The following is a 54169-nucleotide window of genomic DNA, read 5'->3' on the forward strand; positions in this document are numbered from 1 at the left end:
CCGCCTTGGCGCCGAAGCCGAACAGCGCCAGCAGGAAGCCCGCCGACGCCCAGAACGGCGACAGCGACTGCGCACGCATGTTGTCGAAGGTGTAGTCGCCGGTGTTCGCCTGCAGCACGCCGAAGCACAGCAGGATCGCGATGGCTCCGACGCGCGCCATCGTGATGTAGAGGTAGCCCGCGCCGCGCACTTCGGGGATGCGGTGGTTGGCGGTGACGAGGAAGTACGACGACAGCGCCATCGTCTCCCACATCACCATGAAGGCATAGGCATCGTCGGCGAGGACAACGCCCACCATGCTGGCCAGGAACACGTGGTACTCCAGGCACAGCAGCCCGGGTGGCGTGCCCTCGCCCTTGCGGAAGTATCCGGCGGCAAAGACCGAGATGCCGGCCGATGCCGCGCCGATCACCATCAGGAAGTAGGCCGACAGGCTGTCCAGCCGCAGGTGGAACGGCAGGCTCGGCAGGCCGACCGGCAGCACCGCCACCTCGGGCGCGCTGTGCAGCGCATCCAGCGACAGGCCGAACAGCGCCAGTCCGGCCAGCCCGCCCAGCGGGAACAGCAGATGCGCCACCAGGGCGAGTCGATGCAGCATCAGCACGCCGGCCGCGCCGATCGCCAGCCACGCCAGAGCGACCCCCAGCATCCAGTCGATGTGCAGCCACTGGCTGATCGGCGACAGGCCGGTCATGGTCAAGCCTTGCGCCGCGACCCGGACGCCTTGGTGGATGCCTTCGCCATGCCGCCGCGCTGCCGGGCGGAGGCTGCCTTCGGCGCCTTCGCCGGTGCGGCCGCGGCGGGCGCCGGCGTCTCGCTCCCGCTCGGCTCGTAGCTGACGCCATGCTGCGCGAGGTAGTCGCGGATCATCTGCCGCACCACCTGCGAGGCGGTCAGGTCCTGCTGCGCGCACAGGTGCTCGAAAGCGGCCTTCTTGTTCGGGTCGATGAGCAGCGTGAGTCGCGCGGTCTTGATCTCCATAGATCCTCGCTATGCACACGGGATGTTTAAGCCATGCACATGATATCCCAACACCGCCCGCGATCGGATCGACGCGATCAGGCGCCGCCGCGGCGCTGCCGCTCGGTTCACTGTCGGCGTCCACCGGGCTTGGGTACGAAGGACGGCTCTGCCGCGCGGCGCCGAGGCAACGTTCGTGGCGCGCCCACGTAGTGGGTCTTGAGGATGGGGCTGCGACGCGACGCCGGTCCAGCTTGCCCAGTTCAGGCAACTCGGCCAGCAGCACCGCCATGCTGGCTGCGCCGATGCCCGGCCCACTGGCCAGGGCCGCGGCGAGTTCGGCGTGGGGGCGCTGCACGTGCGCCGCCACGTTGGCATCGCAGTCACCGAGTTCTGTCTTGAGGAACTCGATGACGCGCTCGATGCTGGGCCCGGCGACGACGTGCGAGATGCGCATGCGCTGGCGCTCGGACGTGACCATCTGCACGAACTGGCGGCGCCGCAGCCCCAGGGCCTGCAGCCGCTGCAACACGGCGTCGGCCAGCGGCTTGGCGAAACGCTCGCGCTCGGGGTGCTGATGCAGCACTCGGACGAACGCCGCCAGCATCTTCGCGTCCAGCGCGTCGGTCTTGGCCAGCGCGCCCATGGCGCGGCCGAAGTCACGCGCGGTGCGCGGGTTGACCACCGCCACCGCCAGGCCGGCTGCCTGCAACGCGCACGCTGCCTCGAACTCGTAGCCGCCGGTGGCCTCCAGAACGGTCAGCGTCGGCTTGAGCGTCGACAACTGGCCGACCAAGGCCGCGCCTCCTCGGATCGCGTGGGAAGACCAGCCCGATGGTCGGGCCGGTACGGCACGGTGAGCGCGCCAGATTCAAGGCTGAATTTGGCGCGCTCGGGCGGCCAGGTCAGCCCTTCAGCTTGCGCATCTCCTCGGCCAGCATCCACAGCGCGCGGTTGAGGCTCACGCCGCGGTCGATGCTGCCCACGGGCCGGGTCTGCGGCCGGCGCCCCTGGGCGCTGCGGCCAGGCTGGCCACTGCGGATCACGTTCTCCTGCACGCGCTGCAAGGTCGTCCACAGACTGTGGCCGATGTCCCCGGGCCGCCGCGCCTCGATCAGCTGCTCGGCCGTGACGGGCGCGGGCCGGTGCCCTCCGGTTTCTCCCACGCCGCGCTCGCCGAAGCGCAGCGCCAGGGCGGCCGTCGCGAAGGCGATCTCCTCAGGCGGCTGGAGCTGCAGCGCCTTCATCGCCTCGGTGTGCTCGGGCACCCAGCGCCGCAGAGACGGACGAGCCCTGGCCTTGATGGCAGAACGTTGCTCCCTTACCGTGCGTTACCGCATAGACGGCGAACTTTCTTCCGCGTGAGCTAGTCTTCAGTGGGCCAGCGCACAGACAGTCGCTGAGCCCAAGCCTGGCGCCCCACTCGCAGCCGCCTACCACTGCGTGAGAGCGAGCGAAGGGGCCGCCCCCGAAACGATTCCGCCACCCCTGTGGGAGGGACAGCCATGTCCGCCAATTTCCTCGCCCGAGCGTCTCGCGCGCTCGGCGCCATCGTCTTCATGCTGGCCAGCGCCAGCGTGCTGGCCGCGGGCTACTCCGCGCAAGCCGGCCGGATCCTCGATCCGTCGGGCAAGGAACTGCAGATCCGCGGGGTGAGCCACTACGGCTTCAACGCCCTGATCCTGCAACCGCAGTACCTCTGGGCGATGGGCTGGAAAGAGCAGATCGCGCAGATGAAGAGCCTGGGCTTCAACGCGATCCGCCTGCCCTTCGTGCCGGACACGCTCTACAACGCCACGCCGGTCGACCAGCTCAGCTACATCGATGCGGGCAAAAACCCCGAGCTGATCGGCAAGACGCCGCTGCAGGCGCTCGACCTTTGGATGGCCGAGGCCGACCGCCAGGGCATGTACGTGATGCTCGACTTCCACAGCGTGTCGATGCAGCGCCAGTATCCGCACTGGTTCGTTTCCAACCCGGCCGACTTCGGCCTGGTCTACAACCGGCAGGCGTACACGAAGGAACACTGGCTGCGCGACCTCGTCTTCGTCGCCAAACGTTACGCCGGGCTGCCGCATTTCTTCGCCATCGATGTCTACAACGAGCCCAACGGCATCGTGCGCTGGAGCAGCGGCGACGCGAACGTGACCGACCCGGTCTACTACTGGAAGCCGGCCGCCGAGGCGGCCGCCTCGGCAGTGCTCGCGGCCAACCCGAACCTGCTGATTTTCGTGCAGGGCATCAACGGCAACTTCGACAGCCGCGAGATCTCGAACATCGCGATGAACTGGGGCGAGGACTTCCAGCCCCAGGCCTACCAGCCGCTGGACATCCCGGCCGACAAGCTGGTGCTGTCGCCGCACACCTACGGGCCCGACGTCTACGTCAAGTCATCGTTCGGCGCGGCCAGCTTCCCCGCCAACCTGGCGGCCGACTGGGAGACACTGTTCGGCCAGTTTGCCGGCAAGCACCCGGTGGTGCCCGGCGAGTGGGGCGGCAAGTACGGCAATGGCACCGGCGGCCAAGCCGACGTGGTGTGGCAGAACGCCTTCGTCGACTATCTCATCGCCAAGGGCATGCGCAGCAGCTTCTACTGGTGCTACACGCCCAACAGCGGCGACACGGGCGGCATCCTCGACGACCAGCTCCAGGTGCGGGCCGACAAGATGGCGCTGCTGAACAGGCTGTGGGGCGGCAGCCCGTCGTCGACGGCCGAACCGCCGCCCGCAGCAGCCGCGCCCTCGCCGGCTCCGCCTTCCGCGCCCGCACCGGTTGGCGGCGCGCCGGCGATCTCGAACTTCCTGCCCGCGTCGGGCCCGGCGGGAACGGTCGTCACGGTCAACGGCAGCGGCCTGGGCGGCGTGAGCCAGGTCTGGGTGGGCGAGGCGAAGAATGCGAACTTCACCGTGCTCAGCGACACGCAGGTGTCGGTGACCATCCCGGCCGGCGCCACCAGCGGCGCGATCGGCCTGCTGACGCCGACCCAGGCGGCGTTCACCGCCACGGCGTTCAGCGTCACCGGCGCGGCCACGGCTGCCGAATCGCCCAGCGGCGTGCCGACTGCAGCGGCACCCGAGGCCGCCGGCGCGGGCGCCGTCGATCCGGCCTACGGCATCGGGCTGCTGGCGGCGCTGCTGGCGCTCGGCCGTGGGCGCCGCGCGAGCGCCGCGACGTGCCGGCCCAGTGCGATGCCGGGCCGCTCGACGCCGGCATAACCCGCCGCCGACGCCAGCACCAGCAGCACCGCGCCGACGATGCCGACCGCGCCATGTGCGGCCGGCGACGACTGCGCGAACGCCGCCACCGGCGCGATCGCCCACAGCGCGGTCAGCAACAGCCCCTGCATCAGGTAGAGGCTGTAGCTGACCGTGCCCAGGCGCTGCGCCCCGCGGCCGCCGAGCAGGCCGAACAGGGTGGCGCCCGCGCACACGGCGTGGAAGAACACGCCGAGCAGCAAGGCCGTGCCGGTACCGTAGCCGCCCCCGGGCGCAGCGAACGCGCCGGCGAGGCACAGCGCGGCAACGCTCGATCCCAGCGCACGGGGCCATGCCCAGGCCGGCTGCGCGTGGCGCAGCGAAGCGACCACCATGCCGATCGCGAACAGCGCCGCGAGGCCCAGCGCATCCACCTGCCACAGCCGCTTGGCGGCCAGGCAGGCGAACAGCAGCACGAGCACCGCGCCGAGATGCCGGCGCCAGCGGGCCGCCGCCGCCCACACGGGCAGCAGCGCATAGAAGACCCACTCGTACCAGAGCGTCCAGGTCACGCCGGCGAGCACGTGCCGCGCCGCCTCGCCGTTGACGTCGGGCTGGGTGTCGATCAGGCCCAGCGCCAGCCACTGCAGCACCGCACCCAGCACCTGCGCCGGCGGCTCGCGCAGCGCGAAGCCGCTGCGCGCGAACACCACCCCGAGCATCGCGATCACGACCACCAGGTACATCGGCGCGATGCGGAACAGGCGGCCGAGGTAGAGCCGGCGCCAGCCCGGCCGACCCTGCGTGCGCAGCAGGCGGCCCCAGAAGAGGAAGCCGGTGACCATGAAGAACAGCGACACGCCCACCGGCCCGAGCGCGCCGACGAAGCGCGCGTCCGGCACGCGCCACTCACCGGTGGCGTGAAAGCCCGGCAGGATCGCCAGGTGAAAGGCGAACACGGCCAGCGCGAGGAAGCCGCGCAGGCCGTCGAGGGTCGAGACACGTTCGCCGCCGCCCGGCGGCTCGTCGAGGAAGCTGAAGAACGGCAGCGACACCAGCGCCATCGCCGCGGCCATCAGCGCGGGCACGACCCAGGGTGACAGGGCACTCATCGGGCCGGTCCTGGGTTCGACAGCGCACAGACCCGCCCTGCGGCCGTGGCTAGCGTGCCGCCATGACACCGAGCATCCGGCCTCGCCTGCGCACCGCCCACCGTCGAACCCCGTGGCTGATCGCCTGGGCCCTGTATGGCCTGTGCACGCAGGCGCAGGCCGCCTCCGACTGGCCGGCCTGGGACGGTTTCGCCGGCCGCTTCCTGCAGGCCGACGGCCGCATCATCGATCTGACCTTCGAGCGCAAGAGCACCTCCGAAGGCCAGTCCTACGGGCTGTTCTTCGCGCTCGTCGCCAACGACCGTGCCCGCTTCGACACGATGCTGAAGTGGACCTCCGACAACCTCGCCGAGGGCCAGCTCGGGCAGCGCCTGCCGGCCTGGCTGTGGGGGTTGCGCGAGGACGGCCGCTGGGGCGTGAAGGACCCGAATGCCGCCAGCGACGGCGACCTGTGGATCGCCTACAGCCTGCTCGAGGCGGCCCGCCTGTGGAACGCGCCGCACTATGCGGACACCGGCCGCCGCCTGCTGGCGCAAGTTCAGGCCAAGGAGGTGGCGCAGGCCGGCGCCAGCGGTCCGGTGCTGCTGTCGGGCCCGGTCGGCTTCGTGCTCGACAAGGGCCGCTTCCGCATCAACCCGAGCTACCTGCCGGGCTTCATGTTCCGCTATCTCGCGGTGGTCGATCCGCAGGGGCCGTGGCAGCCGATCTGGGACGGCTACCTGCGCCTGGCGCCGCAGATCTTCAGCGCCGGCGTGGCGCCGGACAACCTGGTGGTCGACTCGGCCGGCCGCGCCTGGCCCGACAGCGAGGCCGCGCCCTCGGGCAGCTACGACGGCATCCGCGTCTACCTGTGGGCGGGCATGTCCGGGCCGGGCAGCGCAGCGCTGGTCAAGCGTCTGGCACCCTTCGCCGCGCTGACGCGACAGCTCGGCGCGCCTCCCGAGAAAGTGAATCCGCTGACCGGCGCGGCGCTGCGCGCCGACTACTCGCCGATCGGCTACTCCGGTGCCCTGCTGCCCTTCCTCAGTGCGCTGGGCGACACGGCCGGGCTCGCACGGGAGCGCGAGCGCGTGCGCAACGCGCCGCAGAACGCCTCGAGCAACTACTACGACCGGGTGCTCGTGCTGTTCGGCACGGGATGGATCGAGGGCCACTACCGATTCGACGAGAAGGGCCGGCTGCTACCGCGCTGGTCGACGCGCTGAGCCGGCATCCGGCCAGGCGGCCGCAGCACCACTTCGCTGCCGCGCAGCACCCCGAACACGCGCGGCCCGCGCACCAGATAGCGGTGCGCCATCCGGACCGGGTCCTGCACCAGCCGGTACAGCCACTCGATGCCGAGTTGCTGCATCCAGCCGGGTGCGCGGCGTTCTTCGCCGGTGATGAAGTTGATCGATGCGCCGATGCACAGCGCGAGCCCGCGGGCGCGGCCGCGCTCGCGCAGCGCCTGGGCCAGCACCTCTTGCTGCGGCGAACCCACGGCCAGCAGGCAGAAGCGGAACGGGCTGTGCGCCTCGACGAAGCGCAGGCAGACCTGCACGGCCGCCGGATCGTGGATGAAGCCCATCCGCGGCACGAACTGCACCAGCTGGCGCAGGCCGTGGCGCTGCCTCAACTGCTGCGCCTGCGCCTCGGTGCCGCCGACCAGCACGATTCGGTCGTCCGGCGTGATCACCTCGCGCAGCAGGGCGGCCGTGAGGTCGCTGCCCGGGCACACCGGCAGCACCAGGCCGCGCGTGACGCGCAGCAGCCTGGCGACGAAGCGGCTGTCCAGCAGCACGAAGGCCGCGGCGGCGTATGACGCGCGGAACGCCGCGTCGTCATGCAGGCGGATCAGGTGGTCGGCATTCGGCGTGACGACATAGCCGAAGTCATGCCGGCCGAAGCACGCCGCGCGCTCGGTGAAGCTGGCCAGGTCGTAGCCATCGAGGCTGATGCATCGCGCCGACTTCGGCTGCGGCGTGGCCACGCGGAAGAATGCCGCGGCGCGCCGCAGCGACGCGCCGACCACCGCCAGCGCCAGCAGCACCAGGGTGACGATCCAGCGCGGCGCCATCGACTCGCCGGCCTGCACCATCCCGTCCAGCCCGCCTGCCGCCGGCTGCGCCAGCAGCCCGACCGGCACATGGTCGCCGACATAGGCCACGCCGGGCCGCACCAGGTCGGCGGCGAGACGGCGCGGGCACAACCCGATCGGCACCGACAAAGCCTTCAGCTGCTTGAGCACCTGCGGCAGGCGGTACTCGGCCTGAGCGGGCAGCGCCAGCACGATCCAGTCGATCTTGCGTGACTGGCCCAGCGCGACCAGGTCGGGCACTGTGCCGCGCGCACGCGCCTCGGACGGCAGCGCGCCCTCGAAGCCGTCGTCGAAGACGCCGAGCAGCTCGATGCTGTGGGCACTGTCGCGGCGCAGCGCGTGCACGAGCCGCTGCGCCGCCTGGCCGGCCCCCACCACCGCGATGACCTCGGTGAGCCGGCCGGCACGCTGCAGGCGCTGCAGCCCGCGCGCGACCAGCACGCGAGACAGGCTGGTCAGCAGCAGGCTGCCGGCCAGCCAGGACAGCAGCCAGGCCCACGGCAGCGTCTCCAGCACCCCGCTGGCCGCGACGAGTCCGAGCAGCAGCAGCACGAAGAGCGCGAAGCGCAGCGCATGCGCGCCCAGCACGGGCGCGCTGCGGCCGCTGCTGGCCCCGCCGTCGAAGCGCGGGTCGTCGAGGATGAACAGGGCCAGCACGGCCGCCACCAGCGCGGCAGTCAGGGCAGCGGCGCCGAGGTCGGCGCGCAGTCCTGCGCTGCCGGCCTGCATCGGCAAGGCCAGCCAGGCAGCGGCCAGCAGGCTCAGCGGATCGAGCAGCAGGAACAGCGCCGCGCTCATCGCCACGAGGTGGTAGCTCAGTCGCACCGGCGGCGCCGACGCAGGGCGCAGGAACCCGTCGCGGGACGCTGCCGTGCCGAACAGATGCTGGTTCATCCTGCCCTGCCCGGCTCAGAAGGCATTGGTGCGCTGGATCACGGCGCGCCAGGTCAGCGCGAGGATCTTCAGGTCCAGCCTGAGCGACCAGTGGTTGATGTAGTGCAGGTCGAGCTCGACGCGCCGGGCGAGCTGTGCGGTGGTCTGGGTCGCACCCCGCGCACCGTGAACCTGCGCCCAGCCGGTGATGCCGGGCTTGACGCGGTGGCGGTGCGCATACAGGTCGGTGATGTCGGCGCCGAGCCGTTGCTCGGTGCGCATGTCGATCGCATGCGGGCGCGGACCGACCAGCGACATCGTGCCCTGCAGCACGTTGAAGAGCTGCGGCAACTCGTCCAGGCTGCTGGCGCGCAGGAGGCGGCCGAGGCGTGTGATGCGGCGGTCGCCGCGCACCGTCTGCGTCAATCCGCCGGCTGCACCTTCCGGGTTCCAGGCCATGGTGCGGAACTTGAATATGTCGAACTCGCGGTTGTCCAGCGCGTGGCGGCGCTGGCGGAAGATCACCGGCCCGGGGCTGTCGAGCCGGATCGCCAGCGCGATGGCGGCGAGCAGAGGCAGCAGCAGCAGCGTCAGCAGACCGCCGAGCAGCAGGTCCTCCGCGGCCTTGGCCACGGCATCCCAGCGCGCGATCGGCCGTGCGACCAGGCGCTGCACCGGCACGCTGCCGGCCACCGCGTCGACGACGAACGGCGGGCCGGCCGGGCCGACGTGTTGCGGGCACAGGCCGATCGGCACCGCCAGGACCCGCAGTTGCCGCACGATCGCGCGAAGCCTGTGCGGCCGCGACGGCGGCAGGGCCAGCACGATCCAGTCGATGCGGCGGGTGGCCGCCAGTTCGATCAGGCGATCGAGCGAATCCGTCGCAACCACGCCGCTCGGCGACGCGCCTCTCGGCGCATCGTCGAACAGGCCGAGCAGTTCGACACGTCGCGGCCCGGCCTGGCCGAGCGAGTGCACGAACTGCCGCGCCAGCGAGCCGGAACCGACCACGGCGACCACCTGCGCCAGACGTCCGAGCCGCTGCAGGCGATCGAGCTGCCAGGCCACCAGCACGCGCGTCAGCGAGGTCAGCAGCAGCGCGGCGGTCAACCAGGCCGCGACGTGCAGCGAGGCGATCCGGGCCGCGTCGCCGTTGGCCGACAGCAGCGCGATCAGCGCCATCAGCCCGGCCGCGACGAGCAGGAAGCGCCACAGGTGCGTGCGCAGCAGCGCCGCCAGCCGGCCGCGCTGCACGCCGGCACCGAAGCCCTGGTCGTAGAGCATGAACGGCGCGAGCATCGCCACCGCCAGGGTGGCACGCGCCGTGCCCTCGCTGGCTTCGGCCGGCAGGTTCAGCCATCCGGCCAGCCAGCCGGTCAAGGTGCTGAGCAGCAACAGCGAGGCGAGGTCGAAAAGCGGCAGCAGGTCGCTGGCCAAGGACACCGGGCTGCGGCGGGCGAGACAGGCCGGCGCATTCAGTCGCAGCAGCTGAAGGGCGGTCGAGGCAATGTGCATGGAGCCCAGACTAGGCAGGTCCGCCGACAGCGTCTGTTCGTGAGCGAACTGTGTGCGCCAGCGCACTGGGTCCGCTAGCGCACAGACCGGATCGAGCGCTCACCTCAGGCTGCGCGGGTCCGCATCGGACTCACGTGCCGACCGCCGCCCTGCCCATGCCCACCGCCTCCACCCGGCACGCCCCCCAGCCGTCCGCAGCGCCGCGCATCCTGCTTTGCGCCACCTTGCGCTGGCCGATCGCAGCCCGCCTGGCGATGGCATTCGCGGAGCTGGGAGGGCGGGTCGAGGTGCTCTGTCCGCGCGGCCACCCGGTCACGCGCACACGAGCGGCCACGCGCATCCATCGCCACAGCGCCTCGCGGCCGCTGCGCTCGCTCGAGGAGGCGCTGCAATCCGCCGAGCCCGACCTGATCATCCCGTGCGACGACGATGCCGCGCTGCAGCTGCAGCGGCTGCATGCACAGGTCGACGCGGCGGATCGGCCATCGCCGGCCCTGCGCGAACTGATCGCACGATCGCTCGGCGCGCCCGAGGCGTGCCTGCTCGCGACGACGCGTGGCCGCTTGATGGCGCTCGCCGCGTCGTTGGGCATCCGCGTGCCGAACACCCGGACGGTGCTCACGCCGCAGGAGCTCGTCGCCTGGCTCGACGGCCATGCACTGCCTGCGGTGATCAAGATCGACGGCAGCTGGGGCGGCCAGGGTGTGGCGATCGTGCGCAGCCGCGAGGAAGCCAGACGCGCCTTCGAGCGTCTGGCCGCTCCGCCCTCGCCCGCTCAGGCGCTGGCGCGGACCCTGCTGGACCGCGACAGCCTGCCGCTGCGCCGGCGGCTGGCAGCGTCGCGCTCCGTCCTGACCGTGCAGGACTTCATCGCCGGCGAGCCGGCCAACCGGGCCGTGGCCTGCTGGCGCGGCGAGGTGCTTGCCGGCACGAGTGTGCAGGCATTGCGCACGCAGCAATCGACCGGGCCGGCCACGGTGGTGCGCGTGATCGACAACGCCGAGATGGACGAGGCGGTGCGGCGACTGGTGCAAGGGCTCGGCCTGTCGGGGCTGTGGGGTGTCGACTTCATGCTCGAGGCTTCGACCGGCGCGGCCCACCTGATCGAGATGAACCCGCGTGCCACGCCGATCAGCCACCTCGTGCCGCAGCCCGGCCACGACCTGCCGGCGGCGCTGCTGTCGGCGCTCGGTGCATGGCCCGCGGCGGCAGGGCGTGCAGCGATCGGCCACGAGGTGATCGCGCTGTTCCCGGGCGAGTGTCGGCGCGACCCGGCCAGCCTGCACCTGCGGATGGACCACCACGACGTTCCCTGGAACGAACCGGACTTGGTGCGCGACGGCCTGGAAGCACCCTGGGCCGAGCGCGGCTGGATCGCCCGAGCCTGGGCGCGCTGGCGCGAGCCGGCGCGGAACACCCCGCCGCGCCGCGACACCGCGCCGGATGCGTACGGCAGCGAACAGACGCTGCCAGCCTGTGCCGACTACAACCCTTTGTCGCGGCACACGCCGTGAATCAACCAGGGGTTTGACTTGACCGATCTTCCGGCGCTGTCCAGCGAGAGACCATTGGCGGCAGCCACGCCGCTGGTCCCGCTGGCCTACGTCCATCCCGGCCTGTCGATGCCGCAGCTGTTCTCGATCCTGTGGGCCTACCGCGGGCTCAGCGCGATGATCATCGTGCTGGTCCTGGCGGCGACTGCCGTCGCGATGTGGCTGTGGCCGCGCACCTACAGCGCGACCGCGGCGCTGATGGTGAACTACGAGGTCAGCGACCCGCTCAACGGCAAGGAACTGCCGGTCGGCCAGGTCGGCAGCTACATCGCCACGCAGGTCGAGCTGATGCAGACGCCCGAGCTGCTGCTCGCGGTGGTCGACCGCCTGCGGCTCACCGAGCGGCCCGCCTACGCGCGCGGCTGGCGCAGCGAGACCGGCACGCTGCGCGACTGGGCGGCCGCGCAGGTCGCGCGCACGCTCGTCGTCGAGCAGAGCCAGCGCGGCAGCCAGCTGATCTACGCGAGCTTCTCGTCCGACGACGCGGCGGAGGCGGCCCAGGTCGCCAACACGGTGGCCGACGTCTACAAGGAGCAGGACCTGCTGCGTGCCGGCGCCGCGCCGGGCGACCGCGCCAAGCGCTACGCACAGCAGCTCGACGAGCTGAAGGCCAAGGCCGAGCAGGCCCAGCGCGACCTGACTGCCTTCCACCAGCGCAACGGGCTGATCGAGGAGACGGACAAGAGCGGCGTCGACGTGCTGCTGCTGGCGGCGATGGACGAGCGGCTGCTCGCCGCGCAGAACGAGCGCCGTGCGGCCGAGGCGCGCGCGGCACAGAACCAGGCGGTCGGCGAGCAGGTGCTGGCCTCGCCGCTGACGCAGCAGCTGAAGGCGCAACTGGCCACCCAGGAGCTGCGCCTGGACTACCTGAGGAAGCACTACACGCCGCTGTACCCGGACGTGGCGGACATGGAGGCGCAGGTCGCCGCGACGCGGCGCGCGCTGGCCGCCAACGTGAAGAGCTACAGCGACGGTGCCGCGGCCGGCCTGGGCGTGGCGCGTCGGCTGGAAAAGGGCTTCGAGCGCTCGCTGGACGAACAGCGCGGCAAGGTGCTGGCGCGCAGCCTGCTGCAGGACGAAGCCGCCAAGTACCGGCTCGAGCTCGCCTCCGCCCAGGCGGTTTACAAGCGCGCGCTGGAGAGTTACGACCAGATCATGTTCGCCGCCAGCGCTCGGCAGACCAACGTCAGCCTGGTCAGCCGCGCCACGCCGCCGGTCAAGGCGAGCCGGCCGCGCGTGCTGCTCGGCTGGCTGTTCGGCGTGCTGTGCGCCGGCGTGCTCGGCTTCGGTATCCCGCTCGCCTACGAACTGTTCAACCGCCGCGTGCGCTGCCGCGACGACATCGAGCGCCAGTGGGGCGTTCCGGTGCTGGCGGAGTTCGGCCGGCTGCCGCTGCGGGTGAGCACATGAACACACCTGCGGCGCGCCATGCCGACCTGCCTGTGCAGCCCCTGCAGCCGCAAGGGTCCGAGTCGATCTGGCGTCGGCGTCCGGAAATGCGGCCCGTCGAGCCCGTCGAAGCGCGGGTGCAGCCCGGCGAGCGCCTCATCATGGCGCACGATCCCTGCGACCCGCGCTGCGAGAAGATCCGCGCACTGCGCACCGAGCTGCTGCTGCGCCGCGACTCGCCCGACCACGCCGACATCGTCGCGCTGCTCAGCCCCTGCGCCGGCGAGGGCCGATCGCTGCTCGCCGCCGAGCTCGCCATCGGCTTCGCGCAGACTGGCCATCCGACGCTGCTGGTCGATGCCGATCTGCGCCGGCCGCAGCAGCACCTGCTGTTCGGCGCGTCCAACCGGTACGGGCTCGCGCAAGCCATCGCCCACGGCGACGAACCGCAGGTGCAGAGCGTGCATGGCCTGCCGCGCATGCGCCTGCTGACCGCCGGCGAACTGCCGGGCGACCCGCTCGAGCTGCTGTCCAGCCGCCGCTTCGCCGCGCTGATCGATCGCTGGCGCCACGAGTACGAGTTCGTCGTGCTCGACACCGCACCGGTGGGCCGCTTCTCCGATGGCCTGGCGGTCGCCCGCCTGGTCGGCCGGGTGCTCGCGCTCAGCCGCGCGCAGCACACGCCCCGGCAGGACATGGAGGACATGATGCGCCGCCTGTCGGCCACACGCTCCCGGATCCTCGGCGCGGTCGTCAGCCACTTCTGAGCATCTCGGTCCCGCGCGCGCCATCCATCGACGACACGATCGCCATGAGAGTCGCCAGCCCCGACCCGCCCCTGCACCCGGCCCCCGCCTGGGTGGTCGACGGCCAGCATGCACGGCTGCTTGCGGCAATGGTGTGGGTGCTGATCGTGCTGATGATCGTGCCCGAAGGACTCGACTACGAGGGCATCGCCAGCCGCGGCGCGCACGCCTCGGGCGGAGCGATCAGCCGGGCTCTGTGGTTGGGCCTGATGCTGCTGTCCGTGACCGTCCTGGCCTGGCGCACCGGCCTCGCCTCGCTGCTGGCCGGTCGGCTCAACCCCTTCCTGGCGGTCTTCGTGGCGCTGGCCGTTGCCAGCCTCGCCTGGTCGATCGACGAGCGACTCACCGCGCGGCGGCTGATCCGCCTGATCACCATCGTGCTCGTGTGCATCGCCTTCGTGCTGATGGCGTGGCACGCCCGGCGCCTGCAGAACGTGCTGCGCCCGGTGCTGACGCTGATGCTGCTGGGCTCCCTTCTGTTTGGCCTGCTGTTCCCTGCGCTGGCCATCCACCAGGAGAGCGCCGCCGAGCTGTCGGGCGCATGGCGCGGCCTGGCCAATCACAAGAACGGCCTGGGCGCGCTGGCCTGCCTCACGCTCGTCTTCTGGTGCCACGGCTGGTTCAGCGGCGAACTGCGCGCCCCGGCCGCGCTGGCCGGCATCGCGCTGGCGGCCACCTGTCTGCTGCTGTCGCGCAGTTCCACCTCGATGGCCGCGGCGGTATTCGTCGTGGCCTTCCTGTTCCTGGCGCTGCGCGCGCCGCGGCCGCTACAGCGGCTGCTTCCGGCCGCGGTGGTGCTGCTGACCGCGGCGCTGCTGCTGTACGCGCTGGCCATGCTCGGGCTGATTCCGGGGCTGGGCGCGCTGCTGTCGAGCATCAGCACGCTGACCGGCAAGGACGCGAGCCTGACCGGCCGCACCGGCATCTGGTGGATCCTGGCCGAGCACGTCGAGCTGCGCCCGCTGCTCGGCTCGGGCTATGCGGCCTACTGGACGGCCGGCCCCATGCCCGGCACCGAGTCCTACGAATTCGTGCGCCGCCTGCAAGGCTTCTACCCCGGCTCGGCGCACAACGGCTACCTCGAGATCCTCAACGACCTCGGCTGGGCCGGCCTGGCCTGCCTGTTCGCCTACCTGCTCGTGCACGTGCGGCAGGCGCTGCAGCTGCTGCGCCTGGAGCGCTCGCAGGCCGTGCTCGTCATCGCGCTCTTCTTCCAGCAGGCGATCACCAACCTCTCGGAGACGCACTGGTTCAGCGTGCTCAGCGTGGACTTCGTGATCATGGCCCTGGCCAGCACCGCGCTGGCGCGCAGCCTGCTCGAACACCGGCTGCGGGCGGCCTTCGGCTCGCCGGCCGCGGGCATGCGGGGAGCCGGGCCGTGAGATCCGGCCCCATCCCGTCGCTGGACGGCGTGCGCGCGCTGGCCGTCGCGCTGGTGTTCCTCGCCCACAGCGGCCTGGAGCGCGTCGTCCCCGGCGGCCTGGGCGTGACGATCTTCTTCGTGCTCAGCGGCTTCCTGATCACCACGCTGATGCGCCAGGAGCACGCGCGCAGCGGCCGCCTCGACCTGCGCAGCTTCTACCTGCGCCGGCTGCTGCGCCTGATGCCGCCGCTGGCGATCGTCGTCACTGCCGCGGCGGCGCTGTCGGCGCTGGGCCTGATCGGCGGCGCCTTCACCGCCGGCGGCCTTCTCTCGTCGCTGTTCTACCTCGGCAACTACTTCGTCATCGCGCAGGACTACCACGGCGTGCCTGCCGGCATCGGCGTGGTCTGGTCGCTGGCGATCGAGGAGCATTTCTACCTGCTCTATCCGCCGCTGGCGCTGTTGCTGCTGCGCGCGCGCGGCAGCACCGCCGCCGCCGTGCTGGCGCTGCTGTGCGCGGCCATGCTCGGCTGGCGCCTGTGGCTGGTGCAGCACGGCGCTTCGGCGGCCTACCTGACGATGGCCACCGACACGCGCGCTGACGCCATCCTGGTCGGCTGCGCGATGGGCCTGTGGCGCAATCCCTGGCTCGACGAGGCGCCGGCCCGCACGCCCCGCCACGATGCCGGGGTGGCGCTGCTGTGCGTGGCCACGCTGCTGGCGACCTTCGTCTACCGCGACGAGGTTTTCCGCCTGACGGCCCGCTACACGCTGCAGAGCCTGGCGGTGGCCGGCTTGCTGCACGCCGCGGTGAGGCACGCCGGTGCCTGGCCGTGGCGCTGGCTGAGCGCACGGCCGCTGGTCTACCTGGGGTCGATCTCCTACACCGTGTACCTGTCACACCACGTGATCCTGCTCGGCCTGGCCCGCCACTGGCCGCAATGGGGCTGGGCCACGCTCACCCTGGTCGGCGCCCTGCTCACGCTGGCGGTGGCCGAGCCGATGCGCCGCTGGGTCGAACAGCCGATCGCCGCGCTGCGCCGCCGCCTGCACCGCGATCGCGTGGCGCAGACGCCGGCGCCGGACTTCCGCTTCATGGGCACGCCATGAACTCCGCCTACGTGCCGACGCGCCACGACGTCTCGCCGGAAGCAGCGCTGCTGGCCATCCTCGACCACCGCGGCCCGATCCTGCTCGATCTCGACGAGACGCTGTACCTGCGCAACTCGACCGAGGATTTCATCGACTCGGCACGCCCGCGGCTGGCCGCGCTGATGCTGCTGCGCCTGCTGGACCTGCTGGCGCCCTGGCGCTGGACCGGCGGCGAGGTCACGCGCGACGTCTGGCGGGTGTGCCTGGTCTGCACCTGCTTCCCCTGGACCGACCGCCACTGGCGCGAGCGCGTGGCCGAGCTGGCCACGGGCTTCACCAACCTGCGCCTGCTCGACGCGCTGCGCCGCGCCGGTGCGCCGGCGATCGTCACCACGGCCGGCTTCCACAGCATCGTGGCGCCGCTGGTGGCCGCCCTCGGCCTGCCGCAGGCGCGCATCGTCGCCGCGCGCACCTGGACCTTCGCCGACCGCCGCCACGGCAAGCTGCTGCTGGCTCGCGGCGCGCTCGGGGACGACACGGTGCGCGGCGCCCTGGTGCTGACCGACTCGGCGCAGGACCTCTCGCTGCTCGACGCCTGCGCCCGCCCGCTGCGCGCGGTGTGGCCCGAGGCGCGCTTCCGCCACGCGCTCAGCGGTGTCTACCTGCCCGGCCAGTACCTCTCGCGGGTCAAGCGCCCGGGCCAGCGCTACATCGTGCGCGGCATCCTGCAGGAGGACTTCGCCTTTTGGGTGCTGGCGTCGATCGGTCTGGCCGCGCATCCGCTCCTGCACCTGGCCGGGCTGCTGTTCCTGCTGCTGTCCTTCTGGGCCATCTATGAGCGCGGCTATGTCGACAACGACCTCGTCGCGGCGCGCCACGAACTCGAACCGAAGCTGAGTGCCGAGTTCGCCAGCGCCCCGGTCGCCACGCCTCGCTGGGCGCCGTGGGCCTGGGCGCTGGGCGGCGGCGCCGTCGCCATCGGGCTGCTGCGCTGGCCCGCGGTGCCGGTGGCGGCAGACTTCATCGCCTGGGCTGCGGTGCTGCTGGCCACGCAGGCCGGCTTCCACCTCTACAACCGGCTCGACAAGGCCACCCGCGTGTGGCTGTTCGCCGGCCTGCAGTTCGCGCGCAGCGCGGCCTTCGTCGCCCTGGTGCCGATCACGCCGGTCGGCGCGGCGGCGCTCGGTGCCCACGTGCTGGCCCGCTGGGTGCCGTACCACGCCTACCGGCTGGGCGGCAAGGCGTGGCCGCAAGCGCCGCTGCAGTTGATCCGGCTGATGTTCTTCGTCGTGCTCGTGCTGCTGCTCGGCTTAGCCCAGGGCCTGGCGTCGCTGGCCGGCGGCAGCGCGCTCGCCCTGCTGGCCTGGAACCTGTTCCGCGCCCGACGGGAACTGGCCGCGGCCGTATCGGCCGCCCACCGCATCGACCACCTGCGCAAGGTGCCTCCGCCATGAAGATCAGCGTGTGCATCGCCACCTACCGGCGCCCCGAACGGCTGCGCGCCCTGCTGCACGACATCACCTGGCAGCGACTGCTGCCGCAGGAGGTGATCGTGGTCGACAACGACGCCGCGGGCAGCGCGCGCGCCGTGGTCGAGGGCCTGCGCGCCACGCATCCGCCGTTCCGCCTCCGCTACGAGGTGCAGCCCGAGCAGAACATCTCCCTGACACGCAACCGCAGCGTGGCCCTGGCCAGCGGCGACTGGCTCGCCTTCGTCGACGACGACGAGCGCGCGCCGCCCGAGTGGCTGCGGCAACTGGCCCACTGCGCGCTGCGCCACCGGCCCGACGGCGTGCTCGGTCCGGTCGTGCCGCTGGTGCCACGCGAGGCGCCCCCGTGGATACGCCGCGGCGCCTTCTACGACTGGGTCCGCCTGCGCACCGGCACGCTCGTGCCGCCGAACAAGCTGCGCTTCGGCAACGTGCTGCTGCGCGCGCCGCTGCTCAATGGCCTGCGCGGCCCCTTCGATCCGGCCTATGGCCGCACCGGCGGCGAGGACGGCGACCTGCTCGCCCGCCTGGTGCAAGGCGGTGCCCGGGTGGTCTGGTGCGACGAGGCGGTGGTGCAGGAGCCGGTCGAACGCTCGCGCCTGTCCTTGCGCTGGCTGCTGATGCGCGCGCTGCGCGGCGGGCAGGATCACGCGCGCCACCGGCTGAACGGCCGTTACGGTGCGCTCGGCGCCGGCGGCCGCATGCTGTACGCGCTGCGCGCCTTTCTGCAGGCCGCGGCGGCCGCGGTCCTGGCGCTGCTGAGCTGGCCGCGCGGTCGGCACCATGCGGTGCGCTGGCTGCTCAAGGCCGCCGCGAACATCGGCAAGCTGTCAGTGTTCTTCGGCTGGCACTACCGCGAGTACGGCGGGCAGGCGGCATGATCCATCTGCTGCAGGCCCTGCTGTTCGCGCTGGCCCTGCCGACGGCGGCGGCCAGTCTCTACCTGCTCGCCTTCACGCTGCTGTCGCAGCAGCCGCCGCCGGGGCCGCGCTCGTCACGGCGCATGAAGTTCGACATCGTCGTGCCGGCCCACGACGAGGCAGCGGTCATCGGCGCCGTGGTCGCCAGCCTGAAGCGGCTCGACTGGCCGGAAGACGGCTATCGCGTGCTCGTGGTGGCCGACAACTGCAGCGACGACACCGCGGCGCTGGCGCGCGCCGCCGGCGCCGTGGTGCTCGAGCGCCACGATGCCGAGCGCCGCGGCAAGGGCCACGCGCTCGAGTTCGGCTTCGCCGCCAGCCGCCGCGATGCCCGGGCCTATGCGGTGGTGGTGGTCGACGCCGACACCGAGATCTCGCCGAACCTGCTCGAGGCCTTCGCCGGCCGCATCGAGGCCGGGGCCAAGGCCGTCCAGGCCCACTACGGCGTGCTCAATGCGCAGGCCTCGTGGCGCACGCGGCTGATGGCCATCGCGCTGAGCTGCTTCCACCGCGTGCGCTCGCGCGGTCGCGAGCGGCTCGGGCTGTCGTGCGGGCTGCGCGGCAACGGCTGGTGCGTCACCCACCGGCTGCTGCGCGAGGTGCCGTACCGCGCCTATTCGCTGGCCGAGGACATCGAGTACGGCATCGACCTCGCGCTGGCGGGGCACCGCATCCACCACGCCGACGAGGCGCGGGTCGACGCGCTGATGGTCAGCGGCGGGGCCGCTGCGGCCACGCAGCGGCAGCGCTGGGAGGACGGGCGGCGCCAGCTGATCCGCACGCGGCTCGGCCCGCTGCTGCGCTGCACCGGCCGGCCCGACGGCGCGGTCTGCCTCGACCTCGCGCTCGACCTGCTGATGCCGCCGCTGGCCTGGGTGCTGCTCGGCGTGGTGGCGCTGCTGGCGATGTCCGGCCTGGCCTGGCCCTGGGTGCCGGGTGCCGGCCTCTGGATGGGCATCGCCCTGGCCTGCGCCGCCAGCCTGCTGCTGCACGTGCTGCGCGGCTGGCAGCTCAGCGGCGTGGGCCTGCGCGGCCTGCTCGACCTGGCGCGTGTTCCGGGGTTCGTGCTGTGGAAGCTGCTGCTGATGCTGCGCACCCACGACGTGACACAGTGGATCCGAACGCGACGGGAAGAGCCTTGAGCGACCACCGCCGCCTGGCCTTTGCCCGACTGTTCAGCAGCGCCGTCGTCAGCCAGGCGCTGCTGTCTGCCGCGAGCTTCGCCATCGGGCTGCTGCTGATCCGGCGCAGCAGCGACCTCGAGTACGGCCACTACATCCTGGCCATCAGCGCGATCGCCCTGGCGGTCTCCCTGCAGAACGCGTTCTGCGGCCCAGCGCTGGCTTCGCAGATGGGGCGGCTCGAGCTGCCGCAGCGCCGCGTGCTGGCCGGCGCGCTGCTGCGCGAATGGCCCGCCCTGCTCGTCGCCGGCGGCCTGCTGCTGGCCGCCGGCTCGCTGGGCCTGCAGGCCGCCGGCCTGCTGTCGTGGCGCGACACCTGGCTGCTGCTGGCCGGCATCGGTGCCGCACTGTTCATCCTGCATCGCGAGTGCCTGCGCCTGGTGCTTTTGACCCACCGGAGGCCGCAGGACGTGCTGCGCACCGACCTGCTCTTCGCCGCGCTCTCGGTAGGCGGGGTGTTCGCTGCCACGCGGGCCTCGCCGGCCGCCGCCTTCGCGATGGTGGCCCTTGCCGTGGCGGCGCTAGCCAGCATCGCCGGGCTCAGGCGTGCGCTGCGCCGCCACGAAGACTGGAACCATGCCGCGGCGCCGGGCCGGCTGCGTGCCCTGGTGCCGCTGGCGCGGTGGTCGATCGCCGGTGCCGCCATGCACTGGAGCTTCAGCCAGGGCTATGTCTACTTGGTCGCCGCCACGCTCGACGTGGCCTCCGTCGCCGCCATCGCCGCGATCCGGCAGCTGCTGATGCCCGTGAACCTGCTGTCCACCGGCATCGGTTCGCTGATGCTGCCGCTGGCCACCGGCTGGCTGGACCGCCACGGTGCGGCCTTCCTGTTCCGCCGCCTGGCGCTGTTCGCCGCCGCCATGGCGGCGCTGACGCTGGCCTGGTTCGCGGTGCTCTGGCTGGGCCGCGACTGGATCTTCGCCAGCCTGCTGCGCAAGCAGTTCGCGCAGCGCGATGCCCTGCTGGCGCTGTGGGGCGCGCTGTTCCTGGTGATGGTGGTGCGCGACCAGCTCGCCTACCTGATGGCATCGCAAGGGCGTTTTCGCGGCCTCACGTTGCTGACCCTGCTCGGCGCCGTCGTCTCGGTGGCCGCCAGCCTGGCAGCCATGCGGGAGTTCGGCGCCACCGGCGCGCTGGTGGGCATGCTCGCCGGCGAGCTGATCACGCTGGCCGGCGTGATCGTCCTGTCATGGCCCACCGATCGCCGCTGGCGCGCATGGCCGGCCTGGCGCCGCGAGCCGGCCTGAGCCGTCCGCCAGCAGAATCGCCTCGAGCTGCCGGCCCGCCAGCCACTCGCCTCGCCCTGCGCGCACCTGAGACACCAGCGCGGCGATGCGCTCGCGCTGACGCTCGTCGGACGCCAGCGCCGGGTCGGCAGGCGGACGTGCCGCCGCCTCGCGCCGCGCCGGATTGCACATCGCGCTCACCGCCGGCGCCACGGGCGCCGCCAGGCGGCGCTTCCAGTCGCCCAGCCGGCGCCGCCAGTACGGCAGGCTGCCGCGACGGTAGATCTGTGCGACGTGCAGCGGCGTGCATTCGGCCAGCCAGCGGCTCTTGTAATACCCGAAGCCGGAGCGCAGGTTGAAGAACTCGTGGCCTTCCTCGATGGCTTGGCCCACGCCGAGCAGCAGCATCGCCGAGCCCGGTGCGAAGCGGCTCAGCCGATCGTCGTAGACGATGTGCAGCGCATGCAGCCCGGTTTCGAAGGCGCCGTTGATGATGCCGGCCACGGGCAGGCCGTCGAGCAGCAGCAAGCGGATCGAGACGCGCATCGGCTGCCCCTCCTCCAGCAGGCTACGGAACTGCGCAATGTGCCGCGGATGGCTGCCGATGGCGGCCTCGCCGTGGGCCTTCCAGCTGTTCGGCTCGATGCCGAGGTACAAGGCAAGCAAGGCCGGTGTGTCGGCCGGGTCCGACGAGGCGATGGTCTCGGCGCGTCCGGCCGCCAGCAGCCCCCTGAACTCCCGCCTCAGGTTGGAACGGAACTTCTTCGACAGTTCAGCGAGGTAGCCGCCCAGACTGTTCCAGCGGATCCGGATCGTGCAGTTCTCCAGGCTTGGCCATTGCCGCAGCAGGTAGCCCGACAGGTCGACGCCCGGCGGCGGCGGGAACAGGGTCGAGGCGGCACTCTGCTGGATGAACTCGAGAGAGCTCCACTCGCTGCGGCGCCCGAGCAGGTGGCAGTACATGGCCGTGACGACCGGCGTCTCGTCACCGCGCCGGGCGACCACGTGAGGACGGTCGGCGTCGTGCGTGACCAGGAAGCCGACTGTGGCCACGCGCAGCCCCAGCATGCGGCGCTCGACGCGCCTGAGCGCGACATAGCCGACCAGGCGCTCTTCACGGAAGGCCAGCAGCAGCCACAGCTGCGTGCTGCGCCCGCTGGAATCCTCCTCGTCGTGCCGCAGGCGGGCCTGCAGGTGCGCGAAGCTGGAGAACGGGTCGGGGTGTGCGGCCTGGCGGTTCAGCGCATCGATCTCCTCGCGCCACGCTGCAGCCTGCGACAAGTCGTGCAGGCAGCGGACCTCGATCACGGCGCGGTAGGCCGCGCCTGCGGCGGCACGGGCAGCTCGTCCAGCGGCCTCGTGCCGCCGGGCGCCTCGGCGTCGATGCGCAGGGTGAAGACGTGCTGCTTGGGCGGCGCCGGGTCCAGCCCGGCACGGCGCACGATGCGGTGCGCCAGCGTCTTCATCAGCGCACCGGCGCCGTGCTCGTCGAGCGAGGCGCCGGCACGGCCGAAGCGCAGGCGCAACCAGCGGTTCGCGGCCAGCACGTGCGCACGCCGGCGGGTGGCTGCGGTGAAGTGTTCCGTGGCCAGCGACACGTTGAGTTCGCCGATGTTGTCTACACGGTGCGGCGCGTTCTGCGGCCAGGCGATCCACTGACCCGGTTCGAGGTCGTGCACCTCGGCCTGCGCATCCCAGCCCGGCTCGTAGGGCAGGTACTCGTCGCGCACACCGGCGACGATGTCTTCCAGCGCCTCGCGTGGCGCGATCCGATCGTCGCCGGCCGGGTAGACCCACAGGCGCTTGCGGCCGCGCACATGCCACAGCACGGAGGCCGGGCCGTCGGCGTGATAGGCCACACACGCCTGCGGCGACGAGATCAGCAGGTTGCCGTGGCTGGATTGCGGCGCGAATCCGGGCAGCTGCTGCGCCAGCAGCGCGTAGAGCTGGTCGATCAGCTGTCGCCACTGGGCATCCGCGCGATCCACGCGGGCGAGGTTGAGCCAGAGGCGGCCCATGCGAACCGCGCGCAGCAGTTCGGCGCCAGGCACGCCGTCGCAGCGCACGTGGCGGACGCCGCCGTGCCCGGCCGCTTCGTCGTGGCCCATCGAGACGGCGTGGACCCGCCCGGGCGGCATGCGTTCGAGCAGATCGGCCAGTGCATCGTCGGCGAACAGCGCGCTGCGCTCGAGGGTGTGGGTGCCCCGCACCAGGCGCCGGCCGAAGTCGCCAGGCTGGGCGGCCGGCAGTGCGCGGACCTGCACGCTCTCAGGTGCGCTCGTCGGGTTCATCGTCGCCAACCTCCTCCGGCGCAGGCATCGGGTCACGCCGCTGCGCCTCCAGCCTCTGGGCGTGGTGACGGTTCACCTCCGCGGCAGCGGCCAGCGTGCCGGCGTCGAGGCGAGCGCCTGCCGGCGTCGACTCGCCACTGCGGGCCCCGCCGTGAAGCGCGTCCATCGTCAGCGCGCCGTCGTGAGCTGGTTGTCCACCGCGACCACCCCCTTCACCGCGGTGGCGATCTGGGTCATGCGGTCGCGCGCGGCGCCATCGGGAGCCACCCCGCGCAGAACCACGCGGCCTTCCCGCGTCTCGACGCCGACATCGGCATTCGTCAGCTCGGAGTCCGCAGCCAGGCCCGCCCTGACCGACGCGGTGATCGCCGTATCGGCGGCGGCGGTCGCGACCGAGTCCATCGCCTTCGCGGTGGAGTCCTTGGCCTCTTCGAGCTTCGCATCGGCCTTCGCCACCGCCGCGTCGACCTTCTGGCCGGTGGTTTGCGAGTCGTCGCGCCGGTTGCAGGCGCCGAGCGTGCCGGCCATCAGCAGCGCCGCCGCCAGGGCGGCACCTCGGGAGATCGGGAATCTGTTCATCGTTGCGCTCCTGTTCGTGGGGGCCACGGCCGGACGGCCGGCGGCCGGGGTGGGTTCACTTCTTCTTCGGGTCGATCTGGTTGCCAATGACTCCGCCGACCGCCGCGCCGCCGACCGCGCCCGCGGTGCTGCCGCCGGTCAGGACGGCGCCTGCCGCGCCGCCGATGGCCGCGCCGGCGGCGGTGTTCTTGTCGCGCTGGGACATGCCGCTGCAGGCGGCGAGCGACAGGCCGAGACAGGCCGTGCCGCACAGGGTGATCCAACGTGTGTTCATGGTGGCTCCAGAGAGAACGGGGCGCGCGGGACGGACGGTCACGCATCGAAGTTCCTTGTAGCCCTCGTGCCTCGCCCCGTCTGTGCGCAGCCGCACACCCGCCTTTGTGTACGTGTGCGTACAGACACCGCCGGTCGATCGGACCTACGGTAGCGCCTTCGTCGGCCCGGCTCTGCCCCAGGCCACCCGCGCAGGCGCCGGCAACGGCGGCGCCCTTCCGACCAAGGACATCCAGACCATGCAGGTTCTTCTCCACGCCGACATGAAAGACACCGGTGCCCTTCCGCTGGCCGAGCATCTGCAAGGCCGTGTGCGACACGCCCTCGGACGCTTCGGCGAGCGCATCACCGAGGTGGAAGCCCACCTGTGCGACGTGAACCGCCGGCCCCGATCGGACTACGAGATCATCCACTGCACACTGGCGGCCCGGCTCGGCAGCCTCGAGGGCGTGGTGGTGACCGAGCGCGCCTACCATGCCGAGCGCGCGATCGACGGCGCGGTGCGCAAGCTCAAGCGCGCCGTCGGCACGGCACTGGCCCGGCACGACCCGCGCCATCCGCGCGCGCACCCTGCGGCCGAGCCCGGCGGCGACAGGGCTGCGCCGGACCTGCCGCACTCGCGATAGCACTGCAATGGACATCCGGACCGGAGCACGTCACTTGCCTCGCACACATGACCCGAAGATCGCCGCCATGCCTCCCCGCGCCACGGGGCGCGCCGGCCGCGTTGAGACAGTGCTGCGTCTGCTCGATGCGGTGCGTCACCCGCGACCGGGCGCCGGCACGATCGGCCCGGCGCGCATGGCGATGCACTTCCTGCGCTGCGTTCCGCACCTGGACACCTTCCGCGACTGGCTCGGCCACGCGGCTCACCCGGCGCTGCGCAAGGAGATCGATGCACGGCCCTACCTGCTGACCTGCGTCGTTCATCCCTACCTCAACAGCGCCTGGCCGGCGCAGCATCGGCTGGCCGTGATCGCGGCGCACTACGCTGCGCTCGCCGGGGGGTGCTGCACGCTGCTGCGCGGGGCCCTACCCGCGCAGTTGGCCGATGCCGGCGAGGGACTGCGCGTCGAGCTGGACCTGCCCGGCCCGTTCGAGCACGAAGGCGAGTCGACGCTGCATCTGCGCCGTGGCGCGCAGGACCTCTACGCGCTGGCCTTCACGCTCGGCGAGATTGCGGGGCAGCGCGTGGCCTATGTCGGCGCGCTGCAGGGCCGGCGCAGCCCCGACGCGCTAGACACCTACCGCCGCCTCACCCACCAGTGGCAGGGCCTGCGCCCGCGCGACCTGCTGCTGGGCGCCTTCCGCCACCTGGCCCTGGCCCTCGGCGTGACGCGCATCCTCGCCGTCGACAACGCGCACCGCGTCAGCAGCAACGCCTACTTCGCCGCGAGCGGACAGGTGCGTTCCAGCTACGACGAGGTCTGGGCCGATTGCGGCGGCGCCCCGGCGGCAGGCGGATTCTTCGAAGTCGCGCCACAGGCCGTGCGGCGCGAAGACGGCGCCGTGCCGGCGCGCAAGCGCGCACTCTACCGACGCCGCTACGAGATGTTGGACGACCTGCATGCACAGATCGACGCGGCGGTGGCCGCCGTCGGCGCGTGTTCGGCAGCGAACAGATCCGCGGCGTCGATCTCCCTACGATGAACGCATCCCCCATGGAGAACACCATTCGTCGCCTGTCCGTGGCGACGGCCAGCCGCTGGTCGACACGGTGCAGCCGGTGGTCCTGGCCGGCGGCAGCGGCACCCGGCTGTGGCCGCTGTCTCGCGCGCAACGCCCCAAGCAGTTCCTCGAGCTGAGCGGCCCGCTCAGCCTGTTCCAGCAATCGATCGGGCGCCTGTCGGCCCTGGCGCACACCGGGCTGTGGATGGCGCCGCCGTGCGTGGTGTGCGCGGAAGAGCAGCGCTTCCTGGCGCTCGATCAGCTGCTCGAGATGGGCGTCACGGACGCCACGCTGCGGCTCGAGCCGAGCGCGCGCAACACCGCCCCGGCGATGAGCCTGGCAGCATGGCGGGCGATGCAGGACGGCGCCGATCCGGTGCTGCTGGTCACCCCCTCCGACCAGACCGTGGCCGACACCGGGGCCTTCTGCCAGGCGCTGCGCGAAGCGGTTCGCATCGCCGCGCGCGGCGCGATCGCCCTGCTCGTCATCGAGCCCGACCGGTCCGAAACCGGCTACGGCCACATCCTCGCCGACCGCCTCGACGACGGCCCGGGGCGGCCGATCCAGCACTTCGCCCAGAAGCCCGTGCTCGCGCAGGCGCAGCGCTGGCTCGCCGACGGCGGCTGGTACTGGAACAGCGGCATCTTCGTCGTGCGCGCATCGGTCTGGCTGAGCCTGCTGCAGCGCCATCGTGACGACCTGGCGGCCGCCGCCGAGGCCGCATGGGCCGCCCGCCGCATGGACGGTTGTTTCCTCCGTCCCGGACCGGACGAGTTCGCGCGCATCCCGGCGATCTCGGTCGACCATGCGGTGCTGGTCGCCGAATCGACATCCGTCGAAGGCGGCGTCGACATGCGGATGGTGCCGATGCAGGCCAGCTGGAACGACCTCGGCTCCTGGCAGGCCGTGTGGCAGGCCGGCGCCAAGGACGCGCAAGGCAACGCCAGCGTCGGCGATGCGCTGGTGCAAGGCAGCCGCAACACGCTCGTGCACGCAACCGGCCGCCTGGTCGCCGTGGTCGGGATGGACGACGTCATCGTGGTCGAGACCGCCGATGCGGTGCTGGTGGTGTCGCAAGCGCACGCGCAGGACATCCGCGACGTGGTCGGAGAGCTGCAACGCCGCGGGCGGCCCGAACCGAGCGTGCATCGCCAGGTTCACCGCCCGTGGGGCTGGTACGACAGCATCGACGCCGGCCCGCGCTTCCAGGTCAAGCGAATCGTGGTCAAGCCGGGCGCCTCGCTCAGCCTGCAGATGCACCACCACCGCGCCGAGCACTGGGTCGTCGTTCGCGGCACGGCGGAGGTGACCTGCGGCGGCTGCACGACGCTGCTGTCCGAGAACCAGAGCACCTACATCCCGCTCGGCGAGAAGCATCGCCTGTCCAACCCGGGCAAGGTGCCGCTGGAGATCATCGAGGTGCAGTCCGGCAGCTACCTTGGCGAGGACGACATCGTCCGCTTCGGCGACAGCTGCGGCCGCACCTGAAGCGGCCGCTGGGTTCGCTCGCGCACAGACTTGCCGGCCTCGGCCGGCCTATGGTCCACCTGGCGCTCGCGGGCCGCCGTGCCCCGGCCACCTCAGCGGACTGGCGTTGCGACCGTCCCCACCGGGCAGGTGCGGGGAAGTCCGGCCGATCGAACGGATCCACAAGGGAACGGCCATGCAAAGCAACCACGTCACACGCGACAACTTCGGCATGCACGCCAACAGCGCGCTCGGGCTCGGCCCGGCGCTGATGGGCGCCAACACGCTGCTGGGCAACGACGTCTGCAACAAGGACGGCGAGGACCTCGGCGAGATCAAGGAGTTCATGATCGACATGGCCTCCGGCAAGGTGGCCTACGCGGTGCTGTCCTTCGGCGGCCTGCTGGGCCTGGGCGACACACTGTTCGCCGTACCCTGGGCCGCACTGGCGCTGGACAGCGAGAACAAGCGCTCCACGCTCGACGTCCCCAAGGAGGTGCTGAAGGACGCGCCGGGCTTCGACAAGGACCGCTGGCCGGCCATGTCGGACCGCACCTGGGCCAGCGGCGTGCACAAGTTCTACGGCACGCCCCACGACGCCGAATGAACGCTCGCGCCGCCGCGCAGCGGCGCCGTCTCCCGACTTCAACCCCGAGGTGAAAGCATGAACAAGGATCAGGTCAAGGGCACGATCAAGGACACCGCCGGCAAGGTGCAGGAGACCACCGGCAAGGTGATCGGCAGCAAGGCACAGCAGACCGAGGGCATCAAGAAGCAGGTGGCCGGGCAGGCCCAGAAGGCCGTCGGCGACGTCAAGGAAGCGGTCAAGGACGCCGGCGACAAGTAGCGCTTGCCGGCAGCGCCGGGGCATGGCCCCGGCCCGCCTCCGATGCCGGTTCAGTCCGACGCAGGCGTGCCGCCCAGGCTGGCGCAGGCGCGCCGCAGGCGTTGCTGCGCGGCATCGGCCACCGCCTGGATGTCCGCGTGGCCGACCAGGCCCACCATGATCTGCGGGTCGAGGAAACCCACGACCATCTCGCCGGACTTCGCCTCGCGCACGATCACGTTGCAGGGCAGCAGCAGGCCGATGTCGGGAACCGCCTGCAGCGCCTGGTGCGCCAGCGGCGGATTGCAGGCGCCGAGGATGCGGTAGCGCGGCATCTCCACGCCGAGCTTCTCCTTCATCGCGGCCTGCACGTCGATGTCGCTGAGCACGCCGAAGCCCTCGGCCTTCAGGGCTGCGATGGTCTTCTCCAGCGCCTGATCGAAGCCGACGCCGGTGAGCGTGGTGGTGAATCCGTACATGATCATCTCCCTGCGCCTCTGGCGCCTCGGCTTTCATGATGCAACGACTGCCGCACCCCGTCTGTTCGCTAGCGCACCGTGTCCAGCAGCGCCGCCGCCGAGCTCAGCCCGGACCGAGCATGCGCCGCGGATCGACCCAGGCGTCGAACTGCGCCGCGCTCACGCCGCCCACCGCCAGCGCCGCCTCGCGCAGGCCAAGGCCGCTCGCGTGCGCATGCCTGGCGATCGCCGCGGCGCGGTCGTAGCCGATGTGCGGTGTCAGCGCCGTCACCGTCATCAGCGAGCCTGCCAGCTGCCGTGCCGCCTGCGCCGCGTCGACCTCGATGCCCTCCACGCAATGGCGGGTGAAGCTGGCCATCGCATCGGCCAGCAGGCGAAGGCTCGCCAGCACGTCCAGCGCGATCAGCGGTTTGTACACGTTGAGCTCGAACTGCCCCTGGCTCGCCGCCATGCCGATGCTGACGTCATGGCCCATCACCTGCGTGCAGACCATGGTCAGCGCCTCGACCTGCGTGGGGTTGACCTTGCCCGGCATGATCGAGCTGCCCGGCTCGTTGGCCGGCAGGCGCAGCTCGCCGAGGCCGGCGCGGGGCCCGCTGCCCATCAGGCGGATGTCGCCGGCGATCTTGTGCAGCGCGATGGCCAGCATCCGCAGCGCGCCGTGCAGCCCCACCAGCGGCTCGTGTCCGGCCAGCGCGGCGAACGGATTGGCGGCCCGCGTGAACGGCTCGCCCAGCCGTTCGGCCAGCCGGGCCGCGACCCGCGCGCCGAAGTCCGGATGGGTGTTCAGCCCGGTGCCGACGGCGGTGCCGCCGATCGCCAGCGCCTGCACCGGCGGCAGTGCGCGGCGCACCGCCTCTTCGGCGATGGCGAGCTGGGCGACGTAGCCGCCGAACTCCTGGCCGAAGCTGATCGGCGTTGCGTCCTGCAGGTGCGTGCGGCCGACCTTGACGACATCGGCAAAGGCCGCCGCCTTCGACCGCAGCGCCGTGGTCAGCCCCTCGAGCGAGGCCAGCAGCGACCGGGCCGCGCGCATGGCCGCGATGTGCATGGCCGTCGGGAATACGTCGTTGGACGACTGGCCCAGGTTCACGTCGTCGTTGGGGTGCACGACACGCTCGGCGCCGAGCCCGCCGCCGAGCGCGAGCGAGGCCAGGCTGGCGATCACCTCGTTCACGTTCATGTGCGACTGCGTGCCCGAGCCGGTCTGCCAGACGGACAGCGGGAACTGCGCGTCGAACTCCCCAGCGGCGACGCGGGCCGCCGCATCGGCCACGGCGTCGGCGCGGTCCGCCGGAAGCAGTCCGAGCTCGCGGTGGACCTCCGCCGCGGCACGCTTGATCTGCGCCATCGCATGGATGGTCTCGATCGGCATGCGCTGCTCGCCGATGGCGAAGAAGCGCCGGCTGCGCTCGGTCTGCGCGCCCCACAGGGCGTCGGCCGGCACCTCGATGGGGCCGAAGCTGTCGGTTTCCACGCGGGTTGCGGGCATGGCATCCACCTCCGTTCATCGCAGCGCACCGCGGCGCGCGACGCCAAGCCCATCATGAACCTCGCCGCGGCGGCGGGTGTGTACGCCAGCGCACCGACCGGCCGGCGCACGCGGCCTACATTGGCATTCGGCGGTCTGGATCCACCGGCCCGCAGTTCCCTGGAGATTCTTCATGACCGCACGCTCGAACATCACCACCGTCCTCGCCACGCTCGTCCTGGTCGCTGCCTCCGGGTGTGCCGTCACGCGCGGCCAGGAAACGGTCGGCGCCTATGTCGACGACGCCAGCATCACCACCGCCGTGAAGGCGCGCTTCGTCGACGACAAGGACGTCGCCGCGTCGAGCATTCGCGTCGAGACGCTCAACGGCAGCGTGATGCTGTCCGGCTTCGCGAAGGACGCGACCGAGAAGACCCAGGCCGAGAGCCTCGCGTGGAAGGTCAATGGCGTGAAGTCCGTCCGCAACGAGATCGCCATCCGGCCATGACGCTGGAACAGGAGATCGAAGTCCTGCGCCAGCGCATCACGCGGGCGCAGAACGATCGTGACGAGTTGCGCAAGGACGGACCGGAGCAGAAGTACCTCGAGGCCTACGTGATCACCAAGGCGCTCGAGATGGAGCTCGAGGAAAAGCTGTGCCAGCCGCGGCGGTGATCCGGATCGCGACCGCGCGCCGTCTCGCCATGGGCGGCGCCCTGGCGGTCGCCGCCTGTGCGGCCACGCCACCGCCGGACGCGCAGATGACCCTCGCCACGGAGTCGCTTCTGCAGGCCCGGCTGGCCGGTGCCGAGCGCCTCGCGCCGGTCGAACTCGGCGTCGCGCGCGACAAGCTGCATCGCGCCACGGTGGCGATGATCGCGAAGGACCACGACAGCGCATTTCGGCTGGCCGAACAGGCGCATCTCGATGCGCTGCTCGCGCTGGCGCGCACCGAATCGGCACTCGCCCGCCCGGCCCGCTGACACTCGCCACCGCGTGCTGCCGCCGACATGAATCTCCCGACCGCGATCGTGCCGACCCTGGCCCTGCTGCTCGCCCTGCAGGGCTGCAACACGCTGCCGGCCGACAACACGCGGCTGGTGCAGGCGCACAGCGACCACCGCAGTGCCTTGGCCGACGCCTGCGCACGCGAGCGCGCGGTCGCGGAGATGGACGAAGCCGCCGCGGCACTGGCCCGTGCCGACGCGGCCTGGCACGGCGGCGCCTCCGCCGCGGTCGTCGACCACCTGGCCTACCTGGCCCGGCAGCGCGTGGCCATCGCGCGGGAGATCGCCCAGCGCGGCTGCACGCTCTGAGCGCCGCGCTCAGGCGGGTGCGTCTTCGATCGGAACCACGAAGCAGGCCGGGTCGCCGGCCTCGCGCCATGCCAGCGCCTGCCCCGGGCGCAGCAGCGTGGCGGACAAAGGCGCGGCCACACGCTGCGCTTCATCGTCGCCGCCGCGCAGCAGGATGAAGCGCAGCCGGCGGCCGTCGCGCTGCAGGCTCAGCTCCGCGCGCGGCCAGTGCGCGGGCAGGCAAGGCCGCAGGCACAGCGAAGCCGCGCTCAGCTTCAACCCGAAGATCGACTCGACGGCCGCCCGGTGCATCCACGCCGCGGCGCCGGTGTACCAGCTCCAGCCGCCGCGGCCCACGTAGGGCGGCTGCGTGTAGACGTCGCCGGCCATCACGTAGGGCTCGATGCCGTACACCGCGCCTTGCTGCGGATGGGCCGAGCGGTGCGCCGGGCTCAGCCAGGTGAAGTAGCGCCAGGCCGCCTCGCCGCTGCCCGGATGGGCGTGGCCCGCCCACAGCTCGGCCTGCGCCATCAGCGCCCACACGGCGCCGTGCGAATACTGCCCGCCGTTCTCGCGCACGCCCGGCGGGTAGGCCTGGATGTAGCCGGCGCTGGGCTGCGCGTGGGCCAGCGGTGGGTCGAGCAGGCGCACCAGGCCGGCCTGTGCGTCGACCAGCTGCGCCTCGACGGCGGCCATCGCCACCACCTGCTGCGGCCAACTCGCCACGCCCGACAGCACGCCCCAGGCCTGCGCGATCAGGTCGATGCGGGCTTCGGCATTGGCCTGCGAGCCGAGCGGGCTGCCGTCGTCGAAGAAGGCACGCCGGAACCAGGCGCCGTCCCAGGCCGCACCGCGCAGCGCCGCCTGCCAGCCTCGCGCGGCGTCGTCCCAGCGGCCGGCGCGCACGGTCTCGCCACGCCCGCGGGCGATCGGCGCGAAGTCGGCCACCAGCGCGCAGAGGAACCAGCCCAGCCACACCGATTCGCCGCGCCCCTCGTGGCCGACCCGGTTCATGCCGTCGTTCCAGTCGCCGCTGCCCATCAGCGGCAGGCCGTGCGCGCCGACGCGCAGGCTGCGGTCGATCGCCCGCGCCGCGTGCTCGTAGACCGTCGCGCTCAGCTCGCTCACCGCGGGCGTGTCGTAGACGTCTTCGGCACCGGGCGGTATGGCCGGGCCGTCGAGGAAGGGCACGGTCTCGTCGAGCAGCGTGGCGTCGCCGGTGGCCTGCAGGTAGTGGGCGCAGGCCCGCGGCAGCCACAGCAGGTCGTCGCTGAAGTGCGTTCGCACGCCGGCGCCGCCCGGGGCATGCCACCAGTGCTGCACGTCGCCTTCGGGGAACTGGCGCGAGGCGGCGCGCAGGATCTGCTCGCGCAGCATCCGCGGCGCGGCCCAGGCCAGCGCCATCGCATCCTGCAGCTGGTCACGAAAGCCGGTGGCGCCGCCGGCCTGGTAGAAGCCGGCCTTGGCCCACATCCGGCACGACACCATCTGGTAGAGCAGCCAGCGGTTGACCATCGCGTCGAACAGCGGGTCGGGCGTGGCCACCGTGGTCGAGCGCAGCAGCGCGTTCCAGTGTTCGCGCGCGGACTGCAGCCGCTGCCCGGGCGGCACGGCCGCCGCGCGGGTGGCGAGTTCGCATGCCGCATCCGGGCTCCCGGCATGGCCGAGCAGGAAAGTCTGCTGCGCCGACGCGCCGGGCGCGATGTCGATGCGCGTGGCCAGGGCCGCGCAGGGGTCGAGGCCGCCGCCTTTCTGCTGGCCGAAGTGATCGGGCAGCACCAGGCGGCCGCGTGCGTCGAAGCACTCGCGCCGGTCGCAACTCCAGTCCTCGTCCTCGTCGGGCGTGCCGACGAATGCGAAGAAGGCGGTGCCGTCGCCGAACCCGGCGGACGCCTCGCGCTGCGTGCACAGCAGCGCGCTCAGCTTGCCCTGCGGCAGGCGCTGGCGCAGCAGCGCGGTGTGCACGGTGGCGCGGTCGCCGCGGCCCGCACCCATCGCCCACTCGACCAGGCCCGCCACGCGCAGGCGCAGGGTGCGCGCGCCGCGGTTGACGATGTCCACCTGCAGTTGCTTGACCGCATGGACCGGATCCACGCACCAGGTGAGCGTGACCTCGGCGTCGCCGCGGCGGTGGGCGATCACGCTGTAGCCCTGGCCGTGCGACACCTGGTAGCTCACGTTGTCGCCGTCCGGGCTGCCCCAGGCCGAGGCTGTCGCGCTCCAGGTCTGGCGCGTGCGCAGGTCCTGCAGCAGCAACCATTCCGACGGCGGATCGGCCACCGCATCGTTGGACCAGGCCGTAAGCTGATTCAGCCGGCTGTTGCCGGCCCAGGTGAAGCCGCCGCCCGCCTCCGACACCTGCGTGCCGAAGCCGGCATTGGCGATGACGTTGATCCACGGCCGCTGCGGACGCAGCCGGTGGCCGACCTCGAACGCGAACTCGGCACCGCCGGCCTCGAAGCGGCCCTGTGGCGCGGGCACCGGCGAGGCCGGCTCCGACCCCGTCAGCAGTTCCGCGCTCGACACCTCGTGGCGCCGCTCGAAGGCCGCCTCGTGCAGGCCGATCCACTCCTGCACATGCAGCAGCAAGGGCCGGCCGTCGGCGAGCAGCCGCACGCGCGCCAGGCTGTGCAGGGTGGCCAATTCGTCGGCCGAGACCTCGTGGGCCTGCAGCACATGGAAGCCGGTGTGGGCGATGCCGCCCTGCGCCGCGGTCTCGGCGTCGTGGCGCTCGCGCAGCACCGACAGCTCGTGGTGCAGCGACATCGTGTACGACACCGTTTCGGCGTTGACCACCACGAGGTCGCAGGCGATGCCGCCCCACGACCACAGCCGCAGCGCCTGGGCCAGCGAGCGCAGCAGCCCGAGGCCCTGCGCCACCCGCGCCGACACCAGCACGATCGGCCGGTCGCCGGAGATGCCGAAGCGCCAGAGCAGGCGGCGGTCGATGGCCGGGTCCGCGGCGTGGCCCAGGGCGGCCAGCTGCGGCCGGGTCAGCGTCAGCACCAGCGCGGTGGTCAGGCTCTGAATCGCGGCGAAGTTGTCCGCCCCGATGCGCAAGGCACGCAGCCGGATGCCGGTCAGCGTGGCCGACATCAGCGAGGCACGCTGCACGTGGATGGGCCGGCGGTACTTGTCGATCACCGCGCTGAGCACGCCGCCGTTGTCGGTGGCCGCGGTGGCGAAGGTCAGCAAGGCCTTGGCGCCCGGCGCGATGCGCACGCGCAGCGCCATCGCGCAGACCGGGTCGAGGCCGGTGTCCAGCGCGACGGGCCGGTCGTCGGCCGGCGCCGGCGCGGCGTCGAACGAGGCCAGCGGCCGGCTCGCGCTGCGGTTGCGTCCGAGCCAGCGCTGGCGGTCAGCCTGGATGCGCACGGCCTGCACCGGCGGCTCGCTGGCGGCCAGGAAGTGCGCCGCCAGCAGCGCGCCCTCGCCAGCCAGCCGCGGCGTGCGCTCGAACACCATCGCCTGCAGCGCGGGGCGCCACTGCGCGCGCACGAACAGGTTGGAGAAGGCCGGGTGCGCCTCGTCGGCGCGGGGTTCGGCCAGCGTCACTTCGAAGGCCGAGATCAGCTCCAGGTCGAGCACCGCGTCCCCGAGGTTGCGCAGCTCGACCTGGCGGAACTCGATGTCGTCCTCCGGGCTGACCCAGGCGGCGACGTGAGCCTGCAGGTCGGGCCAGCGGGCATCGAAGCAGACCCGGTCGGCGTGGTAGGTGCTGCCGTAGGTGGCCGCCGCATCCGGCGCCGGGTGCTGGGTGATCGAGACCAGGCGCTCGAGCGGGCCGCGGCGCAGGTAGAAGAAGCTGCCGAGGGCGTCACGCAGCGCGTCGTCGCGCCAGCGGCTGATTCCGGCCGTGCCCCAGCGGCTCCAGCCGGCGCCGTTGGCGCGCAGCGTCACGCCGTAGCGGCCGTTGGACAGCATGTGCGTGGGCTCCAGCGCGGCCGCTCCCGGCAGCACCTCGCGCAGCAGGCCCGGCGCGCGCCGCTCCAGGGCCTGCGGCGGCGGCCCGGCCGGCGGTGCGTAGAGCATCGAGACCTCGCGCGGCGCGCGCTCGTGCAGCAGCGGCATCATGGCCTCGAGGTGCGCATCGGCCATCGTCCAGCGGCGCACCACGCCGTCGTGCAGCACGTTGGCCAGCGCGACGATGGTCATGCCCTGGTGGTGCGACATGAAGGTGGCCACCGGCGCGAAAGTCTCGCCCATCGCCTGCCGCGAGGGCGTGTAGTCGAGCGCCTCGATGAAGCCCAGGTCCTCGCGGGCACCCAGGGCCTGGAGTGCGGCGAAGTTGGCGGCCGCGCGCCGCGGCGCCACCTGCGCCGCCAGCGCCGTGGCGTAGGGTGCGATCACCAGCTCGTCGGGCGGCGTGCGGCGCAGCGCCAGGCGCGGCACGCCCTGCGGCGCGTACTGGTAGGCCAGCGTGTGGTCGCGCCCGGCGTAGGCCGACTCCGAGATGCCCCAGGGCACGCCGTACCCTCGCGCGAAGGCGATCTGCTCGCGCAGCGCCGCCAGGCCGGCGTCGCGCAGCACGCTGCCCTCGGGTTCGTCGAGCAGCAGGCTGGGCATCAGGTACTCGAACATCGAGCCCGACCACGAGCGCAGGCCGGCGACCGCGCCCACCGCGTAGAAGGGCCGGCCGAGCGCCGCCCAGTGGCCGACCGGCACGTCGCCCTTGGCGATGGCCAGCAGGCTGGTCAGGCGCGACTCCGAGGCCAGCAGATCGTAGAAGCCGGCGTCGAGCTCCTGCTCGGCCACGTGGTAGCCGATGTGCAGCAGGTGGCGCCGGGCGTGGTAGAGGAAGCGGTAGTCGGCGCTCCAGGCCAGGCCGGCGCAGCGCCCCGCCACGGCCTGCAGCCGCGCGCACAGTTCGCCGGCTTCGCCGTCCTGGCGCGCGAAGGCCAGGCAGGCCTGGCCGACGGCCAGCAGGTGGCCGCCGAGGTTGCCGCTGTCCACCGTGGACACGTACATCGGCAGCAGCGGCGCGCGGGTCTGCGTGTCGTACCAGTTGAGGAAGTGGCCGCGGTGGCGCTGCAGCGACTCCAGCGTCCCGAGCGTGGCCTCCAGGCGGTTCAGCAGCTCGGCCGTGCCAATCCAGCCGGACTCGCGCGCGCAGGCCGCGCTCAGCAGGTACAGGCCGATGTTGGTCGGCGAGGTGCGGTGCGCCACCATCTCGTGCGGCAGGGTCTGCAGGTTGTCGGGCGGCAGGTGGTTGTCGTCGGCCGTCACGCAGCGCTCGAAGAAGCGCCAGGTGTCGCGCGCCACGCCTTCCAGGTAAGCCCGGTCGGCCGCCGGCAGCGCCGCATCGGCCCGCGGCGGCCGCGGCCGGCTCGCCCACCAGGTCCACAGCGGCGAGGCGGCCCACAGCAGGCACAGGGCGATCGACAGCCACGGGTGCAACACGCCGGCCGCAAGCAGCCCGGCCAGCAGCAGCGCGGCCAGCACCGGCTCGGCGGCGTGGCGGCGCAGCAGCACGCGCAGCCGTGTCGAGGCCTGCGCCTGCGCAGCGGCGGCCGTGGTCCACTGCAACAGGTGTCGCCGGCTGACGAGCATGCGCCAGAGCGCGCGCGCGATGGCGTCGGCGCTCAGCCGGGCCTGCTGCAGCAGTTGCGCCAGGTGCCACAGCCCGCCCCACAGCGCGCGCAGCAGGTCGGCCAGGGCATGGCGGTAGAAGTGCCGCCGCGCCAGGTCGTCGCGGTGCGGCGAGAGCCCGGCGATCGCACCGAGCAGCGGCCCGGCCGAGAAGGCCGCGAACACCAGCGCCAGCGCCAGCCCGGGCGAGACGGCCCGGCCGGCCAGCGACAGCACGATCAGCAGCAGCGACATGGGCGCCACCAGCGAGCGGCGCAGGTTGTCGAACATCTTCCAGCGGTTGGCGGCCCGCAGCGGGTAGCGCCCCGGCGACAGCAGCAGCGGCAGCAGCTGCCAGTCGCCGCGCATCCAGCGGTGCACGCGCGCGGCGGCCACGTCGGCATGGAACGGGGCCTCCTCGATGAGGCCGACGTCGGTCACCGCCGCGCAGCGGGCCAGCGAGCCCTCGAGCAGGTCGTGGCTGAGCACCAGCCCTTCGGGCAGGCGCTGCGACAGCACCGCGTGCGCCGCCTGGACGTCGAGCAGGCCCTTGCCGCTGAAGCTGCCTTCGCCGAACAGGTCCTGGTAGACCTCGGAGCTGGCGGCGCTGTAGGGGTCGATGCCGCACTGGCCGGCGAACAGCCAGTGAAAGCGCGTGACCTCGCTCAGAGCGGGCAGCGGCATCGAGATGCGCGGCTGCAGGATGCCGTAGCCGGCCTCGACGCGCCGTCGCGTCGCGTCCAGCCGCGGCCGGTTGTGCGGGTGCGCGGCCACGCCGACCAGCTCGCGCAGACTGCCCGGCGGCAGCTGCGTGTCGCTGTCCAGCGTGACCACGTAGCGCACGCCGTCGGCCAGGCGCGACGCCTCGCCGCCATCGATGAACGGCCCCGGCCCGCCCAGCGCCAGCGCGTCGATCAGCTGCTCGAGCTTGCCGCGCTTGCGCTCCCAGCCGATCCAGCGCTGCTCCGTCTCGCTGAACTGCCGCTCGCGGTGCAGCACGATGAAGCGCGGCGCGGCGCCGAAGTCCCGCGGGTAGCGCGCGTTGAGCGCGTCGACGCCCTGCACCGCGCGGGCCAGCAGTGCCGCATCGCCGTCCAGGCGCGCGGCGTCGGCATCCGCCCAGTCGCTGAGCAGCGCGAACTGCGCCTCGCGTTCCGGGTTGGCCAGGTGGTGCAGCTCCAGCCGGTGCACCAGCGCGTCGACCGACGCGGGGCTGACCAGCATGGCCGGCACCACCACCAGCACGCGGTGCTCGGCGGGAATGCCGCCGCGCAGGGCCAGGCGCGGCAGCGAGCTCGGCCGCGCCGATTCGCTGATCAGCCGGTTGATCACCGCGACCACCGCCTCCGACGCCGGGAGGGCGATGAGCAGCGCCACGACGATCCATGCGCCGCCCGCGGGCGGCCCGTGGCGCGCGAGCAGCCAGGCCAGCAGCGCGAAGGTGGAGAACAGCAAGGCGGCCAGGTAGGCGGGCAAGGCCAGCTGCGCGAGGGCCGCGCGCCAGCGCTGCGCCGCCCGCTCGTGCAGGCCGAGCGCGCGCAGCAGCGCCGGCCGCCCGGCCCCGAGCAGCCAGTGGCTCGGCACGCCGGCCAGCGCATCGCCGGGCGGCGCCGAGCGCATCAGTGCGAGCAGCTGCTGCGCCACCGCGAGTTCGCCCAGGCCGCTGCGCCGTGACAGCCGCTCGATGCCATGCAGGGTCTGGTCGCGCGTTGTCGCATGCTCGGCCTCGAACACCGGCGAGCCCAGCATCAGCTGCATCAGCGCGCTGGTGCGCGCGACGATGTCGAACCAATCGGCGTCGCCGATGTCGCGCAGCGAGGTCACGGCGTTGCTGACGCTGAGGTTGTCGGCGGCCTGGTCGGCGCTGTGCTGGGCCTGCTGCGCGGCGGGATCGGGCATCGCGCGCTGCAGCCAGTCGTGGTGCTCCGCGCGGAAGCCGGGCTCGGCGTCCGGCCGCCGGTCCTGCAGCCGCAGGGCCATCTGGGCCAGGAACATCCGGCCGACGCCCCGCTGCTCCAGCAGGGCCAGCAGCGCGTCGAGATCGGCCACGCCAAGGCTGCCGAGCCGGTCGCAGCACAGGTTGGCCGCCTCGCGCGCCGCCTTGTTGCAGGCCACGCGCTCGGCCAGGCGGCGCAGGTTCTCGATCAGCACGACGCGCAGCGTGGTCGGCAGCGCCCACATCTCGCTGAGCTTGAGCTCGCGAGTCTCCTGGTAGGCATCGAGGTAGGCGGCCAGCAGCTCCTCGTCGAAGTCGCCGTCGGTGTGGGCGACGAAGGCCCAGGCCACGCCGTATACGCGCGGCAAGCCGGCCAGCGGCTCCTCGATCAGCACCGGCAGCTCGCGGAAGTAGCGCCGTGGCAGGCCCTCGCGGATCTGCGTGAGCTGCGCCTCGATCAGGTGGAAGTTGTCGAGCAGCCACTCGGCCGCCGGGCTGACGTCGTAGCCGGTGGCCGCCTGCACGCCGATGTAGCGGTGCGCCTCGCGCAGCGCCTCGATGTTGCTGCGCAGGCGCGGGTAGAAGGTCGGCGCTCGCGGTCGGGCCTGCGCCACGCGGTGCGTCTGGCCCAGGCTGCGGCCGTGCTGGGCGAAACGCTGCCGGCCGAAGATCTCCGAGCGGATCGGCAGCTGCAGCGGCCCGCGTGCGGGGTTGAGCATCGCGCACAGTGCCGGCGACGCGGCCGGGATCAGTGCGCGCAGCCCGCTCAGCCGCTTCACCTACCAGGCCAGCGAGCCGAGCCCGGCGACCAGCGCGACGACGACCAGCGAGGTGACGAAGCGCGCGGCGACGAAGTCGCGCACGCCTTCGGCCGCGCAACGCAGCACGAAGAGCTGCCCGCTGAGCGAGCGGCACACCTCGAGATGCGCGCCCAGCTCGGACAACTCCATCGGCGAGGTGTCGGCCGCCTCGCCGAAGGAGGCCGTGCTCCAGCACGGCCCGGATGCCTGCGACGTGCTCAACGCGTGCCCGCGACTTCGATCTCGACCCGGCGGTCCGGCTGCAGGCAGGTGATCAGCGCCGCCGTGGCCGCCGTTCCCTTGCAGACCCCCGCGGCGGTGACCGGGCTGCCCTTGCCCTTGCCCACCGCGGTGATCTTCATCGGATCGACCTTGCCCGAAGTCACCAGGTAGGACTTGACCGCATCGGCGCGCTCCTGCGAGAGCTTCTGGTTGTAGGCCGGCGTGCCGAGCCGGTCGGTGTGGCCTTCGACGGTGATCATGTCGAAGGTCGTGCCGTCGAGCTCGCGGGCGAAGGTGTCGAGCGCGCTGCGGCCGTCGGGCTGCAGCGTCGACTTGTCGAATCCGTACAGCGACTCGGCGGAGAAGCTCACTCGGCGCAGCGGCACGACCACCGGCACCGGCGGGGGCGGCGGCTCGACCACGGCCAGCGGCGGCGCCTGCACGACCACCGGCTCGGGCGCCGGGGCCGGCGCAACGTAGACCGGCGCCATCGCGCGCGGCGGCGGCGATTCCGCACGGCCGAAGGGGAAGACCAGGCTCAGCGACAGCGTGTCGACGTTGAGCTTGTGGTTCACCGCGTCGCTGACCCGGTAGCGGTCGACCTCGCCGCGCACCAGGAACGACGGGCTGAAGGCGTACTGCAGGCCTGCGCCGACCTTGTAGTTCGTCTTGCGCTCGCTCGGGGTGCCGTTGAGCACGGCGGCCGCGCCGGTGCCGTTGAGCGAGGTGCGGGTGCGGGCGTACTGCGCGCCGACACGGCCCAGCGCCGCCCAGCGCTCGCTCAGCGGCAGCGTGCCCACCAGGTCGAGGTTGGCGCCCTGCAGGCTCGAGCGCGCGGCCAGCGTGCCCGCCGGCGTGGTGGTGGCGTCAAAGCCGAAGCTGCCGAGGCGGAAGTAGCCGAGTTCGATGCCGAGGTTGCGGTTCAGCTGGTAGCCGCCGAACACTCTGTAGGTGGTGTCACGGTCGTCGCGCTCGAAGCCGCTGGCGGCGACGCCGGCCTGCTCGCGCGTGATCGCTTCCGCATCCAGCTTGGCGCGTGCCGCGCCGACACCGAGGCCGCCGTAGTAGTAGCCGCCCTCCTGGGCCTGGGCGAAGGCCCCGGCCGAGACAAACGGTGCGAGGCCGCAGACCGCCAGGAGGCGCAGGGCGTGGGTGGAGTTCATGGTTGGCTTTCGTTGGAGCGAAGGGGTTCGGTGCCGCGTCCCTTGTAGGGGTTCGCCGCGGTGCCGTCTGTGCGCTGTCGAACTCCCGGGATGCGCGGTGCGCTGCGGAAGACCCGGTCCCAGAACGCGCTGGTCACGCCAAAGCAGCGCGATCCGCCTTCGAAGCGGTGGTGCAGCGCATGCCAGCGCTTGCGCCGCAGCAGCCAGGCGCCCTGCCCGTGCCAGTGGTGCATCGCGTGGTGCGTCACCGCGTAGCCGAGGTAGCTGATCAGCAGGCCGAGGGTCAGCGCGCAGGCCAGCCAGCGATCGCCCATCAGCGCGGCGGGCAGGAACACGAACAGCGCGATCAGGCTGCCGCTGAGCAGGGTCGGGGTGCAGATCAGCGCCGCGGGCCGCTGGTGGTGCTGCTCGTGCCAGCGCCGGAACGGCGGCAGGCCATGCAGCACGAAGCGGTGCAGGCCGTATTCGACGAAGCTCCAGGCCAGCAGTCCGGCCAGCAGCGTGGCGGCCAGGGCGAGGCCGTGGCCGCGCGGCCCGGCGCCGATCAGCAGCACCGACAGCACCGCCACCGCCGCGCCGTAAAGCACGAAGTCGGCGCGATAGGCGGCGCGCCCGTGTTCGAACGACAGGAAACTCATGCCCTGCAGGCTAGGTTCCGGGGCGACGAGGGTCTGTGCGGTGGCAGACAGTCGGCCCCGCAGGCCGGCGTCACACTGCGCCGCGCTGCCGTCGAGATTCCGATGGCGGGCATCGACGGGAGGCCGGACCTTGAGCACGCAGCAGAACCACCTGATCGAGCAGCTGCCGCGCCGTGAGCGCGAACGGCTGCTGGCCGTTGCCGAGCCCGTGAAGCTCGTCCTGGCAGAGGCGATCTGCGAGAGCGGCACGCCGGCACGCCATGTCTACTTTCCCGTCGACGGCTTCATCTCGCTGCTGACCAGCGTCGATGTCCACCCGAGCCTGGAGGTCGGCATGGTGGGGCGGGAGGGCATGCTGGGCGTGTGGCTGGCGCTCGGCGTACCGGACACCCCCTTGCGCGCCATCGTGCAGGGCAGCGGCAGCGCCTGGCGGATCGCCGCCCTGCCCTTCCGCCGCGAACTCGAGCGCAGCCCGGCGCTGCGCCGGAGCCTCGAGCGCTACCTCTACGTGCTGATGGCGCAGTTCGCGGCTTCCGCCGCCTGCCTGCGCTTTCACCGCATCGAGCCCCGCCTGGCGCGCTGGCTGCTGATGACGCAGGACCGTGCCCACGCCGACCGCTTCCACGTCACCCACGAGTTCCTCGCCTACATGCTCGGCGTGCGCCGCGTCGGCGTGACCATGGCCGCCGGCGCGCTGCAGGAGCGTGGGCAGATCGCCTACCACCGCGGCGAGCTGGTGGTGCTCGATCGCGCCGGCCTGGAGGACAGTGCCTGCAGCTGCTACGCAGCCGACCGGCGGGTCTATGCGGCGGTGATGGGCTGAGCCTGCGCCTACGCGACCGCGCCGAACCAGGCGCCGACGCCGGCGGTGATGCCCATCGCCAGCGCGCCCCAGAACGCCACCCGCCAGGCACCGCGCAGCGGGCTGGCGCCGCCGACACCTGCCGCCACTGCGCCGAGCGCGGCCAGCAGCACCAGCGAGGACAGCGACACGCCGACGATCAGCGAGCGCTGCGGCACCAGCAGCACCGCCGCCAGCGGCAGCGCCGCGCCGATGGCGAAGCTGGCCGCGGAAGCCAGCGCGGCCTGCAGCGGCCGCGCGCTCAGGGCCTCGGTGATGCCGAGCTCCTCGCGGGCGTGGGTGCCCAGCGCGTCGCGGGCCATCAGCTGCGCGGCCACCTGCTCGGCCAGCGCCGGATCGAGGCCGCGGGCCACGTAGATGCCGGCCAGCTCGCGCCGCTCGGCGGCCGGGTCGGCTTCCAGCTCGGAGCGCTCGCGCGACAGGTCGGCCTGCTCGGTGTCGGACTGTGAGTGCACCGAGACGTACTCGCCCGCAGCCATCGACATCGCACCAGCCACCAGCCCGGCCACGCCGGTGGTCAGGATCGTTGCGTGGCTGGCGCTGGCCGCGGCCACGCCGACCACCAGGCTGGCCGTGGAGACGATGCCGTCGTTGGCACCGAGCACGGCGGCACGCAGCCAGCCGATGCGATCGGTGCGGTGGCGTTCGGCATGGCGGCGCATGAAGGGCAAGGCCATGCGACAGTGTGCGGGCCGCACCACGGCGTCCCTTGAGCTGGCGCACAGCGCCGTCGTGTGTTCGCTGGCGCACAGACGGACGGGCCGCCGGCCGCGCACCGTGGCCTGCGGAGCGGGTGGCGCATGCCGTCCGCCCAGACTCGCATTCGCTGAACGGAGACATCCATGAGCCTCGGAACCATCCTGCTGATCGTGCTGATCCTGATGCTGATCGGCGTCGTGCCCGCCTGGCCGCACAGCCGCGGCTGGGGCTATGCGCCGAGCGGCGTGCTCGGCCTGATCGTGGTGGTGCTGCTCGTGCTGCTGCTCATGGGGCGCCTGTGAGCCGGTGGCCTCGACCGTGTGGCGCCGCGTCGCCGTTGCACTGATCGTCCTGACCGGCTGCGCCGCCTGCGCGAGCCTGCCGGTCATCGTGCCCGACCTCGCCCGGCGCCCGGCGAAGGCCGTGCCGCTGGAAGGCGCCCACGGCCCGCTCGGCGCCGAGCGCAGCCGCGCCATCCTCGCGCGCCTGGCCGAGCGCGGCCAGCCGACCGACATCTTCGAGCGCCACCTCGCGCTGGAAGAGGCCATCACCGGCAGCCCGCTGACCACCGGCAACCAGGTGACGCTGCTCCAGGACGGCCCGGCCACCTACCAGGCGATGCTCGCGGCGATCGTCGCGGCGCGCGAGCACATCCACCTCGAGACCTACATCCTCGAGGACGACGAGGTCGGCCAGCGTTTCGCGCAGGCGCTGATCGAGCGGCAACGCACCGGCGTGGCCGTGCTGCTGCTGCGCGACAGCGTCGGCACGATGCGCACGCCGCCGGCCTTCTTCGAGCGGCTTTCCGAGGCCGGCGTGCAGGTGCTGGAGTTCAACCCGGTGAACCCGCTGCACGCGCGCGGCGACTGGGAGCTGAACCAGCGCGACCACCGCAAGCTGCTGATCGTCGACGGGCGCATCGCCTTCCTCGGCGGCATCAACATCAGCAGCGTGTACTCCGGCGGATCGTTCAGCCAGCGCTCGCGGCTGCGGCCGGGCGGCGGTCCGGCCTGGCGCGACACCGACCTGCGGCTCGAGGGCCCGGTGGTGGCCGAGCTGCAAAAGCTCTTCCTCGCCGCCTGGGCGGCGCAGAACGGACCGGCGGCACAGACGCGCAACCCGTTCCCCGCGCCCGTGGCGGCGGGGCGCCAGGTGGTGCGCGCGATCGGCAGTTCGCCCGACGAGCCCTACAGCCTGATCTACGCCACGCTGCTGTCGGCCATCGGCAGCGCCGAGACGAGCGTGCAGCTGACCAACGCCTACTTCGCGCCCGATCCGCAGCTGCTGACCGCACTGGAGGCCGCCGCCGCGCGCGGCGTGGTCGTGCGGCTGATCCTGCCCAGCCAGACCGACTCGTGGCTGATCTTCCATGCCGGGCGCGGCTACTACGAGCGCCTGCTGCGCGCCGGCGTGAAGGTCTTCGAGCGGCGCGGCGTGGTGCTGCACTCGAAGACCGCGCTGGTCGACGGCGTGTGGGCCACGGTCGGCTCGACCAACCTCGACTGGAGAAGCTTCCTGCACAACCACGAACTCAACGCGGTGGTGCTCGGTGCGGAGTTCGGCGCGCAGGTGCAGGCCATGTTCGACGCCGACCTGGCCGGCTCCGACGAGATCACGCTCGCGCAATGGCAGCAGCGCCCGCTGAGCTGGCGGGCGAAGGAAGTGTTCGCGCGGCTGTGGGAGTACTGGCTGTAGCACGGAGGGCGGCACGGGCCGTAGGCCTGCGCCTACGCGCAACGGCGCTGCCGGCCTAGGCCCGGCGGGGTGGTTTGCCGATGGCCCACGCAGGCCGCAGCACCGACAGTGCCGGCATGGCTCCCGAACGGGGGCCGGATCACCCACGAGGTGCCACCATGCCTGAACGTCCTTCCGCCCTCCTCCTGCCCCTGGCGCTGCTCGCGCTGCTCGGTGCATGCGCCTCGCCGCCGGCGCGCAACGAGGCCATCGGCCAGGCCTACGACAGCCGCAGCCGCGAAGACGTCCAGTACGGCACGGTGATCGCCATCGAAGCCGCCAATGGGCCGACGCACACCACCGGCGGCGGCGCGGTGCTCGGCGCGGTCATCGGCGCGGTGGTGGGCAACCAGGTGGGCAGCGGCACCGGCCGTGCCGCGGCCACCGGCGTCGGCGCCGTCGGCGGCGCGCTGATCGGCAACACGCTGGAGAAGCGCCGCCAGGACGACGACGACTTCTACCGCATCCGCGTGCGCTTCAACCACGGCGGTGTCGGCGAATTCAACTACCGCACGATCGGCGACCTGCGCGTGGGCGACCGTGTGCGGGCGGAAGCGGGCCAGCTCGAGCGCCGCTGAGGGCGGGCGCCGCGGCGCGTGGGTGCGCTGGCGAACAGACTCCGGCACGGGCCGCGCCTACAACGCGTCCATGCACCCAACCGGCCTCCCACGCTCCTTCGCCGTCGTCGGCACGCCGGCCTCGCCGCCCACGCCCGGAAACGGGAATGGACACGACCACGGAGCGGCGCCGGCCGCTGCCGGACGCTACGGCGTAGCCCTGTCCGACTGGCAGGCCCTGCTGGACGCCGTCACGGCCCGCCTGCAGCATATCGGCGGCACAGCCAGCGGCGCGGACGCGCAGGCCGCCGGCGCCTTGCTGGAATGCGCGCAGGCCCTGGGCCAGTTGCACGCCACCCTGGCCACCCAGGACGGCCGTCGCCGCCGCCTCGAACTCGAGCTTTTCGATGCGCGCATGGCCCTGACCCTGGCGCAGTCGACCCTGGCCGACCTGCGCGACGGCGAACGCCGCGCCCGCCACGAGGCGCAGCACGACGCGCTGACTGCGCTGCCCAACCGTCAGCACTTCCGCGAGCATCTGCAGGAGGCGCTCGCCACACCGGCGCGCCGGCGCGCCACGCTGGCCGTGCTGTACATCGACCTCGACGACTTCAAGCCCGTCAACGACCTGCATGGCCATGCGACGGGAGACGAACTGCTGCGCATCGTCGCCACCCGACTGGCGCGTGCCGTGCGGGCGGAAGACATGGTCTCGCGCCTCGGTGGCGACGAATTCGCCTGCCTGATCGCCGACATGCCGGATCCGGCCGGGCTCGACGCCCTCGCCCGCAAGCTGATCGCCATCGTGTCGGAGCCGGTGACCCTCGGCACGCTGGAACTGCGCGTGCAACCGAGCATCGGCATCGCCGTGAGCCCGCTGGACGCCAGCAGCGCCGACGCGCTGTTGCGCCGTGCCGATGCCGCGATGTACCGCGCCAAACGCACGAAGACGGGCGTGGCGCGCTTCGACCTGCTGATCGACGATCCGAACCTGATCAGCGTTCCTTCGGAGCCGGCTTGAACGGAGCCGCCAGCATCGCCAGCCTTGCGGGGGCCGAGACCTGCAACACGGCCTTGGCGATCAGGCGCGGCAGCAGGCCGGCAATGATGAGCGGGCTGATCAGCCAGCGCGTCGGCCGGCACCAGACGAACACGGCGCCTCCACCAGCGCCCAGCGCGACTGCTCCGCGGCCGCCGGCTGCATCGCCACCAGCATCAGCGCCACGCCGGCCAATGCCAGCGCGAGCACGATCAGCGCCAGCGCCGCTGCGCCCAGCACCGCCCGCCGCTGTCAGACGGCACGGGCCTGCCCCGACCGCGAGGCCAGCAGCTCGGGTCGCTGGGCGATCATGCGCAGCAGCGGCTGCATCACGCTCGCGAACGCGCCATCAGGCTGATCAGCGCGGTGAGCAACGCGCCCGCGGCCGCCGCCATCAGCACCGCCTTCAGCGGATCGTGGCGGATGTAGTCGCTGGCGCTGTCGCCGGCATGCCGCACCGTGGAGCGCAGCCGGTCGGTGCCTTCGAGCACGGCATCGAGACCGCGGTGGGCCGTGGCGCCGGCCGTGCCGGTCGCGCGGTCGATGAGTTGAGCGGCGTCTGCGGCCAGCGTGCTGGCCTCGTGGACGGGGACGGAAGAGTTCACGGCAGTTCCTTTGCGGATCGGGGAATCGTGGGGCGGCGTCGCTCAGCCCTTGCGAATGACGCCGAACAGGAAGGTCGCCACCGCGAGCACGATGAAGACCATGAAGAGGATCTTGGCGATGCCCGCGGCGCCGGCGGCGATGCCACCGAAACCGAACAGGGCCGCGACCAGCGCGATGACCAGAAAGACGACGGCGTAGTAGAGCATCGAGAACTCCCGGCAGTGGCTAGGTTTCCAGTCTGGACGTGCAGGCGTTGCGGCGCGAGCAGTCCACAGGCCGCGCCGGTGTCGGCCACTTCGGTGGCGGCGCGTAGGACGCCGCCGACACGTTCAGGCCGAGCGCGGCAGGCAGACGCCGACGCGCGTGCCGTGCCCCGGGGCGGTCTGCAGCGTCAGCGCGCCGCGTTCGGCCTCGGCGCGGAAGCGCATGCCCAGGAGGCCGTACGCGGCGGAGCCCACGCCATGGGCATCGAAACCCTGTCCGTCGTCGCGAACATCGACCACGACACGATCGCCATGCTCGCCCAGGCGCAGCCACACCGTCTGTGCGCCCGCGTGCTTGGCCACGTTGGTCAGCGCCTCCTGCACCAGCCGGTACACCGCCAGCTCGGCGCTCGGGCTCAGCCGCACCGGCGACAGCTCGGCGTGCACCACGATGCTCGAGCACTGCGCGAACTCGCGCGCGGCGATCTCGAGCGCCGCCACCAGTCCCAGGTGGATCAGCGCCGAGGGGCGCAGGTCCTCGGTGATGCGGCGCTTCAGCGAGATCACGCGGTCCAGCGTCTGCCCCAGGTGAGCGAGCCGTTCGAGTGTCTCGGGCGGCGCGCCGGCCAGGCGCGACTTCAGGCGCGCGGCGTCGAGCTTGGCCGAGGTCAGCAGCGCGCCGAGCTCGTCGTGCAGCTCGCGCGCCAGGCGTGCGCGCTCGTCCTCGCGCGCAGCCTGCAGGTGCTGCGCGAGCTGCCGGGCCTGCGAGACCTCGGCGGCGGCGTCCGGCAGCGCGCCGGGCAAGATTCCCGTCATCGAACCAGCCCCCGCAGGAGCACGCCATGATCCGCATCGCGATCGTCGACGACCACGCCATGGTGCGCGCCGGATTGCGCCAGTTCTTCTCCGACCAGCCGGACTTCGCGGTCGTCGCCGAGGCGGCCAGCGGCCGGGCGGCCGTGGACATCGTGCGCCAGGCTGAGGTCGACGTGATCCTGCTGGACATCGCGATGCCCGGGCAGAGCGGCGTCGACGCACTCGCCGCCATCAAGGCGCGTGCGCCGGCGCTGCCGGTGCTGATCCTGTCGGGTTATGCCGAATCCCACTACGCCACCACGCTGCTGCGCCTGGGCGCGAGCGGCTACCTGAACAAGGACTGCGACCCCGAGGACATCGTCACCGCGGTGCGCACGGTGTGCCGCGGCCGCCGCTACATCAGCCCCGGCGTGGCCGAGCAGCTGGCCGACACGCTGGGCCGCGACGGCCGGCCGCCGCACGAAACGCTCTCCGAGCGGGAGCTGCAGGTGTTCCTGCGGCTGGCGCGGGGCGAGTGCATCGGCGAGATGGCCAGGAGCCTGTCGCTGAGCGTGAAGACCGTCAGCACCTACCGTTCGCGCGTGCTGGAGAAGCTGCAGCTCGGCTCGAACAGCGAACTCACTTACTACGCACTCAAGACCGGGCTGATCCAGTGAGCGCCCCGCCGCGCTCATGTCGGCGCTCATGCCGGCGTGATGGCCGGATCGCCGGCCGAGGCCGCACCCGCCAGGCCGGCGCAGTACAGGATGAGCGCATCGATGTCGTGCGACTTGTCGAACACCCGGTCGGCACCGAGCTCCAGGCACGTGCGGCGCATGTCGGCTGTCGCGTAGTTGCTCAGCACCACCACGCGGCGACCGTGCGGCAGCACGCGCAGCGCCCGCAGCACGCCCAGGCCGGAGCCGCCCTTCAGGAAGATGTCGACGATCACCAGGTCGGCGCGGTGCCCGCCGCCGGCCAGCCAGTTCAGCGCGCCGGCCTCGTCCTCGGCCGTGCCCACCACGTCGAGCGGCAGCATCTCCTCGAGTGCAGCGATCAGCTGCTCCCTGATGAGCGAGCTGTCCTCGACGAGGAACGTCCTGATCGGGTGCATGGGTGCAATGGGCGCGGCTGGCGCGCCGCGGGGCCGTTGGCGGGCAGTGTGCGCCCGGCGTGGCCGCGCGCCATCGGCCGATGCTGGGCGTCGGCGTAGGACGCCGACTACAGGCCCCTGCGGCGGCGTCCGCTGGCCGCAGTGCCGGGCGCGGGCCAGACTGCGTCCACGCCATGAACCGACGGAGTTCGACATGACACCTGCCACGCCACCGCGGATCGACCTGCCCACCTGGGACGCCGAAGGCGGCGCGCTGCCCGGCGTGGCCGTGCCGCCCGCCGCAGCCGCGCCGGAGCTGGCCACGGACGACGACCTGTTGCTGCGCCTCGGCGCCGCGCTCGTGCACGAATGGAACACGCTGCCCATGCCGACGCGCCGGGCGATCTACGAGCGGGCCGTCAGCGGCCCGGCGCCGGCCGACGACGCGGCGCTCAAGCGCGACATGGCGATCTTCCTGCACGACAACAAGAGTCCGGGGCCGCACGGCTGAGTTCCGCCTCAGGCGCGCCGCTGCGGCGCCAGATCGACCTCGCGCAGCATCACCGGCTCCAGCGCGCCGGCGGTGCAGCGCCGCAGTACGGCCTCGTCGATCGCGCGGTGATGTTTCAGGTACAGCTCCACCGGCTCGGCGCGGCTGCGCTCGCCCTCGCCCTCGAACAGGTAGTGCAGCGTCTCGCGGCCGATGGTGGCGCCGATGTAGATGCCCTGGCCGGTGAGGACCCAGAAGCGCACGGCGCCTGAGGCGTCGTGGAAGAACGGTGCTGGCGGCATGGTGGCTCCTCGCGGCGATGATCGGCGCAGCCTAGGGGGCTGCCGCATCATCGTCTGTGCGCTGGCGAACCGAGGCCGGCGTCCGGCCAGGCAGGTGCCACAGCGCGACGAACATCGCCGCGATCACCGGCCCGAGCACGAAGCCGTGGATCCCGATCGCGGCCACGCCGCCCAGCGTGGTATCAGCACCACGTCGTCGGGCGGACGGGTGTCCTTGCCCGCCCGCACGGCCCGCAGCAGGTTGTCGACCCGACCGATGACGAGCACGCCGAGCGCCCACAGCGCCAGCCCGCCGAGCAGGCCCTGCAGGCGCCACCACCACGAGGTTGCCCTTGACGGTGGCGCGGATCACGGTGCCGAACTTGTCGAGCAGCTCGCGCTGGCGCGCCGGGGCCAGCAGCATGCTGCGCCGCGCAGGTACTGCGCCGGGTTCCACTCGCCCGATTGCAGCTTCTCGTAGACGCCCGACGCTTCGCGCGCCAGCGAGGCGGTCACGAGGGCGAAGGGCACGACGGCCACCCGCACCACCGCCGGCATCGTCAGCAGCGCGCGGTGCTCCAGGGCGCTGGCCGCCTGCCTGCGGACGCCGCAATCCACGTCGTCGTGATCCTGGGTCATCATGGCCAGCATCGGCAGGCCGTGCCAGCCGCCGTCTGTGCGCTGCCGAACACGGCGAAAGGCCGGATCGCATATACATTTCTGCCATGCCAAAGTGCGGCGACGCACCGCCGACCGCCCGGACCTCTGAAGCCGATCAAGAGACCCCCGCATGCAAGCCCACACCGTGCCGAAGGTCAACCATCTGCTGGCTGCGCTGCCCGCCGCCGACTGGGAGCGCTGGCAGCCCCAACTGGAGTGGGTGAAGATGCCGCTCGGCCAGGTGCTGTACGAGTCGGGTGCCACGCTGTCGCACGCCTACTTCCCCACCACGGCGATCGTCTCGCTGCTGTACGTGCTGGAAAACGGCGCCTCGGCCGAGATCGCCGTGGCCGGCAAAGAGGGCATGGTGGGCATCTCGCTGTTCATGGGCGGCGGCTCCACCCCCAGCCGGGGCGTGGTGCAGAGCGCCGGCGAGGGCTTCCGCATCCGCTCGTCGTTCATCCGCACCGAGTTCGACCGCGCCGGCGCGGTGATGCACCTGCTGCTGCGCTACACGCAGGCGCTGATCACCCAGATGTCGCAGACGGCGGTGTGCAACCGGCACCATTCGCTCGACCAGCAGTTGTGCCGCTGGCTGCTGCTGAGCCTGGACCGGCTGTCCGGCAATGAACTGGTGATGACCCAGGAGCTGATCGCCAACATGCTCGGCGTGCGCCGCGAAGGCGTGACCGAGGCGGCGCTGAAGCTGCAGGCGGCCGGGCTGATCCGCTACGCCCGCGGCCACATCACGGTGATCGACCGCGCCGGCCTCGAGGCGCGCACCTGCGAATGCTACGCGGCCGTGCTCAAGGAATACGCACGCCTGCTGCCGGAACTTCTCGCCGATTGACACCCGCGGGCATCGCCCGCCACGGTACGCAGGCGCACAGACGGCGCGCATCGTTCTCGGCGATGCTGGCTCATGGATCATGCCGTCCTCCCCTTCTCGCACCGAATCGCGCCCTTCGGCGTGGCCCTCACCGCCACGGTGGCGGTGGCCGCGGCGGGGCTGCTGGTCGGCATCGGCGAGGTCGCGCGCGAAGCGGTGCACCAGGGCGAGCTTCGCCGGGCGGCCACGGCCAGGCACTCGCAGGCCACCTGGCGCTGCAACACGCTGCGCAGCATGAAGCAGCGCGACGCCTGCCTGAAGGAGCTCAACGCACCGCCGCCGCAGCAAGTGCCGGTGACCCTGCCGCGGCGCTGAGCGCTCAGGGCGGCGGCACCGAGCCGGCGTAGAACACCTCGCAGGGCGTGCCGGAAAGCGCGTCGCGTCCCTTCTCGAGCAGGCGCAGCACCGGGCCGGCCAGCGAACGCATCAGGTCGGGCTTCTCGACCACCGGCGCCTGGAAGGTCCCACGGATCTTCTGCGTCACCTTGGCGCAGCCCTGCGCATCGACCAGCGCCACCGAGACGTCGTCGAAACGCTCGCCGACGAGATCGAGCCGGCCGTGCAGCGCAAGGCGGTTTGCCTTCGTCGCCATCGCCACGTCGAGTGCCTGCGCCTGGCCGTGCTCGACCTTCCACTCCGAGACCAGCGTGCGGATCTCGCTGCGGCCGCCATTACCTCGAGCAAGGCTGGCGAAGTCGTAGCCCTTGGTGACCAGCAGCCCGGCCGGCCCGGCGAAGAAGACGGCCCCCACGTCGACGAGGCTGAAGGTCTGGCTGGCCTCGAAGCGCTCGAAGGCCGCGTCGAGGTCGGTGCCCACGAAGACGAGGTCGCGCCCGCGCAGCGAGACCTGGCCCGACAAGGCGCGCTCGAGCTGCGCCGCGCTGGCGCCGCTCGTGGCCAGCGTGGCCGAGAAGTCCATGCGCCCGGTGGCCAGGGGTTCGACCGACATCGCGGCGAAGAAGGCCTCGACGGGAAACTGCGCGAGCGTGAAGTCGAACCGGTACGAGGCCACGGCGGCGGAGAAGTCCGCCCGCACGCGCCCGCTGCCCTGGGCGTCGAACAGTCGCGCCGTCAGCGGCCGGATCTCGACGATGGCGTCCTTCGCTTCGGCACGGAACTGCACGTCGAGCAGCGTCAGCGCATCGCGGCGCAGCTGCGCGCAGCCGATCTCGGCATCGAAGGACAGCGCCTTGAGCAGGTCGGCCCGCGTGCCCGCGGCGCGGCGCAGCCTCTGCACCCGGCCGTGGCAGTCGCGCGCCTCGAACCCCAGACCGCCGCGCTGGTCGACGAAGACGATGCGGCCGGCGCTCAGGCTGACCTCGGGCCAGGACTGCGCGGGCGACGGCGTCGCCGGCGGCGCGGGCTCGGCGACGTTGAAGCGGCCCTCGCGATCGCGCTCCAGCGTGAGGACCGGCTGAACCAGCACGAGCGTGTCGACGCGCAGTTCGTCGCCGAGCAGCGACAGCCATTCGACGCCGACGGTCACCCGCTTGACCGTCGCGATCTGCGCGCCCTGGCGGTGCAGGCTCACGTCGGCCAGGGTCAGGCGCAGCGCCGGGAAGACGTCGATGTCCAGCCGATCGGCGCTGCGCAGCTCCAGCCCCAGGGCGCGCGAGGCGATGGCCTCGAGTCGCGATTGGTAGAGCCGGGGATCGACCCACAGAAACAGCGCCGCGGCGATCAGCAGCAGCAGGCCGCCGGCCGCGGCGGCGACCTGCAAGGCGATCCGCACCGGCCGGCTCATGGGGTCTTCGCCCCGGACCTCAGCGGGCCTGCAGCAACAGGCTGCGCTCGCGCACCTCGGGCTGCCGGCCCGCGGCGACCGGCGGCGGCACGGGCAGCCGCGGCAGCAGCCGGTCGTAGTCGCCGCGGATCACGCGGTAGCACTCGCAGCTGCGCCGCTCCAGCCCCGGACGATCGAGCACGTGCATGTGGCCGCGCGAATAGGTGATCAGTCCGGCTGCCTGCAGGTGCCTCGCGGCCTCGGTCACGCTCTCGCGGCGCACGCCCAGCCGCCCGGCCATCAGTTCCTGCGTCATCCGCAGTTCCTCGCCCGGCCATCGATCCAGCGTGAGCAGCATCCAGCGCGTCAGCTGCTGCTCGATGCTGTGGTGGCGGGCGCACACCGCGATCTGCGCCATCTGCGTGATCAGCGCCTGGGTGTATCGAAGCAGCAGATGCATGGCGGAGCCGGCGCGGTCGAACTCCTGCTGCAGATCGGCGGCGCGGATGCGCCAGGCGCGGCCCGCGCTGCGGACTTCCGCGGAACTCGTGGTCGAGCTGCCGCCCAGGAACGCCGACACGCCAACGATGCCCTCGCCACCCACCTGGGCCACTTCGAGCGGCGCGCCGTCGCACGTCACGTACAGCAGCGAGACGATGGCCGAGGTCGGAAAGTACAGGTGCGCACTCGGCAAACCCGCCCTGCTCAACACCTGCCCGGCACGAAGTTCGATCAGCGCCATCTGGGGCTGGCAGCGGGCCCACTCGTCCTCGGTGAAGGCCGCGAGCAGGCGATTGCGTCGCGCGTCGAACGAATCGGTCATCGGGGCCCTTCTGTCGCGGGCACGGCCCGCAAGCGCCCGCTTGTACCCCCCGATCCGGATGCACGATTGCGCTATCGCAATGCTCGGCGCCGCCGTTGGTGCGCTGGCGCACATAGTGAATCCGGCCGGGCGTGCTGCAATGGCACGTCGAGGCGATGAGAAGGTGACACCCATGAGCTATCGATTCCATTCCAAGGCCGCCGGTGACGTGCTGATGCTCGAACCCGAGGGAGACGCCGTGCTGACGGCGATGGGCATCGTCCCGGCCAAGAGGGGCATCATCGAAC

At 72.3% G+C, this 54169-nt stretch carries 57 protein-coding genes and 3 pseudogenes (2 of these 60 only partly in view); 30 read left to right on the forward strand and 30 right to left on the reverse strand.

Annotated elements, in window-relative coordinates; genetic code table 11:
* From hyfB to Q0599_RS11370, 4 genes and pseudogenes are all read right to left on the reverse strand, one after another.
* On the reverse strand, positions 1–694 hold the 5' portion of the coding sequence (gene hyfB, locus Q0599_RS11355) for a hydrogenase 4 subunit B (RefSeq protein WP_298830436.1). The gene continues 1331 nt to the left of window position 1, outside the view; only the first 694 of its 2025 coding nucleotides appear in the window; the start codon lies at positions 692–694; the stop codon falls past the left edge of the window.
* Between the two features lie 2 nt (positions 695–696).
* On the reverse strand, positions 697–981 hold the full coding sequence (locus tag Q0599_RS11360) for a ribbon-helix-helix protein, CopG family (protein ID WP_298830438.1): 285 nt from the start codon (positions 979–981) through the stop codon (positions 697–699).
* 490 nt (positions 982–1471) lie between these two features.
* A pseudogene (locus Q0599_RS11365) lies at positions 1472–1756 on the reverse strand (transposase); the annotation flags it as partial.
* Between the two features lie 109 nt (positions 1757–1865).
* Positions 1866–2222, reverse strand: a pseudogene (locus tag Q0599_RS11370) (DUF932 domain-containing protein); the annotation flags it as partial.
* 243 nt (positions 2223–2465) lie between these two features.
* On the opposite strand from Q0599_RS11370, the gene Q0599_RS11375 reads away from it, so the two are divergent.
* Complete coding sequence (locus Q0599_RS11375) at positions 2466–4175, forward strand: cellulase family glycosylhydrolase (protein ID WP_298829524.1); 1710 nt, start codon at positions 2466–2468, stop codon at positions 4173–4175.
* Here the strand turns inward: Q0599_RS11375 and Q0599_RS11380 are convergent.
* The gene (locus tag Q0599_RS11380; RefSeq protein WP_298829526.1) at positions 4067–5266 is read right to left on the reverse strand and encodes an acyltransferase; all 1200 of its coding nucleotides are present in this window, start codon (positions 5264–5266) and stop codon (positions 4067–4069) included. The genes Q0599_RS11375 and Q0599_RS11380 overlap by 109 nt on opposite strands.
* Positions 5267–5328: 62 nt before the next feature.
* On the opposite strand from Q0599_RS11380, the gene bcsZ reads away from it, so the two are divergent.
* Entirely contained in the window at positions 5329–6471 is a 1143-nt protein-coding gene (gene bcsZ, locus Q0599_RS11385) for a cellulose synthase complex periplasmic endoglucanase BcsZ (RefSeq protein ID WP_298829528.1), read from the forward strand.
* Here bcsZ and Q0599_RS11390 read toward each other — a convergent pair.
* Complete coding sequence (locus Q0599_RS11390; RefSeq protein WP_298829530.1) at positions 6420–8237, reverse strand: WecB/TagA/CpsF family glycosyltransferase; 1818 nt, start codon at positions 8235–8237, stop codon at positions 6420–6422. The two genes, bcsZ and Q0599_RS11390, sit on opposite strands and share 52 nt — an antisense overlap.
* A 15-nt stretch (positions 8238–8252) precedes the next feature.
* Positions 8253–9731, reverse strand: a complete 1479-nt coding sequence (locus Q0599_RS11395) for an exopolysaccharide biosynthesis polyprenyl glycosylphosphotransferase (protein ID WP_298829532.1) — start codon at positions 9729–9731, stop codon at positions 8253–8255.
* A gap of 155 nt (positions 9732–9886) precedes the next feature.
* Here Q0599_RS11395 and Q0599_RS11400 point away from each other — a divergent pair, with 155 nt between their 5' ends.
* From Q0599_RS11400 to Q0599_RS11440, 9 genes are read left to right on the forward strand one after another with little or no spacing between them, the layout of a single operon-like run.
* Entirely contained in the window at positions 9887–11245 is a 1359-nt protein-coding gene (locus Q0599_RS11400) for an ATP-grasp domain-containing protein (protein ID WP_298829534.1), read from the forward strand.
* A gap of 18 nt (positions 11246–11263) precedes the next feature.
* Positions 11264–12694 carry a Wzz/FepE/Etk N-terminal domain-containing protein gene (locus Q0599_RS11405; RefSeq protein WP_298829536.1) on the forward strand — a complete coding sequence of 477 codons (1431 nt, stop codon included), beginning with the start codon at positions 11264–11266 and terminating at the stop codon, positions 12692–12694.
* On the forward strand, positions 12691–13440 hold the full coding sequence (locus tag Q0599_RS11410; protein WP_298829537.1) for a CpsD/CapB family tyrosine-protein kinase: 750 nt from the start codon (positions 12691–12693) through the stop codon (positions 13438–13440). Before Q0599_RS11405 ends, Q0599_RS11410 begins: the two co-directional genes overlap by 4 nt.
* 44 nt (positions 13441–13484) lie before the next feature.
* Complete coding sequence (locus Q0599_RS11415) at positions 13485–14861, forward strand: O-antigen ligase (RefSeq protein WP_298829538.1); 1377 nt, start codon at positions 13485–13487, stop codon at positions 14859–14861.
* The gene (locus Q0599_RS11420) at positions 14858–15952 is read left to right on the forward strand and encodes an acyltransferase (RefSeq protein ID WP_298829539.1); all 1095 of its coding nucleotides are present in this window, start codon (positions 14858–14860) and stop codon (positions 15950–15952) included. Before Q0599_RS11415 ends, Q0599_RS11420 begins: the two co-directional genes overlap by 4 nt.
* Entirely contained in the window at positions 15949–17388 is a 1440-nt protein-coding gene (locus Q0599_RS11425) for a haloacid dehalogenase-like hydrolase (protein WP_298829540.1), read from the forward strand. The genes Q0599_RS11420 and Q0599_RS11425 overlap by 4 nt, the downstream gene beginning before the upstream one ends.
* A complete protein-coding gene (locus tag Q0599_RS11430) occupies positions 17385–18305 on the forward strand; it encodes a glycosyltransferase family A protein (RefSeq protein WP_298829543.1) in 921 nt (306 codons plus the stop codon). The genes Q0599_RS11425 and Q0599_RS11430 overlap by 4 nt, the downstream gene beginning before the upstream one ends.
* Positions 18302–19486 carry a glycosyltransferase family 2 protein gene (locus Q0599_RS11435; RefSeq protein ID WP_298829545.1) on the forward strand — a complete coding sequence of 395 codons (1185 nt, stop codon included), beginning with the start codon at positions 18302–18304 and terminating at the stop codon, positions 19484–19486. Before Q0599_RS11430 ends, Q0599_RS11435 begins: the two co-directional genes overlap by 4 nt.
* Complete coding sequence (locus Q0599_RS11440) at positions 19483–20772, forward strand: capsular biosynthesis protein (protein ID WP_298829547.1); 1290 nt, start codon at positions 19483–19485, stop codon at positions 20770–20772. The genes Q0599_RS11435 and Q0599_RS11440 overlap by 4 nt, the downstream gene beginning before the upstream one ends.
* On the opposite strand, the gene Q0599_RS11445 is transcribed toward Q0599_RS11440, so the two are convergent.
* From Q0599_RS11445 to Q0599_RS11465, 5 genes are all read right to left on the reverse strand, one after another.
* Positions 20713–22059, reverse strand: a complete 1347-nt coding sequence (locus Q0599_RS11445) for a GNAT family N-acetyltransferase (protein ID WP_298829549.1) — start codon at positions 22057–22059, stop codon at positions 20713–20715. The genes Q0599_RS11440 and Q0599_RS11445 overlap by 60 nt on opposite strands.
* Positions 22056–23042: a hypothetical protein gene (locus Q0599_RS11450; RefSeq protein ID WP_298829551.1), complete on the reverse strand. Its 987-nt coding sequence runs from the start codon at positions 23040–23042 to the stop codon at positions 22056–22058. The genes Q0599_RS11445 and Q0599_RS11450 overlap by 4 nt, the downstream gene beginning before the upstream one ends.
* Positions 23020–23208, reverse strand: a complete 189-nt coding sequence (locus Q0599_RS11455) for a hypothetical protein (RefSeq protein ID WP_298829552.1) — start codon at positions 23206–23208, stop codon at positions 23020–23022. The genes Q0599_RS11450 and Q0599_RS11455 overlap by 23 nt, the downstream gene beginning before the upstream one ends.
* A 2-nt stretch (positions 23209–23210) precedes the next feature.
* A complete protein-coding gene (locus tag Q0599_RS11460; protein WP_298829554.1) occupies positions 23211–23570 on the reverse strand; it encodes a BON domain-containing protein in 360 nt (119 codons plus the stop codon).
* Between the two features lie 106 nt (positions 23571–23676).
* A complete protein-coding gene (locus Q0599_RS11465) occupies positions 23677–23895 on the reverse strand; it encodes a glycine zipper 2TM domain-containing protein (protein ID WP_298829555.1) in 219 nt (72 codons plus the stop codon).
* A 238-nt stretch (positions 23896–24133) separates the two neighbouring features.
* Between Q0599_RS11465 and Q0599_RS11470 the strand changes: the two genes are divergently transcribed.
* From Q0599_RS11470 to Q0599_RS11490, 5 genes are all read left to right on the forward strand, one after another.
* Entirely contained in the window at positions 24134–24520 is a 387-nt protein-coding gene (locus tag Q0599_RS11470; protein ID WP_298829556.1) for a hypothetical protein, read from the forward strand.
* A gap of 67 nt (positions 24521–24587) precedes the next feature.
* The gene (locus Q0599_RS11475) at positions 24588–25544 is read left to right on the forward strand and encodes a DUF535 family protein (RefSeq protein WP_298829557.1); all 957 of its coding nucleotides are present in this window, start codon (positions 24588–24590) and stop codon (positions 25542–25544) included.
* A 67-nt stretch (positions 25545–25611) separates the two neighbouring features.
* On the forward strand, positions 25612–27051 hold the full coding sequence (locus tag Q0599_RS11480) for a mannose-1-phosphate guanylyltransferase/mannose-6-phosphate isomerase (protein WP_298829558.1): 1440 nt from the start codon (positions 25612–25614) through the stop codon (positions 27049–27051).
* 175 nt (positions 27052–27226) lie between these two features.
* Positions 27227–27637: a PRC-barrel domain-containing protein gene (locus Q0599_RS11485; RefSeq protein ID WP_298829559.1), complete on the forward strand. Its 411-nt coding sequence runs from the start codon at positions 27227–27229 to the stop codon at positions 27635–27637.
* 57 nt (positions 27638–27694) lie between these two features.
* Positions 27695–27877 (forward strand): CsbD family protein, encoded by a 183-nt coding sequence (locus tag Q0599_RS11490; protein WP_298829562.1) that lies wholly within the window; start codon positions 27695–27697, stop codon positions 27875–27877.
* Between the two features lie 50 nt (positions 27878–27927).
* Here the strand turns inward: Q0599_RS11490 and Q0599_RS11495 are convergent, their stop codons facing one another.
* Positions 27928–28335, reverse strand: coding sequence for a DUF302 domain-containing protein (locus tag Q0599_RS11495; protein ID WP_298829564.1), 408 nt, complete (start codon positions 28333–28335; stop codon positions 27928–27930).
* 103 nt (positions 28336–28438) lie between these two features.
* Positions 28439–29827, reverse strand: coding sequence for a lyase family protein (locus Q0599_RS11500; RefSeq protein ID WP_298829565.1), 1389 nt, complete (start codon positions 29825–29827; stop codon positions 28439–28441).
* A gap of 172 nt (positions 29828–29999) precedes the next feature.
* Here Q0599_RS11500 and Q0599_RS11505 point away from each other — a divergent pair, with 172 nt between their 5' ends.
* Genes Q0599_RS11505 through Q0599_RS11520 form a run of 4 tightly spaced genes read left to right on the forward strand, consistent with a single transcriptional unit; the run spans position 30000 to position 31122 of the window.
* The gene (locus tag Q0599_RS11505) at positions 30000–30314 is read left to right on the forward strand and encodes a BON domain-containing protein (protein ID WP_298829566.1); all 315 of its coding nucleotides are present in this window, start codon (positions 30000–30002) and stop codon (positions 30312–30314) included.
* Entirely contained in the window at positions 30311–30481 is a 171-nt protein-coding gene (locus tag Q0599_RS11510) for a hypothetical protein (protein WP_298829568.1), read from the forward strand. Before Q0599_RS11505 ends, Q0599_RS11510 begins: the two co-directional genes overlap by 4 nt.
* On the forward strand, positions 30478–30789 hold the full coding sequence (locus Q0599_RS11515; protein WP_298829570.1) for a DUF4398 domain-containing protein: 312 nt from the start codon (positions 30478–30480) through the stop codon (positions 30787–30789). Before Q0599_RS11510 ends, Q0599_RS11515 begins: the two co-directional genes overlap by 4 nt.
* A gap of 27 nt (positions 30790–30816) precedes the next feature.
* Positions 30817–31122, forward strand: a complete 306-nt coding sequence (locus tag Q0599_RS11520; protein WP_298829572.1) for a DUF4398 domain-containing protein — start codon at positions 30817–30819, stop codon at positions 31120–31122.
* 9 nt (positions 31123–31131) lie between these two features.
* Here the strand turns inward: Q0599_RS11520 and Q0599_RS11525 are convergent, their stop codons facing one another.
* Genes Q0599_RS11525 through Q0599_RS11540 form a run of 4 tightly spaced genes read right to left on the reverse strand, consistent with a single transcriptional unit; the run spans position 31132 to position 41428 of the window.
* The gene (locus Q0599_RS11525; protein WP_298829574.1) at positions 31132–39384 is read right to left on the reverse strand and encodes a glucoamylase family protein; all 8253 of its coding nucleotides are present in this window, start codon (positions 39382–39384) and stop codon (positions 31132–31134) included.
* Positions 39385–39627 carry a hypothetical protein gene (locus tag Q0599_RS11530; protein WP_298829576.1) on the reverse strand — a complete coding sequence of 81 codons (243 nt, stop codon included), beginning with the start codon at positions 39625–39627 and terminating at the stop codon, positions 39385–39387. It lies immediately after the preceding gene.
* Positions 39624–40790, reverse strand: a complete 1167-nt coding sequence (locus Q0599_RS11535) for an outer membrane beta-barrel protein (RefSeq protein ID WP_298829578.1) — start codon at positions 40788–40790, stop codon at positions 39624–39626. Before Q0599_RS11535 ends, Q0599_RS11530 begins: the two co-directional genes overlap by 4 nt.
* Positions 40787–41428 carry a sterol desaturase family protein gene (locus Q0599_RS11540; protein ID WP_298829580.1) on the reverse strand — a complete coding sequence of 214 codons (642 nt, stop codon included), beginning with the start codon at positions 41426–41428 and terminating at the stop codon, positions 40787–40789. The genes Q0599_RS11535 and Q0599_RS11540 overlap by 4 nt, the downstream gene beginning before the upstream one ends.
* Positions 41429–41558: 130 nt before the next feature.
* Here Q0599_RS11540 and Q0599_RS11545 point away from each other — a divergent pair, with 130 nt between their 5' ends.
* Entirely contained in the window at positions 41559–42251 is a 693-nt protein-coding gene (locus Q0599_RS11545) for a Crp/Fnr family transcriptional regulator (protein WP_298829582.1), read from the forward strand.
* A gap of 8 nt (positions 42252–42259) precedes the next feature.
* Here Q0599_RS11545 and Q0599_RS11550 read toward each other — a convergent pair whose 3' ends face one another.
* Positions 42260–42967, reverse strand: a complete 708-nt coding sequence (locus Q0599_RS11550; RefSeq protein WP_298829585.1) for a VIT family protein — start codon at positions 42965–42967, stop codon at positions 42260–42262.
* Positions 42968–43132: 165 nt separating this feature from the next.
* On the opposite strand from Q0599_RS11550, the gene Q0599_RS11555 reads away from it, so the two are divergent.
* The 4 genes from Q0599_RS11555 to Q0599_RS11570 all read left to right on the forward strand — a co-directional run bounded on the left by Q0599_RS11555 (position 43133) and on the right by Q0599_RS11570 (position 46301).
* Positions 43133–43291 (forward strand): DUF3309 family protein, encoded by a 159-nt coding sequence (locus Q0599_RS11555; RefSeq protein WP_298829587.1) that lies wholly within the window; start codon positions 43133–43135, stop codon positions 43289–43291.
* A gap of 4 nt (positions 43292–43295) precedes the next feature.
* The gene (cls, locus tag Q0599_RS11560; protein WP_298829589.1) at positions 43296–44684 is read left to right on the forward strand and encodes a cardiolipin synthase; all 1389 of its coding nucleotides are present in this window, start codon (positions 43296–43298) and stop codon (positions 44682–44684) included.
* A 158-nt stretch (positions 44685–44842) separates the two neighbouring features.
* Positions 44843–45301: a glycine zipper 2TM domain-containing protein gene (locus Q0599_RS11565; RefSeq protein WP_298829590.1), complete on the forward strand. Its 459-nt coding sequence runs from the start codon at positions 44843–44845 to the stop codon at positions 45299–45301.
* Between the two features lie 70 nt (positions 45302–45371).
* Complete coding sequence (locus tag Q0599_RS11570) at positions 45372–46301, forward strand: GGDEF domain-containing protein (protein WP_298829591.1); 930 nt, start codon at positions 45372–45374, stop codon at positions 46299–46301.
* Here the strand turns inward: Q0599_RS11570 and Q0599_RS11575 are convergent.
* The 5 genes from Q0599_RS11575 to Q0599_RS11595 all read right to left on the reverse strand — a co-directional run bounded on the left by Q0599_RS11575 (position 46276) and on the right by Q0599_RS11595 (position 47944).
* Positions 46276–46434: a hypothetical protein gene (locus tag Q0599_RS11575; RefSeq protein ID WP_298829592.1), complete on the reverse strand. Its 159-nt coding sequence runs from the start codon at positions 46432–46434 to the stop codon at positions 46276–46278. The two genes, Q0599_RS11570 and Q0599_RS11575, sit on opposite strands and share 26 nt — an antisense overlap.
* A complete protein-coding gene (locus Q0599_RS11580) occupies positions 46401–46559 on the reverse strand; it encodes a hypothetical protein (RefSeq protein ID WP_298829593.1) in 159 nt (52 codons plus the stop codon). Before Q0599_RS11580 ends, Q0599_RS11575 begins: the two co-directional genes overlap by 34 nt.
* An 89-nt stretch (positions 46560–46648) precedes the next feature.
* Positions 46649–46924 carry a hypothetical protein gene (locus tag Q0599_RS11585; protein WP_298829594.1) on the reverse strand — a complete coding sequence of 92 codons (276 nt, stop codon included), beginning with the start codon at positions 46922–46924 and terminating at the stop codon, positions 46649–46651.
* A gap of 42 nt (positions 46925–46966) precedes the next feature.
* On the reverse strand, positions 46967–47131 hold the full coding sequence (locus Q0599_RS11590; protein WP_298829595.1) for a DUF1328 domain-containing protein: 165 nt from the start codon (positions 47129–47131) through the stop codon (positions 46967–46969).
* Between the two features lie 123 nt (positions 47132–47254).
* On the reverse strand, positions 47255–47944 hold the full coding sequence (locus tag Q0599_RS11595; protein ID WP_298829596.1) for a sensor histidine kinase: 690 nt from the start codon (positions 47942–47944) through the stop codon (positions 47255–47257).
* Between the two features lie 26 nt (positions 47945–47970).
* Between Q0599_RS11595 and Q0599_RS11600 the strand changes: the two genes are divergently transcribed.
* Complete coding sequence (locus Q0599_RS11600) at positions 47971–48600, forward strand: response regulator transcription factor (RefSeq protein ID WP_298829597.1); 630 nt, start codon at positions 47971–47973, stop codon at positions 48598–48600.
* A 26-nt stretch (positions 48601–48626) separates the two neighbouring features.
* Here Q0599_RS11600 and Q0599_RS11605 read toward each other — a convergent pair whose 3' ends face one another.
* A complete protein-coding gene (locus Q0599_RS11605; RefSeq protein WP_298829599.1) occupies positions 48627–49037 on the reverse strand; it encodes a response regulator in 411 nt (136 codons plus the stop codon).
* A gap of 193 nt (positions 49038–49230) precedes the next feature.
* On the opposite strand from Q0599_RS11605, the gene Q0599_RS11610 reads away from it, so the two are divergent.
* Positions 49231–49527 (forward strand): hypothetical protein, encoded by a 297-nt coding sequence (locus Q0599_RS11610; protein ID WP_298829601.1) that lies wholly within the window; start codon positions 49231–49233, stop codon positions 49525–49527.
* A gap of 8 nt (positions 49528–49535) precedes the next feature.
* Here Q0599_RS11610 and Q0599_RS11615 read toward each other — a convergent pair whose 3' ends face one another.
* From Q0599_RS11615 to Q0599_RS11625, 3 genes and pseudogenes are all read right to left on the reverse strand, one after another.
* A complete protein-coding gene (locus Q0599_RS11615) occupies positions 49536–49808 on the reverse strand; it encodes a hypothetical protein (RefSeq protein WP_298829603.1) in 273 nt (90 codons plus the stop codon).
* 31 nt (positions 49809–49839) lie between these two features.
* A pseudogene (locus Q0599_RS11620) lies at positions 49840–50190 on the reverse strand (AI-2E family transporter); the annotation flags it as partial.
* The gene (locus Q0599_RS11625) at positions 50157–50438 is read right to left on the reverse strand and encodes a hypothetical protein (protein ID WP_298829605.1); all 282 of its coding nucleotides are present in this window, start codon (positions 50436–50438) and stop codon (positions 50157–50159) included. The gene Q0599_RS11625 and the pseudogene Q0599_RS11620, both read right to left, overlap by 34 nt.
* Before the next feature lie 139 nt (positions 50439–50577).
* Here Q0599_RS11625 and Q0599_RS11630 point away from each other — a divergent pair, with 139 nt between their 5' ends.
* Positions 50578–51297 carry a Crp/Fnr family transcriptional regulator gene (locus Q0599_RS11630; RefSeq protein ID WP_298829607.1) on the forward strand — a complete coding sequence of 240 codons (720 nt, stop codon included), beginning with the start codon at positions 50578–50580 and terminating at the stop codon, positions 51295–51297.
* 72 nt (positions 51298–51369) lie between these two features.
* Positions 51370–51651, forward strand: coding sequence for a hypothetical protein (locus Q0599_RS11635; RefSeq protein ID WP_298829608.1), 282 nt, complete (start codon positions 51370–51372; stop codon positions 51649–51651).
* A 4-nt stretch (positions 51652–51655) separates the two neighbouring features.
* On the opposite strand, the gene Q0599_RS11640 is transcribed toward Q0599_RS11635, so the two are convergent.
* Positions 51656–53080 carry an AsmA family protein gene (locus tag Q0599_RS11640; RefSeq protein WP_298829610.1) on the reverse strand — a complete coding sequence of 475 codons (1425 nt, stop codon included), beginning with the start codon at positions 53078–53080 and terminating at the stop codon, positions 51656–51658.
* Positions 53081–53099: 19 nt separating this feature from the next.
* A complete protein-coding gene (locus Q0599_RS11645) occupies positions 53100–53882 on the reverse strand; it encodes a Crp/Fnr family transcriptional regulator (protein ID WP_298829613.1) in 783 nt (260 codons plus the stop codon).
* Between the two features lie 172 nt (positions 53883–54054).
* On the opposite strand from Q0599_RS11645, the gene Q0599_RS11650 reads away from it, so the two are divergent.
* Positions 54055–54169, forward strand: partial view of a DUF1840 domain-containing protein gene (locus tag Q0599_RS11650; RefSeq protein ID WP_298829615.1) — the start only. It continues 194 nt past the right edge of the window; the window shows 115 of its 309 coding nt (coding positions 1–115); it begins with the start codon at positions 54055–54057; its stop codon lies off the right edge, out of view.

This window comes from uncultured Piscinibacter sp. (assembly GCF_937952055.1).
Classification (GTDB): domain Bacteria; phylum Pseudomonadota; class Gammaproteobacteria; order Burkholderiales; family Burkholderiaceae_C; genus Piscinibacter.

Excerpts from the sequence above, each read along its gene's own strand:
- Q0599_RS11410 (WP_298829537.1), top strand. The coding sequence starts at position 12,691 with ATGAACACACCTGCGGCGCGCCATGCCGACCTGCCTGTGCAGCCCCTG.
- bcsZ (WP_298829528.1), top strand. The coding sequence starts at position 5,329 with ATGACACCGAGCATCCGGCCTCGCCTGCGCACCGCCCACCGTCGAACC.
- Q0599_RS11425 (WP_298829540.1), top strand. The coding sequence starts at position 15,949 with ATGAACTCCGCCTACGTGCCGACGCGCCACGACGTCTCGCCGGAAGCA.
- Q0599_RS11460 (WP_298829554.1), bottom strand. The coding sequence starts at position 23,570 with ATGGCCGGCACGCTCGGCGCCTGCAACCGGCGCGACGACTCGCAAACC.
- Q0599_RS11540 (WP_298829580.1), bottom strand. The coding sequence starts at position 41,428 with ATGAGTTTCCTGTCGTTCGAACACGGGCGCGCCGCCTATCGCGCCGAC.
- Q0599_RS11375 (WP_298829524.1), top strand. The coding sequence starts at position 2,466 with ATGTCCGCCAATTTCCTCGCCCGAGCGTCTCGCGCGCTCGGCGCCATC.
- Q0599_RS11465 (WP_298829555.1), bottom strand. The coding sequence starts at position 23,895 with ATGAACACACGTTGGATCACCCTGTGCGGCACGGCCTGTCTCGGCCTG.
- Q0599_RS11630 (WP_298829607.1), top strand. The coding sequence starts at position 50,578 with ATGCAAGCCCACACCGTGCCGAAGGTCAACCATCTGCTGGCTGCGCTG.
- Q0599_RS11415 (WP_298829538.1), top strand. The coding sequence starts at position 13,485 with ATGAGAGTCGCCAGCCCCGACCCGCCCCTGCACCCGGCCCCCGCCTGG.
- Q0599_RS11395 (WP_298829532.1), bottom strand. The coding sequence starts at position 9,731 with ATGCACATTGCCTCGACCGCCCTTCAGCTGCTGCGACTGAATGCGCCG.
- Q0599_RS11550 (WP_298829585.1), bottom strand. The coding sequence starts at position 42,967 with ATGGCCTTGCCCTTCATGCGCCGCCATGCCGAACGCCACCGCACCGAT.
- Q0599_RS11455 (WP_298829552.1), bottom strand. The coding sequence starts at position 23,208 with ATGGACGCGCTTCACGGCGGGGCCCGCAGTGGCGAGTCGACGCCGGCA.
- Q0599_RS11360 (WP_298830438.1), bottom strand. The coding sequence starts at position 981 with ATGGAGATCAAGACCGCGCGACTCACGCTGCTCATCGACCCGAACAAG.
- Q0599_RS11505 (WP_298829566.1), top strand. The coding sequence starts at position 30,000 with ATGACCGCACGCTCGAACATCACCACCGTCCTCGCCACGCTCGTCCTG.
- Q0599_RS11495 (WP_298829564.1), bottom strand. The coding sequence starts at position 28,335 with ATGTACGGATTCACCACCACGCTCACCGGCGTCGGCTTCGATCAGGCG.
- Q0599_RS11520 (WP_298829572.1), top strand. The coding sequence starts at position 30,817 with ATGAATCTCCCGACCGCGATCGTGCCGACCCTGGCCCTGCTGCTCGCC.
- Q0599_RS11570 (WP_298829591.1), top strand. The coding sequence starts at position 45,372 with ATGCACCCAACCGGCCTCCCACGCTCCTTCGCCGTCGTCGGCACGCCG.
- Q0599_RS11625 (WP_298829605.1), bottom strand. The coding sequence starts at position 50,438 with ATGCTGGCCATGATGACCCAGGATCACGACGACGTGGATTGCGGCGTC.
- Q0599_RS11615 (WP_298829603.1), bottom strand. The coding sequence starts at position 49,808 with ATGCCGCCAGCACCGTTCTTCCACGACGCCTCAGGCGCCGTGCGCTTC.
- Q0599_RS11610 (WP_298829601.1), top strand. The coding sequence starts at position 49,231 with ATGACACCTGCCACGCCACCGCGGATCGACCTGCCCACCTGGGACGCC.
- Q0599_RS11590 (WP_298829595.1), bottom strand. The coding sequence starts at position 47,131 with ATGCTCTACTACGCCGTCGTCTTTCTGGTCATCGCGCTGGTCGCGGCC.
- Q0599_RS11510 (WP_298829568.1), top strand. The coding sequence starts at position 30,311 with ATGACGCTGGAACAGGAGATCGAAGTCCTGCGCCAGCGCATCACGCGG.
- Q0599_RS11565 (WP_298829590.1), top strand. The coding sequence starts at position 44,843 with ATGCCTGAACGTCCTTCCGCCCTCCTCCTGCCCCTGGCGCTGCTCGCG.
- Q0599_RS11555 (WP_298829587.1), top strand. The coding sequence starts at position 43,133 with ATGAGCCTCGGAACCATCCTGCTGATCGTGCTGATCCTGATGCTGATC.
- Q0599_RS11600 (WP_298829597.1), top strand. The coding sequence starts at position 47,971 with ATGATCCGCATCGCGATCGTCGACGACCACGCCATGGTGCGCGCCGGA.
- Q0599_RS11485 (WP_298829559.1), top strand. The coding sequence starts at position 27,227 with ATGCAAAGCAACCACGTCACACGCGACAACTTCGGCATGCACGCCAAC.
- Q0599_RS11400 (WP_298829534.1), top strand. The coding sequence starts at position 9,887 with ATGCCCACCGCCTCCACCCGGCACGCCCCCCAGCCGTCCGCAGCGCCG.
- Q0599_RS11390 (WP_298829530.1), bottom strand. The coding sequence starts at position 8,237 with ATGAACCAGCATCTGTTCGGCACGGCAGCGTCCCGCGACGGGTTCCTG.
- Q0599_RS11595 (WP_298829596.1), bottom strand. The coding sequence starts at position 47,944 with ATGACGGGAATCTTGCCCGGCGCGCTGCCGGACGCCGCCGCCGAGGTC.
- Q0599_RS11380 (WP_298829526.1), bottom strand. The coding sequence starts at position 5,266 with ATGAGTGCCCTGTCACCCTGGGTCGTGCCCGCGCTGATGGCCGCGGCG.
- Q0599_RS11430 (WP_298829543.1), top strand. The coding sequence starts at position 17,385 with ATGAAGATCAGCGTGTGCATCGCCACCTACCGGCGCCCCGAACGGCTG.
- Q0599_RS11435 (WP_298829545.1), top strand. The coding sequence starts at position 18,302 with ATGATCCATCTGCTGCAGGCCCTGCTGTTCGCGCTGGCCCTGCCGACG.
- Q0599_RS11640 (WP_298829610.1), bottom strand. The coding sequence starts at position 53,080 with ATGAGCCGGCCGGTGCGGATCGCCTTGCAGGTCGCCGCCGCGGCCGGC.
- Q0599_RS11535 (WP_298829578.1), bottom strand. The coding sequence starts at position 40,790 with ATGAACTCCACCCACGCCCTGCGCCTCCTGGCGGTCTGCGGCCTCGCA.
- Q0599_RS11500 (WP_298829565.1), bottom strand. The coding sequence starts at position 29,827 with ATGCCCGCAACCCGCGTGGAAACCGACAGCTTCGGCCCCATCGAGGTG.
- Q0599_RS11450 (WP_298829551.1), bottom strand. The coding sequence starts at position 23,042 with ATGAACCCGACGAGCGCACCTGAGAGCGTGCAGGTCCGCGCACTGCCG.
- Q0599_RS11475 (WP_298829557.1), top strand. The coding sequence starts at position 24,588 with ATGCCTCCCCGCGCCACGGGGCGCGCCGGCCGCGTTGAGACAGTGCTG.
- Q0599_RS11605 (WP_298829599.1), bottom strand. The coding sequence starts at position 49,037 with ATGCACCCGATCAGGACGTTCCTCGTCGAGGACAGCTCGCTCATCAGG.
- Q0599_RS11470 (WP_298829556.1), top strand. The coding sequence starts at position 24,134 with ATGCAGGTTCTTCTCCACGCCGACATGAAAGACACCGGTGCCCTTCCG.
- Q0599_RS11645 (WP_298829613.1), bottom strand. The coding sequence starts at position 53,882 with ATGACCGATTCGTTCGACGCGCGACGCAATCGCCTGCTCGCGGCCTTC.
- Q0599_RS11490 (WP_298829562.1), top strand. The coding sequence starts at position 27,695 with ATGAACAAGGATCAGGTCAAGGGCACGATCAAGGACACCGCCGGCAAG.
- Q0599_RS11635 (WP_298829608.1), top strand. The coding sequence starts at position 51,370 with ATGGATCATGCCGTCCTCCCCTTCTCGCACCGAATCGCGCCCTTCGGC.